The 50,863-nt window shown below is 70.2% G+C and carries 40 protein-coding genes and 1 pseudogene (1 of these 41 only partly in view); 22 read left to right on the plus strand and 19 right to left on the minus strand.

Translation table 11 applies throughout. The annotated features are described in order from the left end of the window. The 4 genes from pulA to ACXJMZ_RS09205 all read left to right on the plus strand — a co-directional run. On the plus strand, positions 1-3,023 hold the 3' portion of the coding sequence (gene pulA, locus ACXJMZ_RS09190) for a pullulanase-type alpha-1,6-glucosidase (RefSeq protein WP_457029481.1). It extends 2,506 nt beyond the left edge of the window; only the last 3,023 of its 5,529 coding nucleotides appear in the window; the start codon falls outside the window, past its left edge; its stop codon occupies positions 3,021-3,023. Between the two features lie 506 nt (positions 3,024-3,529). Continuing rightward, positions 3,530-5,857 (plus strand): M4 family metallopeptidase, encoded by a 2,328-nt coding sequence (locus ACXJMZ_RS09195; RefSeq protein WP_457029482.1) that lies wholly within the window; start codon positions 3,530-3,532, stop codon positions 5,855-5,857. 199 nt (positions 5,858-6,056) lie between these two features. Next, positions 6,057-7,364, plus strand: coding sequence for an ammonium transporter (locus tag ACXJMZ_RS09200; RefSeq protein ID WP_457029483.1), 1,308 nt, complete (start codon positions 6,057-6,059; stop codon positions 7,362-7,364). Beyond that, entirely contained in the window at positions 7,361-7,699 is a 339-nt protein-coding gene (locus ACXJMZ_RS09205; RefSeq protein ID WP_457029484.1) for a P-II family nitrogen regulator, read from the plus strand. Before ACXJMZ_RS09200 ends, ACXJMZ_RS09205 begins: the two co-directional genes overlap by 4 nt. Before the next feature lie 7 nt (positions 7,700-7,706). Here ACXJMZ_RS09205 and ACXJMZ_RS09210 read toward each other — a convergent pair whose 3' ends face one another. From ACXJMZ_RS09210 to ACXJMZ_RS09220, 3 genes are all read right to left on the minus strand, one after another. Beyond that, complete coding sequence (locus tag ACXJMZ_RS09210; protein WP_457029485.1) at positions 7,707-8,528, minus strand: hypothetical protein; 822 nt, start codon at positions 8,526-8,528, stop codon at positions 7,707-7,709. A 30-nt stretch (positions 8,529-8,558) separates the two neighbouring features. After that, positions 8,559-9,056, minus strand: coding sequence for a SigE family RNA polymerase sigma factor (locus ACXJMZ_RS09215; RefSeq protein WP_457029486.1), 498 nt, complete (start codon positions 9,054-9,056; stop codon positions 8,559-8,561). A gap of 102 nt (positions 9,057-9,158) precedes the next feature. Beyond that, on the minus strand, positions 9,159-9,791 hold the full coding sequence (locus ACXJMZ_RS09220) for a TNT domain-containing protein (protein WP_457029487.1): 633 nt from the start codon (positions 9,789-9,791) through the stop codon (positions 9,159-9,161). 372 nt (positions 9,792-10,163) lie between these two features. Between ACXJMZ_RS09220 and ACXJMZ_RS09225 the strand changes: the two genes are divergently transcribed. Then, positions 10,164-12,227, plus strand: coding sequence for a carbohydrate binding domain-containing protein (locus ACXJMZ_RS09225; protein WP_457029488.1), 2,064 nt, complete (start codon positions 10,164-10,166; stop codon positions 12,225-12,227). Positions 12,228-12,397: 170 nt separating this feature from the next. Further along, positions 12,398-12,619, plus strand: coding sequence for a hypothetical protein (locus tag ACXJMZ_RS09230; RefSeq protein WP_457029489.1), 222 nt, complete (start codon positions 12,398-12,400; stop codon positions 12,617-12,619). Positions 12,620-12,634: 15 nt separating this feature from the next. Here the strand turns inward: ACXJMZ_RS09230 and ACXJMZ_RS09235 are convergent, their stop codons facing one another. Next, positions 12,635-14,068 carry a carbohydrate-binding protein gene (locus tag ACXJMZ_RS09235; protein WP_457029490.1) on the minus strand — a complete coding sequence of 478 codons (1,434 nt, stop codon included), beginning with the start codon at positions 14,066-14,068 and terminating at the stop codon, positions 12,635-12,637. A 211-nt stretch (positions 14,069-14,279) separates the two neighbouring features. Between ACXJMZ_RS09235 and ACXJMZ_RS09240 the strand changes: the two genes are divergently transcribed. Then, positions 14,280-15,800, plus strand: coding sequence for a beta-1,3-glucanase family protein (locus tag ACXJMZ_RS09240; protein WP_457029491.1), 1,521 nt, complete (start codon positions 14,280-14,282; stop codon positions 15,798-15,800). A gap of 40 nt (positions 15,801-15,840) precedes the next feature. On the opposite strand, the gene ACXJMZ_RS09245 is transcribed toward ACXJMZ_RS09240, so the two are convergent. Then, a complete protein-coding gene (locus tag ACXJMZ_RS09245) occupies positions 15,841-16,593 on the minus strand; it encodes an SDR family oxidoreductase (RefSeq protein ID WP_457029492.1) in 753 nt (250 codons plus the stop codon). Positions 16,594-16,875: 282 nt separating this feature from the next. Between ACXJMZ_RS09245 and ACXJMZ_RS09250 the strand changes: the two genes are divergently transcribed. From ACXJMZ_RS09250 to ACXJMZ_RS09265, 4 genes are all read left to right on the plus strand, one after another. Further along, a complete protein-coding gene (locus ACXJMZ_RS09250; RefSeq protein ID WP_457029493.1) occupies positions 16,876-18,135 on the plus strand; it encodes an ROK family protein in 1,260 nt (419 codons plus the stop codon). Between the two features lie 481 nt (positions 18,136-18,616). Next, positions 18,617-19,624, plus strand: a complete 1,008-nt coding sequence (locus ACXJMZ_RS09255) for an alpha/beta hydrolase (RefSeq protein WP_457029494.1) — start codon at positions 18,617-18,619, stop codon at positions 19,622-19,624. Between the two features lie 152 nt (positions 19,625-19,776). After that, positions 19,777-20,439 (plus strand): hemerythrin domain-containing protein, encoded by a 663-nt coding sequence (locus tag ACXJMZ_RS09260; protein WP_457029495.1) that lies wholly within the window; start codon positions 19,777-19,779, stop codon positions 20,437-20,439. 34 nt (positions 20,440-20,473) lie between these two features. Next, complete coding sequence (locus ACXJMZ_RS09265; RefSeq protein WP_457029496.1) at positions 20,474-21,436, plus strand: DUF1152 domain-containing protein; 963 nt, start codon at positions 20,474-20,476, stop codon at positions 21,434-21,436. Positions 21,437-21,447: 11 nt separating this feature from the next. On the opposite strand, the gene ACXJMZ_RS09270 is transcribed toward ACXJMZ_RS09265, so the two are convergent. After that, positions 21,448-22,002 (minus strand): DUF1697 domain-containing protein, encoded by a 555-nt coding sequence (locus tag ACXJMZ_RS09270; RefSeq protein ID WP_457029497.1) that lies wholly within the window; start codon positions 22,000-22,002, stop codon positions 21,448-21,450. Between the two features lie 51 nt (positions 22,003-22,053). Between ACXJMZ_RS09270 and ACXJMZ_RS09275 the strand changes: the two genes are divergently transcribed. Further along, a complete protein-coding gene (locus tag ACXJMZ_RS09275) occupies positions 22,054-22,527 on the plus strand; it encodes a pyridoxamine 5'-phosphate oxidase family protein (RefSeq protein ID WP_457029498.1) in 474 nt (157 codons plus the stop codon). 18 nt (positions 22,528-22,545) lie between these two features. Here the strand turns inward: ACXJMZ_RS09275 and ACXJMZ_RS09280 are convergent, their stop codons facing one another. Beyond that, the gene (locus tag ACXJMZ_RS09280; protein ID WP_457029499.1) at positions 22,546-22,905 is read right to left on the minus strand and encodes an arsenate reductase family protein; all 360 of its coding nucleotides are present in this window, start codon (positions 22,903-22,905) and stop codon (positions 22,546-22,548) included. 133 nt (positions 22,906-23,038) lie between these two features. On the opposite strand from ACXJMZ_RS09280, the gene ACXJMZ_RS09285 reads away from it, so the two are divergent. The 5 genes from ACXJMZ_RS09285 (at position 23,039) to ACXJMZ_RS09305 (ending at position 28,001) form a co-directional block, all read left to right on the plus strand. Next, positions 23,039-24,253, plus strand: a complete 1,215-nt coding sequence (locus tag ACXJMZ_RS09285) for a cytochrome P450 (protein ID WP_457029500.1) — start codon at positions 23,039-23,041, stop codon at positions 24,251-24,253. A gap of 89 nt (positions 24,254-24,342) precedes the next feature. Beyond that, positions 24,343-25,476, plus strand: coding sequence for a PP2C family protein-serine/threonine phosphatase (locus tag ACXJMZ_RS09290; protein WP_457029501.1), 1,134 nt, complete (start codon positions 24,343-24,345; stop codon positions 25,474-25,476). Between the two features lie 4 nt (positions 25,477-25,480). After that, entirely contained in the window at positions 25,481-25,666 is a 186-nt protein-coding gene (locus tag ACXJMZ_RS09295) for a DUF6011 domain-containing protein (RefSeq protein ID WP_457029502.1), read from the plus strand. Positions 25,667-25,914: 248 nt separating this feature from the next. Then, complete coding sequence (locus ACXJMZ_RS09300; RefSeq protein WP_457029503.1) at positions 25,915-26,145, plus strand: hypothetical protein; 231 nt, start codon at positions 25,915-25,917, stop codon at positions 26,143-26,145. A 164-nt stretch (positions 26,146-26,309) separates the two neighbouring features. After that, positions 26,310-28,001, plus strand: a complete 1,692-nt coding sequence (locus ACXJMZ_RS09305; RefSeq protein ID WP_457029504.1) for a SpoIIE family protein phosphatase — start codon at positions 26,310-26,312, stop codon at positions 27,999-28,001. 42 nt (positions 28,002-28,043) lie between these two features. On the opposite strand, the gene ACXJMZ_RS09310 is transcribed toward ACXJMZ_RS09305, so the two are convergent. The 6 genes from ACXJMZ_RS09310 to ACXJMZ_RS09335 all read right to left on the minus strand — a co-directional run bounded on the left by ACXJMZ_RS09310 (position 28,044) and on the right by ACXJMZ_RS09335 (position 38,559). Continuing rightward, complete coding sequence (locus ACXJMZ_RS09310; RefSeq protein WP_457029505.1) at positions 28,044-29,327, minus strand: cation:proton antiporter; 1,284 nt, start codon at positions 29,325-29,327, stop codon at positions 28,044-28,046. 417 nt (positions 29,328-29,744) lie between these two features. After that, entirely contained in the window at positions 29,745-30,176 is a 432-nt protein-coding gene (locus ACXJMZ_RS09315) for a DUF7144 family membrane protein (RefSeq protein ID WP_457029506.1), read from the minus strand. Positions 30,177-30,369: 193 nt separating this feature from the next. After that, positions 30,370-31,593 carry a hypothetical protein gene (locus tag ACXJMZ_RS09320; RefSeq protein WP_457029507.1) on the minus strand — a complete coding sequence of 408 codons (1,224 nt, stop codon included), beginning with the start codon at positions 31,591-31,593 and terminating at the stop codon, positions 30,370-30,372. Positions 31,594-32,629: 1,036 nt separating this feature from the next. After that, a complete protein-coding gene (locus tag ACXJMZ_RS09325) occupies positions 32,630-34,732 on the minus strand; it encodes a ricin-type beta-trefoil lectin domain protein (RefSeq protein ID WP_457029508.1) in 2,103 nt (700 codons plus the stop codon). 180 nt (positions 34,733-34,912) lie between these two features. Further along, a complete protein-coding gene (locus ACXJMZ_RS09330) occupies positions 34,913-36,361 on the minus strand; it encodes a non-reducing end alpha-L-arabinofuranosidase family hydrolase (RefSeq protein WP_457029509.1) in 1,449 nt (482 codons plus the stop codon). A gap of 800 nt (positions 36,362-37,161) precedes the next feature. Further along, positions 37,162-38,559: a glycoside hydrolase family 43 protein gene (locus tag ACXJMZ_RS09335; RefSeq protein ID WP_457029510.1), complete on the minus strand. Its 1,398-nt coding sequence runs from the start codon at positions 38,557-38,559 to the stop codon at positions 37,162-37,164. 335 nt (positions 38,560-38,894) lie between these two features. Between ACXJMZ_RS09335 and ACXJMZ_RS09340 the strand changes: the two genes are divergently transcribed. Continuing rightward, positions 38,895-39,701, plus strand: a complete 807-nt coding sequence (locus tag ACXJMZ_RS09340) for a zeta toxin family protein (RefSeq protein ID WP_457029523.1) — start codon at positions 38,895-38,897, stop codon at positions 39,699-39,701. A 109-nt stretch (positions 39,702-39,810) separates the two neighbouring features. Here ACXJMZ_RS09340 and ACXJMZ_RS09345 read toward each other — a convergent pair whose 3' ends face one another. The 4 genes from ACXJMZ_RS09345 to ACXJMZ_RS09360 form a co-directional block, all read right to left on the minus strand. Next, the gene (locus ACXJMZ_RS09345; RefSeq protein WP_457029511.1) at positions 39,811-40,164 is read right to left on the minus strand and encodes a hypothetical protein; all 354 of its coding nucleotides are present in this window, start codon (positions 40,162-40,164) and stop codon (positions 39,811-39,813) included. Positions 40,165-40,692: 528 nt separating this feature from the next. Further along, positions 40,693-40,977, minus strand: a complete 285-nt coding sequence (locus ACXJMZ_RS09350) for a helix-turn-helix domain-containing protein (RefSeq protein ID WP_457029524.1) — start codon at positions 40,975-40,977, stop codon at positions 40,693-40,695. A 1,634-nt stretch (positions 40,978-42,611) separates the two neighbouring features. After that, complete coding sequence (locus ACXJMZ_RS09355; RefSeq protein WP_457029512.1) at positions 42,612-43,595, minus strand: NADPH:quinone reductase; 984 nt, start codon at positions 43,593-43,595, stop codon at positions 42,612-42,614. A 20-nt stretch (positions 43,596-43,615) separates the two neighbouring features. After that, entirely contained in the window at positions 43,616-44,194 is a 579-nt protein-coding gene (locus ACXJMZ_RS09360; RefSeq protein ID WP_457029513.1) for a PadR family transcriptional regulator, read from the minus strand. 126 nt (positions 44,195-44,320) lie between these two features. Between ACXJMZ_RS09360 and ACXJMZ_RS09365 the strand changes: the two genes are divergently transcribed. The 4 genes and pseudogenes from ACXJMZ_RS09365 to ACXJMZ_RS09380 form a co-directional block, all read left to right on the plus strand. Next, positions 44,321-44,713 (plus strand): ester cyclase, encoded by a 393-nt coding sequence (locus ACXJMZ_RS09365; protein ID WP_457029514.1) that lies wholly within the window; start codon positions 44,321-44,323, stop codon positions 44,711-44,713. A 34-nt stretch (positions 44,714-44,747) separates the two neighbouring features. Beyond that, positions 44,748-45,335: a prealbumin-like fold domain-containing protein gene (locus ACXJMZ_RS09370; RefSeq protein WP_457029525.1), complete on the plus strand. Its 588-nt coding sequence runs from the start codon at positions 44,748-44,750 to the stop codon at positions 45,333-45,335. A gap of 181 nt (positions 45,336-45,516) precedes the next feature. Next, positions 45,517-47,226 (plus strand): LPXTG cell wall anchor domain-containing protein, encoded by a 1,710-nt coding sequence (locus ACXJMZ_RS09375; protein ID WP_457029515.1) that lies wholly within the window; start codon positions 45,517-45,519, stop codon positions 47,224-47,226. A gap of 101 nt (positions 47,227-47,327) precedes the next feature. Beyond that, positions 47,328-47,501: pseudogene (locus ACXJMZ_RS09380) on the plus strand (YceI family protein); the annotation flags it as partial. A gap of 237 nt (positions 47,502-47,738) precedes the next feature. Here ACXJMZ_RS09380 and ACXJMZ_RS09385 read toward each other — a convergent pair. Both ACXJMZ_RS09385 and ACXJMZ_RS09390 read right to left on the minus strand, forming a co-directional pair. After that, complete coding sequence (locus ACXJMZ_RS09385) at positions 47,739-49,463, minus strand: family 43 glycosylhydrolase (RefSeq protein WP_457029516.1); 1,725 nt, start codon at positions 49,461-49,463, stop codon at positions 47,739-47,741. 177 nt (positions 49,464-49,640) lie between these two features. After that, positions 49,641-50,863 (minus strand): non-reducing end alpha-L-arabinofuranosidase family hydrolase (locus ACXJMZ_RS09390; RefSeq protein ID WP_457029517.1); only part of this gene is annotated, 1,223 nt, incomplete at its 5' end.

Consider the following 50,863-nt stretch of genomic DNA (forward strand, 5'->3'; position numbering starts at 1 on the left):
ACCCGGCCGTCCCGGTGCCCGCCGACACGGCGGTGATCCACTACTACCGGGCCGACGGCAAGTACGACGGCTGGGGTCTGCACGACTGGACCGGCGCGGCCACCCCGACCGACTGGGGCAACCCGCTGCTGCCCGCCAGAAAGGACGCCTACGGCGCGGTCTTCGAGGTGCCGCTGGCCGCGGGGGCGACCAGCCTGAGCTACATCCTGCACAACGGCAACGACAAGGACCTGCCCAACGACCAGTCACTGAACTTCGCCACCAGCGGCCGGGAGATCTGGCTGATCGGCGGTCAGGAGGGCCACCTGCTGCCGCAGGCGGCCGGCAGCTCCGCGCAGCTCGACCTCTCCTCGGCCCGGGCCCAGTGGATCGACGCCAAGACTGTGCTGGTTCCGGCCAACTTCGGTGCGGCGGACAGCGCGTTGGCGGGTGGCACCAGCGCCCAGCTGATCTACGACGCCGACGGCGGCCTCACCGTGGACAAGGGCGTGCTGAACAAGCCGGGCCAGTGGATCCGGCTCACGCCGGGCACCCTGACGGAAGCTCAGAAGGCCAAGTACCCGCACCTGGCGGGCTACCGGGCCTTCACCGTGGACAGCCGGGACGCCGGGCGGATCACCAAGGCGCTGCGCAGCCAGCTGATCTTCACCGAGCACCTGCCGAGCGGCGCGGCGCTGGCCGCCACCGGCGTGCAGATCCCCGGTGTGCTGGACGACCTGTACGCGGCCAAGGCCGGCAAGGCCCAACTCGGCCCGGTCTACCGGAAGTCCGACGGCTGGGACTGGTGGGGTGACGACCGTGAGGTGACCCTGTCGCTCTGGGCGCCGACCGCCACCGAGGTCTCCGTCCAGCTCTTCGACGGGGCCACCGGCGGTACGCCGAGGACCGTGCCGCTGCGCCGGGACGAGGCGACCGGAGTCTGGTCGCTGACCCGGGACGCCGGGGAGCTGGACGGCAAGTACTACCTGTACCAGGTCAAGGTCTGGGCGCCGAGCGTCCGGCAGAACGTCACCAACCTGGTCACCGACCCGTACTCGGTGGCGCTCTCGGCCGACTCCAAGCGCAGCCTGGTGGCCGATCTGGCCGGCCGTGACACCAAGCCGCGCGGCTGGGACGGGCACCGCTCGCCGCAGGCGGTGTCGCCGAGCCGGCAGCAGATCCAGGAGCTGCACGTCCGGGACTTCTCCTCGGCGGACGCCACCGTGCCCGCCGCCGAGCGGGGCACCTACAAGGCGTTCACCGAGTCGAAGTCGGCCGGTATGCAGCACCTGCGTGAGCTGGCCGAGGCCGGGGTGACCACCATCCACCTGCTGCCGACCTTCGACATCGCCACCGTCCGGGAGAACCGGGCCGACCAGAAGCTGCCCGCCTGCGACCTGAACTCCCTTGCGGCGGACAGCGAGCAGCAGCAGGAGTGCGTGGCGGCGGTCAAGGCCGAGGACGCGTACAACTGGGGCTACGACCCGCTGCACTACACCGTGCCGGAGGGCTCGTACGCCACCGAGGCGACCGGTACGGCGCGCACCGTGCAGTTCCGCGAGATGGTGCAGGCGATGCACGAGGCGGGCCTGCGGGTGGTGCTGGACGTGGTCTACAACCACACCGCTGCCGCCGGCCAGGCCGAGCACTCGGTGCTGGACAAGGTGGTGCCCGGCTACTACCAACGGCTCAGCGACGCGGGCGCGGTGACCACCGACAGCTGCTGCGCGGACACCGCGCCGGAGCACGCCATGATGAACAAGCTGGTGGTCGACTCGGTGCTGACCTGGGCGAAGGAGTACCGGGTCGACGGCTTCCGGTTCGACCTGATGGGCCTGGACCCGAAGCAGACCATGCTGGACGTGCAGTCCGCGTTGCGCGGGCTCAGCAAGGAGCGTGACGGGGTCGAGGGGAAGGACGTCTTCCTCTACGGCGAGGGTTGGAACTTCGGGGTGGTCGCCAACAACTCCCGTTTCGAGCAGGCCAGTCAGCTGAACATGGCGGGCACCGGGATCGCCACCTTCAACGACCGGGTGCGGGACGCGGCCCGGGGCGGCAACTTCATGCTGAACTCGGCGCCCCAGCAGGGCTTCGCCTCCGGTCTGTACACCGACCCCAACGGGTCGGCCGCGAACGGGACTTCGGCCGAGCAGCAGGCCCGGCTGCTGCACCAGATGGACCAGATCAAGGTCGGGCTGACCGGCAACCTGGCGGGCTTCGGGTTCACCGACAGCAGCGGAAAGTCCGTCACCGGCGCGGGAGTCGACTACAACGGCTCCCCGACCGGCTACGCGGCCGACCCGGGCGAGGCGGTCGAGTACGTCGACGCGCACGACAACGCCGACCTGTTCGACGCACTGGCCTACAAGCTGCCGACCACGACCACCCCGGCCGACCGGGCCCGGATGCAGGCGCTCGGGCTCTCGCTCACCGCGCTGAGCCAGGGGCCCGGCTTCGTGCAGGCGGGCAGCGACCTGCTGCGCTCCAAGTCGCTGGACGCCAACTCCTTCGACTCGGGTGACTGGTTCAACTCGATCCAGTGGGACTGCACCAAGGGCAACGGCTGGGGCCGGGGGCTGCCGATGGCGGCCGACAACAAGGAGATGTGGCCGACCGCCAAGTCCCTGCTGGCCGACCCCCGGCTGACCGTCGGGTGCAACGAGATTCAGGCCACCGGTGCGCAGTACCGGCAGTTCCTCCGGATCAGGCAGTCCTCGCCGCTGTTCGCGCTGAGCAGCGCGGCGGAGGTGCAGCAGCGGCTGTCCTTCCCGCTGTCGGGGACGGCGGCCGAGGCGCCCGGGGTGATCACCATGCACCTGGACGGCACCGGCCTGCGGGGCGCGGAGCGGGGCATCACGGTGGTGTTCAACGCCACCCCGACCGCCCAGCAGCAGACCGTGGCCGGCCTGAAGGGCACCGGTCAGTCGCTGCACCAGGTGCAGGCGCAGGGGGCCGATCCGGTGGTGAAGGGCTCGTCCTTCGACCGTGCCACCGGCACGTTCACCGTTCCGGCCCGTACGGTCGCGGTGTTCGTACAGGGTTAGTTGGCTGAAAACAGTCGCCCGGCGGCTTCCGGTGGTGACACCGGAGCCCCGGGCGGCGCTGTTTCCAGGGGTCGGCCGTAGGGGGTGCGGGGAACCGACCGACCGTCCGGACGGGAGCGGCCTGGCGCGCTGTTCAGCGCCGATGGGGCGGATGCGAAGCGCGGCCGGGAACATGACAATCATCACCGCGAGGGGTCTGTCGGCTCGCTGATCTGACACTCCGTCAGGGTTCGGATGCCTGGGGCGGTTATCAGCCAAACCGTGGCATGCATCTGTCATTCATCACTCGTTTGCTGCCACGATTCCCCCGGCTGCAGACGAGCCGGGCCCCAATCCCCCCGCTGCAGCAGTTCCAGCGCAGGCAAGGCGCTACCAAGCACCACTCCTTTGTACGCACCGACCTGGGCCGCGCACCAGTGGCCCGGGGCCCCCGCTGTGCCGCAACCCCGCGGCCAGGTTCTCTCCACCGTTCGTGAACCCCGCGACCGGTCGGAAAAGGAGTCCGCATGTCCCGCTACACCCATGCCCGGGTGACGATGGCCGCCCTGGCGGCCACCACCGCGCTGGTGGTGACCGCACTGCCCACCATGGCGCAGGCGGCCCCCCAGGCCCCCGCACCGGTCAGCCAGGCGGCTGCCGGCAAGGCTCAGCTGCTGTCCGACGCAGGCCAGAGGGGCGTCGGCCTGGTCCAGGCGCTCGGTCTGTCCGGCCAGGAGAAGCTGATCGCCAAGGACGTCGTGGTCGACGCCGACGGCTCCCGCCACCTGCGCTACGAGCGCACCTACGGCGGACTGCCGGTGCTCGGCGGCGACATGGTGGTCCACCAGACCGCGGGTGGCGTCACCAAGGGCCTGGACCGGGCCTCCACGGCCTCGCTGGCCGGCGTCTCCACCACCCCGGCGCTCGCCGCGCCGAAGGCGCAGGCCGCCGCGCTCGCCGCCGAGCAGGGCTCCAGCCTGGACACCGCGCCGCGGCTGGTCCTCTGGGCCACTGGCGACGCGCCGAAGCTGGCCTGGGAGACCGTGGTCTCGGGCGTCGAGGCGGACGGTACCCCGATGCGCACCCACGTCGTGACGGACGCTCAGTCCGGCGCCGTGCTGGGCAAGTTCGAGGGCATCCAGAAGGGCACCGGCCAGGGCGTCTTCGTCGGCAACGTCACCATCGGCACCACGCTGTCGGGTTCGACGTACCAGATGAAGGACACCACCCGTGGTGGGATGTACACCACCAACTTGAACAACGGCACCTCCGGCAACGGGACGCTGTTCACCAAGGCCACCGACGCCTGGGGCAACGGCCTGGCGAGCAACAAGGAGTCGGCCGCCGTCGACGCGCACTTCGGTGCGGCGGCCACCTGGGACTTCTACAAGAACGTCCTCGGCCGCAACGGCATCCGCAACGACGGTGTCGGCGCCTTCAGCCGGGTGCACTACGGCAGCAACTACGTCAACGCCTTCTGGGACGACACCTGCTTCTGCATGACCTACGGCGACGGCTCGGGCAACAACGCCCCGCTCACCGAGCTGGACGTGGCGGGCCACGAGATGACGCACGGCGTCACCTCCAACACGGCCGGCCTGAACTACTCGGGTGAGTCCGGCGGTCTGAACGAGGCCACCTCGGACATCATGGGCTCGATGGTGGAGTTCAACGCGAACCTCGCGTCCGACAACCCGGACTACCTCATCGGCGAGCTGATCAACATCAACGGAAACGGCACGCCGCTCCGTTACATGGACAAGCCCTCCAAGGACGGCAGCTCGGCCGACGCCTGGTACTCCGGTGTCGGCAACCTCGACGTGCACTACTCGTCGGGCCCGGCCAACCACTTCTTCTACATGCTCTCCGAGGGCAGTGGCGCCAAGGTCATCAACGGGGTCAGCTACAACAGCCCGACCTCCAACGGCGTCACCGTCACCGGCATCGGCCGGGACAAGGCCGCCAAGATCTGGTACCGCGCGCTGTCGGTCTACATGACCTCCACCACCAACTACGCGGCGGCCCGCGTCGCGGCCACCAAGGCATCGGACGACCTGTACGGCGTGAACAGCGCCGAGTCGATCGCGGTCGGCACCGCCTTCGCGGCGATCAACGTCGGCACCGTGCCGCCGAACCCGGGCGCCGTCACCGTGACCAGCCCGGGCAACCAGTCGACCAAGATCAACACCGCGGTGAGCCTCCAGGTCAACGCGAGCGGTGGCACCGCCCCGCGCACCTTCACCGCCACCGGCCTGCCGGCTGGCCTGTCGATCTCGTCCTCGGGCCTGATCACCGGCACCCCGACCGCGCTCGGCACCTCGAACGTGACCGTGACCGCGAAGGACGCCGTCAACGCCACGGGCTCGGCCAGCTTCACCTGGACCGTGACCGACTCGTCCAGCACCTGCACCCCGGCGCAGCTGCTCGGTAACGCCGGCTTCGAGTCCGGCGCCACCGTCTGGACCACCACCTCCGGTGTGGTCGACAACGGCACCAGCAAGCCCGCCCGCACCGGCTCCTACAAGGCCTGGCTGAACGGTTACGGCTCCGCCCACACCGACAGCGCCAGCCAGACCGTCACCATCCCGGCCGGCTGCAAGGCGACCCTCGGGTTCTACCTGCGGATCGACACCGCCGAGACCGGCAGCACCGCCTACGACAAGCTCACCGTGACGGTCAACGGCACCGCGCTGAAGACCTACTCCAACGTGGACGCGATCGGCAGCTACACCGTGCGCACCTTCGACCTCTCGGCCTACGCCGGCCAGAGCGTCACCCTGAAGTTCAACGGTGTCGAGGACTCCTCCCTCGCCACCAGCTTCCTGATCGACGACACCTCGATCACCACCAGCTGACCCAGCGTCAGTAAGTGACTCCGGGCCCCCGCCTGCTTCGTGCAGCCGGGGGCCCGGCCACGTGAGCAGTCGGAAACGGCCGCGCAACACGAAACGCGGCCGAAACACGTACGTCCGCAACCGGTAATCCGCTCCGTTCAGACTCCCTCCCACCAGCGCACACACCCCACCCACGGTGCGCGGTTCGGGAAGGCTCCACATGCTCCTCGCTGACACCCCCGCCGGGCTCGACACCGGCGACACCGCCTGGCTGCTGGCCAGTACCGCCCTGGTCCTGCTGATGACCCCGGGGCTCGCGCTGTTCTACGGCGGCATGGTCCGCACCAAGAGCGCGCTCAACATGATCATGATGAGCTTCGTCTCGATCGCGGTGGTCACCGTGGTCTGGCTGCTCGCCGGGTACTCGCTCGCCTTCGGCCCCGACCTCGGCGGCCTCGGTCTGATCGGCGGCCTCGACCACCTCGGGATGGCGGGGATCACCCCCGCCTCGCTGACCGGCCACGTTCCCACCCTGCTGTACGCCACCTTCCAGCTGACCTTCGCGATCATCACCGCCGCGCTGATCAGCGGCGCGGTGGCGGACCGGGCCAAGTTCGGTGCCTGGGTGGCCTTCACGGCGGTCTGGACACTGCTGGTCTACGTCCCCGTCGCGCACTGGGTGTTCGCCCCCGGTGGCTGGATCCTGTCCAGGCTGGGCGCGCTGGACTTCGCCGGCGGCCTGGTGGTCGAGGTGAACTGCGGGGCCAGCGGCCTGGCCCTGGCGCTGGTGCTCGGCCCCCGGCTCGGCTTCAGGAAGGAGGCCATGCGGCCGCACAACCTGCCGCTGGTGCTGCTCGGCGCGGGCCTGCTCTGGTTCGGCTGGTTCGGCTTCAACGCGGGCTCGGCGCTGGGTGCCAACGGCACCGCCGCCGCCGTGTTGCTGAACACCCAGGCGGCGGGCTGCACCGGCCTGCTCGGCTGGCTGCTGGTGGAGAAGCGCCGCGACGGTCACGCCACCACGCTCGGCGCCGCCTCCGGCGCGGTCGCCGGACTGGTCGCGATCACCCCGTCCTGCGGCAGCGTGGACCTGCTCGGCGCGCTGGTGATCGGCCTGGTGGCCGGCGTGGTCTGCTGCTACGCGGTCAGCTGGAAGTTCCGCTTCGGTTATGACGACTCGTTGGACGTGGTCGGCGTGCACCTGGTCGCCGGGGTGATCGGCACCGTGCTGATCGGCGTCTTTGCCTCCGCCGTGATGACGGGCGGCGCCACCGGTCTGCTGCACGGCGGGCTCAGCCAGATCGGCAAGCAGCTGCTGGCGGTGCTGGTGGTCGGCGGCTACGCGTTCGGCGCCACGTACGGGATCGGCAAGGTGATCGACCGGGTGATGGGCTTCCGCGCCCCGGCCGAGCACGAACTGACCGGCCTGGACCTCGCCGTGCACGCCGAGACCGCGTACGATCACGGCGTCCTGGGCCACGGCAGCGCCGCGTCCCACGCTCCCGTCGTCGTGAAGGCACCCGTCGCATGAAGCTGATCACCGCCGTCGTCAAGCCCTTCAAGCTGGACGAGGTCAAGAACGCGCTCCAGGAGCGCGGCGTGCACGGACTGACCGTCACCGAGGCCAGCGGCTACGGCCGTCAGCACGGTCACACCGAGGTCTACCGGGGTGCCGAGTACCGGATCGACCTGGTGCCGAAGGTCCGGATCGAGGTCGTGGTGGAGGACGAGGAGGCCGACGTGGTGGTCGACGCCATCGTCGAGGCCGCCCGGACCGGGAAGATCGGCGACGGCAAGGTCTGGGTGGTGCCGGTGGACACCATCGTCCGCGTCCGGACCGGGGAGCGTGGCCCGGACGCGGTCTGACGACCGGTCAGCCATGGGCGGGCCAGCTCGGCGCGGGGCCGAGTGTGGCGGCGAGCCGCCGGCCGTCCTCCGTGGTGGCGTGCTCCACGGTGAGCTGCCAGGCGGGGCTAACCGCCATCTTCTCCAGGTCACCCACTCCGAACGGTGGTTCGGCCCGGGTGGCCCCGCCCTCGATGCCGGAAAGGCCGTTCGCCGCCGAGATCCAGACCCGCACACCGTCCGGGCGGAACGCGTGCACGGTGATGCTGTACAGCACGCCGAGGCCGTCGCCGGACACCAGGGTCTGCAGCTTGGTGCCGTCGGGCAGGTCGTGGGTGGTGCAGCTCGGCTCCGGGGCCCCCGGGGTCCGGTGGCCGGTGTACCCGGTGCAGCTGAGATCGGGGTTCTGCTCCTCGGACGGCAGGATGCCGAGGTCGAGCTCCGCCGCCCCCCGGCCGTCTTCGTACACCACACGGATCTGATCGGACTGCGCGGTGAAGGCGCCCAGTTTCCCGGTGGGCGACACCATCTCGGCCAGGATCTGCAGCAGCGCCTCGGGGGTGACCTGATCGCGCGGAGGCGCCGGGGCGGGGCCCGCGGGGACGGGTGCCTCGGTAGTGGTCGATGCCACGGTGTGCCGGGCGGTGTCCTGGCCGGGGTCCCACCGGGTGGCCGCGCCGGTGGCGGCCAGGGCGGCCACCACCGCGGACGCGCCGGCGATCCGCAGCCGGCGGTGCAGCCGCCGGCGCCGCCCGAGCCGCATGCTTCCGTCCACCAGCTCACCCACCGGCGGGTCGATCCGTAGGACCGCCTCGTCGAACAGCCCCTCCAGTACGGGGTCACGCTCCATGTCGCTGCTCCTGGTCGTCGGTTGGCTGGTTCACGGGCGGAGCAGGAGTTCGCGATCGTCGCCGAGGATGTCCCGGAGCTTGCCGAGCGACCGGGTGCTCAGGCTCTTCACCGCACCCGGTGAGACCTCCAGCAGCTCGGCGACCGCCTCGACGCTGTGGTCCTCCAGGTACCGGAGCACCACCACCGCCCGGTTCCGGGGCGGCAGTCGGGCCAGCGCGGCCACCAGGGTGAGCCGGAGGTCGGAGCCACCGCCCCCCTCGGTGGTCCGCTCCGGCAGCTCGGCCGAGACGATCTCGCTGGACCTGCGCAGCCGCCGCTCGGAGAGGTACATGCGCAGCAGTACCTTCCGCGCGTAGGCGTCCAGCCCCGGCTCGTCCCGGCCGCGCCGCAGCCGCCCCCAGACCGTGAACATCTTGGCGAGCGTGGTCTGCACCAGGTCCTGCGCCTGGTGCCAGTCCCCGCACATCAGATAGGCGATCTGGAAGAGCCTTCTGGCTCTGGTACTCGCGAACTCCTCGAACTCCATGCCCCGCCCCGACCGGTCGCACTGCTTGACGTCACCCGTACCTGACGCTTCGACAGCCGGATAGGTATCACGTCAGCTCCGATCACGAGGAGTGGGCGACGGTCAGACCCGGGCCAGGTAGCCGTTGTCGATCAGCCAGAGGACGTTCAGCCGGGCCGGGGCGCCGGGCACATGCCGGGCGTCCAGCTGGAACTGCCAGCCGTAGCCGGGCTGGCCGAACCACGGGGCGATCGGGCCCGCGTCCACGGTGAACGGCCGGACCACCTTGTACACGTGGTAGTTGCACGGCGCGGCGGGCTCGCTGTCGAGCGACTGCGGGGGGATCGCCCGGGTGGCGTACGGGAGGCCCTCGGGGGCGAGGTAGGAGCCGTACTCACTGCCGTAGCGGTCGATTCGCTGCCCGGTGCCGAGGGTCTGCTGGATCTCGATCGGGGTGCCGTCGGGCCGGGTGACGTAGCCGTCGGCCGGCGGATAGCGCCAGTAGCCGGTGGCGGCGTCGTAGTAGCGGTCGAAGAACTCCTGCTCGGTCAGGTTGCCGGTGCGCTGGTAGCCCCAGAGCTGGCGGCCGACCGGGCCGGTGCTGGGGAGCTGCTCGGGGCCGAGCCTGCGGTCGCCGTGGAAGTCGGCGGTCGAGCACTCCGAGGAGGTGACGGCGGCGGCGGTGTCGACCAGGACGGTGCCGGTGAGCAGGGTGGCAGTCATGCCGATGGCGGCCAGGGTCTGACGGATCCTCATGCGGTGGCGCTCCAGGGGTGATCGTACGAATACGGACGGTGATCATCGAAGCGGTGGCGATGGTTCCGCGTCAATCGGGACGCGCGGATCTGGCCGGTAACCCGACGGAGGTGACCGATCTGTTGCCTTGGCGAGTCTTGACGGAGGGTCGGGGCGGCCGTAAGTTCAGCGCGTTGCAAGTTTCCAGCAAGTTTCAACGGTCTTGCAGCAAGAGGCACTCCACTCACGCTGACGGTGCATCACCGGCGCGTCCCCGGAGCGGGATCGGCACCCCACACGGCCGTCCCGGCTCCGCCCCACCCACCTGCCGTGCCCACCCGCGCTCCCCCTGCGGGTGAACCCAGGCTGCCCACCCAGCCCCCTGGAGACACCGTGGTCACCACTTCCCCCCGCCGCCGCGCGGTCGGCGCGGCCGCCGCCTCGGCCGCCCTCGCGCTCTCGATCGGCACCGGCCTCTCGCTCGCGCCGTCCGCCCAGGCCACCCCGCCGGGCACCAAGGACGTCACCGCCACGCTGTTCGAGTGGCGCTTCGACTCCGTCGCCAAGGCCTGCACCGACACCCTCGGCCCGAAGGGCTACGGCTTCGTCGAGGTCTCGCCGCCCCAGGAGCACATCCAGGGCAGCCAGTGGTGGACCTCATACCAGCCCGTCAGCTACAAGATCGCCGGACGGCTCGGCGACCGGACCGCGTTCCAGAACATGACGAACACCTGCCACGCCGCGGGTGTCAAGGTGATCGCCGACTCGGTGGTCAACCACATGTCGGCCGGCTCCGGCACCGGGACCGGCGGCACCAACTACACCAAGTACAACTACCCCGGCTACTACGGGGACCAGGACTTCCACTCCTGCCGCACCGCGATCAGCAACTACGGCGACCGCTCCAACGTGCAGAACTGCGAGCTGGTCAACCTCTCCGATCTCAACACCGGCTCCACGTACGTCCAGCAGACCATCGCCAACTACCTCAGCGACCTGCTCTCGCTCGGTGCCGACGGCTTCCGGATCGACGCCGCCAAGCACATGGCCGCCACCGACCTGGCCGGCATCAAGGCGAAGATGAGCAACCCGAACGCCTACTGGGTGAGCGAGGTCATCTACGGCGCCGGCGAGCCGGTCCAGCCCTCGGAGTACACCGGCGTCGGCGACGTGGACGAGTTCCGCTCCGCGACCTGGCTGAAGAGCGCCTTCAACGGCGGGAAGATCGCCGACCTCGGCGGCTGGGGCAGCGGCCTGCTGGGCAGCTCGCAGGCCCGTACCTTCGTCGACAACTGGGACACCGAGCGCAACGGCTCGACCCTCACCTACAAGAACGGCTCCGCCTACACGCTGGCCAACGTCTTCCTGCTGGCCCACCCGTACGGTTCGCCGAACGTCTACTCCGGCTACGCCTTCGACAGCAACGACGCGGGCCCGCCGAACGGCGGCGCGGTCAACGCCTGCTACAGCGACGGCTGGAACTGCACCCACGCCTGGCGCCCGGTGGCCAACATGGTCGGCTTCCGGAACGCGGTGACCGGCACCGGTATCACCAACTGGTGGTCCAACGGCAACAACGCGATCGGCTTCGGCCGGGGCGACAAGGGCTACGTGGCGATCAACCGGGAGAGCGGCGCGGTCACCCAGACCTTCCAGACCTCGCTGCCGGCCGGCGTCTACTGCGACGTCCAGCACGGCGACTTCGCCGCGGGCAGCTGCTCCGGGGTGACGTACACGATCGGCTCGGACGGGAAGTTCACCGCCACCGTCGGTGCGGGCGACTCGGTCGCGCTGCACGTCAACGCCAAGGGCGGCAGCGCCGTCAGCCCCTCGCCGACCCCGACCGGGACCAACTCGGCCACCGTCTTCTACAGCACCGACAAGGGCTGGTCCGCCTACAACCTGCACTACGCCCCGACCGGCGGCAGCTGGACCACCGCGCCCGGTGTCACGATGGACGCCGCCTGCACCGGCTGGGTGAAGAAGACCGTCGCCCTCGGCAGCGCGACCGGCCTGGCCGCCACCTTCAACAACGGCTCCGGCACCTGGGACAACAACAACAGCGCCAACTACGCGCTGGGCAGCGGGAACGTCACGGTCAAGGACGGCGTGGTCGGCAGCGGCGACCCGTGCGCCACGGCCACCGCGAGCCCGACCGCCACCACCTCCGGTGCGGCCTTCGCGGTGAGCGCCACCACGACGACCGGCCAGAGCATCTACGTGGTCGGCAACAATGCCGCCCTGGGGACCTGGGACCCGGCTGCCGCTCTGCTGCTCTCCTCGGCGAGCTACCCGGTCTGGAAGCTCGACGTCACGCTGGCCGCCGGCACCTCGTTCGAGTACAAGTACCTCCGCAAGGACGCCGCCGGCGCGGTGACCTGGGAGAGCGGGGCCAACCGCACCGCGACCGTCCCGGCGAGCGGGAAGGTCGCGGTGAACGACACCTGGCGGAGCTGACCGGCCTGCCTGATCCGCCTGACCCACCGTCAAGACCGGCCGGTCGCTCCCGCCCCCAGCGCACGGGGACGGGAGCGACCGGTCACGGTTGTCGGGGCGAAACCGCCCGATCGAGTGGTGCCTCCCGTGGCGGGCGCCACGGGAGGCGGGCGCCACGGGAGCATCGGAGGATGGGCAACACCTCCACCATCCTCGACCTCCAGCTCCACGGCGGCCGTTGGGACGGCCACCACAAGCGCGTCAGGTCCGTCGCGCCGCCACCGTCACTGCGGATGGCGCTGCGGGCCGAACTGCCGGTGATCGAGGTGGGGGAGTACTGGCCGACCACCAGCGTCTACCGTCTGACGGCGGAAGGCCCGGTCCCGTGCTACCGGCACTGGCAGGACGAGTAGCCGCCGACTTCCGTGTCAGTGACCGAAGTTGAACCAGTTCACGTTCACGAAGTCGGCCGGCTGACCGCTGGTGAAGGTCAGATAGACGTCGTGGGTGCCGGTCACCGCCGAGATGTTGGCCGGCACGCTCCGCCAGCTCTGCCAGCCACCGGTGTTGGCCACCGCGAACGAGCCGACCGGCGCGCTGCTCCGGCTGTCCAGCCGGACCTCGACCAGACCGCTCACGCCGCCGGCCGCGCCGCTCGCCACCCGGGCGTTGAACTGCCGGGCCGCGGTACCGCCGAAGTCGACGCCCCGGTAGAGCGCCCAGTCACCGTTGGCCAGCGAGCCGATGTCCTGGCCGCCTTCGGTGCAGCTCTCGGTGGTGGTACCGCCCTGCTCGTTGTACGACTCGGCCTGGACGGTGCCGTACGCGTCCCGGCTGCCCGTGGGCGGCGTCGGTGTCGGTGTCGGCGACCCGGTGGGCGTCCCGGTGGGGCTGCCGGTCGGGGTCGGCGTGGGGGTCGGGGTGGGCTGGGTGCCGCCACCCGACTGCCAGACGCTCACGTAGTCGACCACCAGCGGTGCGCCGGGGACGGTGCCCGCGTCCGGTCCGCCACCGAAGGCGGCCGGGAACTCGCCGCCCATCGCCACGTTCAGGATCACGAAGAAGCCGTGGTCGGTCGCCGCGCTCCAGGTCCCGGCGTCCATCTGGTTGGCGCTCACGCTGTGGAACTGCACGCCGTCCAGGTACCAGCGGATCTGCTGCGGGTTGGTGCTCCGGTCCCACTCCACGCCGTAGGTGTGGAAGCCGGCCTGGCAGCTGACGGGGGCACAGACCTTCTGCCCGCCGATGCCGCTCTTCTCGTTGCACGGGCCACCCGGGCTGGTGCCGCAGTGCATGGTGGCCCACTCGTTGTTGATGCCCTGGACGTTCTCCATGATGTCGATCTCGCCGACGCCCGGCCAGTTCCACCAGTTGCCCCGGTAGGGCTCGCCGAGCATCCAGAAGGCGGGCCAGTAGCCCTTGCCCGCCGCTCCGGTGACGTTCGGCAACTGCATCCGGGCCTCGACCCGGAGCTTGCCGCCGGCCGGGGGCTGGAAGTCGCCCCGGTTGGTCTCGATCCGGCCGGAGGTCCACTGCCCGGCGGCGTCCCGGCGCGGGGTGATCCGCAGGTTGCCTGCGCCGTCGAGTGAGACGTTGTTGGTGCTCGAGGTCATCGTCTCGACCTCGCCGGTACCGAAGCCGGCCGGGCCGCCCGGGTAGGAAGTCCCGGTGGTGTAGCGCCAGTTGGCGGTGCTGACGCCGGTGTTCGCCGGGCCGGTGAAGTCGTCGGCGAAGACCTGGGTCCAGCCGGTGGGGGCGGGTGGGACGCTGGCGCTGGCGTTCAGCGTGCCGGCCAGTCCGGTGGCCAGCAGGCCGGCCAGGCCCAGTGCGGTGAGGAAGGGGCGGAACCGCGGTGCGGTCATGACGGCCTCTCGGTGGGTGGGGTCCAACAGATGAGAGCGCTCTCGGAATTTGGTACCGGCCGCCCCGATTGCTGTCAATGGATGAAGCCGGATTGCCCGTCATGTCCCAAGATTCCGCCAGGAGTTGACGTCATTTGATTGACAGGGGGGTGAGTTGGCGGCACTCTCCAGCCGAGAGCGCTCTCAGAATCCATCCACCCGAGAGGCCGCCATGACCACCCGTCGAACACTTCCCGTGCTGTTGGGTCTGCTGCTCGCCCTGCTGCTGGCCACGGTCCGCCCGGCCGGTGCCGCCGTCGACTACACCCAGGGCGTCAACGCCGCCGGGACCGGACAGGTCCAGTTCTGGTTCAAGCCCGTCACCCCCGCCGCCCTGGTCGACGTTCACTACCTGGTGAACGGTGCCGGTCAGCAGAACTTCCGGATGGACGCCGGGAGTTCGTGGACCAAGACGGTGCCGGTGCCGTCCGGCGCCCGGCTCGACTACTGGTTCACCTACGAGAAGTCCGGCCCGCTGTACGACACCCCGCACTTCGCGTACACCGTCGGCAGCGGCTCCGGCACGCCCACGCCCACCCCTTCGCCCACCACCACGCCGACCACGCCGCCGGGTGGCACCGGCAGCTTCCCGGTGACGTTCCAGAACAACACCCGGGGCGTCTGGCCGAACAGCCAGGTGTACGTCCTGGTGCTCGGCATGGCCACCCCCGGCCAGTGGTCCTACCTCAGGCCGGACGGCACCCTGGCCCGGATCAACCACCTGGAGGAGACCGCCCCGGGCCACCTGACCAAGAACGGCCATAACTACGCCGCGATGTCCTTCTCGCTGGACCGGACCACCGGCGGCACCGTCACCGTCCCGCCCCGGCTGGAAGGCGCCCGGATGTACGTCTCGCTCGGCTCCCCGATGTACCTCCCGGTCTCACCGGACGACGCCGGCTGGGGCGGCCCCGACCTGCTCAACCCGAACGACCCCAACACCGATGTGTACTTCGACTGGTACGAGTTCACCTACCAGTACGGCGTCATCCCGTTCGGCGGCAACACCACCCAGGTCGACATGTTCGGCTTCCCGTTGACCGCCCGGCTGGAGCAGGGCGCGATCGGCTACGACCAGACGGTGGGCATCACGCTGACCCGTGATCAGGTCCGCGCGCAGTACGCCGCGTCCGTCGCCCCGGCGTTCGGTTCGCTCGCCGGTCCGTACCGGATCACCGCGCCGCGCACCGCCGCCGCCTTCCGCCCCGGTGGCGCCCAGGCCGGGTACCTCCAGGCCGCCGTCGACCAGGCGTGGAACCAGTACACCGCCCAGCAGTTCACCCTGACCCGGCTGAACCAGACCTTCACCGGCCGGGTGACCGGCGGGCGGCTCCAGTTCACCAAGGACGGGGCAGGCCCGTACTTCCTCGACAAGCCCACCACCGCCGACGTGATGGCCTGCTCCGGCGCCCTGGCCCGGAGCGGAATGGCCACCGTGGAGCTGGAGTTGGGCGCCGAGTTCTGCGCCGCCTTCAACCGGGGCGTAGCCCTGAACACCGCGCAGTGGTACGCACCGGCCTCCTACTACCGGACCGGCGCGGCCAGGAACGACTACTCCGGCTTCTTCCACACCGTCGGTCTCGGCGGCCGCGCCTACGGCTTCGCCTACGACGACGTCAACGACCAGAGCTCGGTGAAGATCCTGCCGAACAGCAACCCGCCGAGCCGCCTCACCATCGGCATCGGCTGGTGAACCGGCCGGCCCGACCGGCGGGTGCTCTCCCGCCGGCGGGTCAGCCCCGGCCGATGTACGGCATGGTGGTGGCCAGCACGGTGGCGAACTGGATGTTGGCCTCCAGCGGGAGTTCGGCCATGTGCCGGACGGTGCGGGCCACGTCGGCGACGTCCATGGTGGGCTCGGCGGCGATCCGGCCGTCGGCCTGGCGGACGCCGGTGGACATCGCGGCGGTCATGTCGGTGGCGGCGTTGCCGATGTCGATCTGGCCGCAGGCGATCCGGTACTGACGGCCGTCCAGCGAGAGGGACTTGGTCAGGCCGGTGACGGCGTGCTTGGTGGCGGTGTAGGCGATGCTGCCGGGGCGCGGGGTGTGCGCGGAGATCGAGCCGTTGTTGATGATCCGGCCGCCCTGCGGGTCCTGACGCTTCATCAGGCGGAACGCGCCCTGCGCGCAGAGGAAGGCACCGGTCAGGTTGAGGTCCACCACCGCGCGCCAGTCGGCGACGGGGAGGTCCTCCAGCGGCGTCGGCGGGCCGAAGGTGCCCGCGTTGTTGAAGAGCAGGTCGATCCGCCCGAAGTGCTCGGCGGTCGCGGCGAACAGCGCGTCCACCGCCGCCGGATCGGTCACGTCGGTCGGGACGGCGAGCGCGCCGGGCCCGGCCTCGGCGGCCTCGGCGGCCACCGCGTCGAGCGGCTCGGCCCGGCGCCCGGCCAGCATCAGCCGCCAGCCGTGGGCGGCCAGCTCCAGCGCGACGGCGCGGCCCACGCCGCTGCCTGCTCCGGTGACGACGGCGACCTGCTGCGGCATTCGCTGTACTCCTCGACTGGGACCGGCCTCGACTGGACGGCCCCTCGATGATCGCGCACGGATGGACCGGCCGTCACTTGTCGAAGCGTCCAGCGAGTGAGCGGAGCGGCGCCCTCCGAGTGATGGGAAGCACCGGGCGGTCTTGGACCGGCCAGTGGTTGGGGGCGGCGTCGCGGTAGTGGGGTGCGCTCCTTCACCCACCCTCCAACCACCGGCCGGTCCTGTTCGGCGGCCGGAAGCCCCGGTCGGCCTCGCTAGAGTGTCCGAAAGGAGGCAGTCATCGTGCAGAACCGGGAGGGCCGGCCCCAGGGCCTGGTCACGGCAGGACAGCGGGCCCAGCTGATGCGGCAGGGCAACGCCTCCGCGGTGCTGCGCGCCGTCCTCGCGCACGGCCCGGTCTCGCGGGCCGAGATCGCCCGGCACACCGGGCTGTCCGCCCCCAGCGTCACCAAGCTCACCGCCTCCCTGATGGAGGTGGAGCTGCTCAACGAGCTCGCCCCGGTGGAGCCCACCCAGGGCCGCCCACGGGTGCCGCTCCGGGTGGACGGCGACCGGATCGTGGCGCTCGGACTGCACATCGGTCTGCTGCGGACCACCTTCGGGCTGGTCGGTCTGGACGGCAGCGTGATCGCCGAGCGCGAACTCCCGCACCACGAGCTGCCCGACCTCTCGCCGGCCCGGATCACCGAGCAGGCCGGCCGCGCCGTCCGGGCCTTCCTGGCCGAGAAGCTGGACGGCCGCCGCCTGGTCGGCACCGGCGTCAGCATCGGCGGCTGGGTGGACGGCGCCAGGGGCAGGGTGGTCGAGCACGGCCCGCTCGGCTGGCGGGACGTCAACCTGCCTGCCCTGCTGGCCGACAGCCTGCCCGGGCCGCTGGTGCTGGAGCAGACCGTCCGCGCCATCGCCCGGGCCGAGTTGTGGTTCGGCGCGGGCCGCGAGGTCGACGACTTCGTGCTGGTCATGATCGGCAACGTGCTCGGTGCCGCGATCGTGGTCGACCGCACCGTGCACCGGGGCCCCGGTGCGGCGGCCGGCGCGATCGAGCACCTGCTCGCCACCGACGACCCCGAGGCGGTGCGCTGCCCGGTCTGCGGCGCGGGCTGCCTGAACGCCACCGCCTCCGACACCGCGCTGGTGGCCAGGGCCCGCGAGCTCGGGGTGATCCCGGACGACCCGGCGGACGGCGCCGCGCTGGCCCTGGAGCGGCTGGTCGCGGCGGCCCGGCCGGCCGGTTCCGGCACCGGCGACGAGCAGGCGCAGGACCTGTTGCGGACCCGGGCCCGCCGGGTCGGGCGCGCGGTCGCGACCATCGTGGACCTGATCAACCCCAGCCGGGTGGTGCTGGCGGGCGGCATCCTGGTCGCCGACGAGTACCTGGACGAGCTGCGCACCGAGGTCGGCCGCCGCAGCCACCGGGGCCTGGCCGTCGCCGACGACATCGTCCCGGCGGTGTTCGGGGCCCGGACGCTGGTCCGGTCCTCGGCGGTGCCGGTGCTGGAACAGGTGATCACCGAGCCGTTCAGCGCGCTCGGCCTGCTCTGAGGCCGACCGGCCATTGGGGGGCGTCGTCGCGACGCCGGGGCACGCACCTCCAACACCGCTCCTTCACCCACCCCTCAACCGCCGCTCGGCCTGAGCCTGTCTGACACACCGTCGAGCGGTGTGACAGTGGTCACGCTGACGCCCACCGGCCGTCGGCCGGTGCCGGGGCGAAGAGCCGTACACAGGCCGCCAGGACCGGTTCGTGCACGCCGGACGGGCTGGTCATGGCCTCGCCGGAGGTCCGCGGCCCGCCGTCCGGCGGGGGCCCACCCCCGTCGGATGACGGGATGTCAGTGGGTGGGGGCGAAAGATCGCAACCGGCCTTCCCCGCACCTGCGTCGTAGGATTCCGGACGGCGCACTCGCCCCTTCGGGCCGTGACGCTGACCTGGGCCGGTACCTCTGGTGCCCCGCCCCGGCCTCACCTCGGGGCCACCGTCCTGGCCGGTCCGCCCGGACGAGAGACCGGTCGGAGAGAGACCTTGCCGTTCAAGCGCAGCCGTACCGCCCTGTCCGTCGTCAGCGTGCTCGCGCTCGCCCTGGGCCTGGCGGCCTGCGGGAGCGAGGCCGGCTCGGACCGGCCTGCGGCCGCCGACGGTGCGAAGGGGGCCGCGCCGTCGGCTGCGAAGAGCAGCACGCCGCCGAAGCCGACCAAGGTGCTGATGCCCACCGGCCCGGAGGCCGAGTTCAAGAAGATCCGGGACACCGCGGCCGGGCCGATCAGGGCGACCACGCTGACCGGCGCGAAGTCCGGAGTCACCGCGAAGGTCTGGGTCTGGCTGCCGCCGGAGTACAACGACCCGAAGTACGCCAAGACCGGCTTTCCGGTGCTCACCCTGTACGCGGGCGGCCAGAGCGCGAACTACAACACCTGGACCGACAACCAGCTGCCGATCCAGGAGATCGGCGCGGAGATGTCGAAGGCGGGCAAGGCCCACCCGTTCATCATGGTGATGCCGGTGCAGAACCTGGACACCAACGAGGCCAAGGCGCTGGAGTGCAGCGACATCCCGGGCCAGCCGAAGATCGGCACCTGGATGGCGGAGGACATCCCGGACTTCGTCCGGGCCAACTTCCGTACCGTCAAGGGCCGGGACGGCTGGGGCCTGATGGGCGCCTCCACCGGCGCGTTCTGCAGCGCCAAGCTGGCGCTCCAGCACCCCGACGTGTTCAAGGTCGCGGTGCCGATCGACGGCTACTTCAACCCGGACTCCCCGCTCTGGAAGGGGCACGAGGCGGAGCGCCTCGCCAACAGCCCCGGCGAGCTGATCACCAAGGGCGCGGACGTCCGGATGCTGGCCACCGCGGGCGGGGCCAACCCGAACGAGCTCAAGGTGGTCAAGACGTGGGTCGCCAAGGCGGCGGCCCCGACCACCGTCGAGTACTACGAGCAGCCCGGCGGCAAGCACCTCACCACGGATTTCAAGAAGATGATCCCGGCCGCCCTGGAGTGGCTGACCAAGAACCTGGCCGGGCCGGAGCACGACTGACCACCCGTCAGCGGCGGCAGGCCGCTGACCTGCACGTCAATCAGACATTGATTCGACTCTGATGGGCTGTCACCACCCTGGAGACCCGAGCCGGGGGGGGGGGGGGCGCGGGATCTCCCAAGGTCCCCGCCCAGCCGGGCGAGGGGCGCAAGGTGCAGCCTGCCGTCGAGGCGATCCCGTTCGCCGGGCTGCGTCTGGTGTACGCCGCGCTCCGCCGCGATCTCACTCGGCTGCCCAACGCCCTGCGGCTGCTCCAGCCCGAGGACACCGCCACCGCCGAGGCGGTCCAGCGGCACTGGGACTTCCTCACCGCGATGCTCACCTGCCACCACGAGCAGCAGGACACCCGGCTGTGGCCGCTGCTGCGCCGTTTCGCCCCCGAACTCCGGCTGCTGCTCAACTGGCTGGAGTCCGACCACCACAACCTCGACCACTCCTTCACCCGGATCACCACGCTGGTCCGGATCGCCACCAGGGACCCGGCCAGCGCCTGGTCGGTGGCGTACGCGGTGGAGGAGCTGGCAGCCAGGCTGGAGACCCATCTGCGGATCGAGGAGCGGCAGTTGCTGCCCCGCCTGGACGGGATCTTCCCGGCCGGATCGCGGATCGGCACCCTGCCCGAGCTGCTCGACCTGCTCCGCGCGGCGGACGGGCCGAACACCTCGGACGCGCTGGTCTGGCTGCTGGAGGGGGTGGACCCGGTGCAGATCGACCGGCTACTGGCCGACTGCGACGACTCCACCGCCCGGCACTGGCCGCACTGGCGGGACACCTACGCCCGGTGCACCGACGAACTCTGGGGCCCGCAGTCCTGACCGGGACCGGCAGTTGGCTTGATAACGTCCACGGATGCCTCCGTTCTTCGAACCGCAGCTGCTGACCCGTCTCGGCCAGGCCCGTAAGGTGCTGATCGCCGGGGCGGGCGGCGGCTTCGACGTGTACGCCGGTCTGCCGCTGGCCCTCGCGCTGCGCGCGGCCGGACGTGAAGTCCACCTGGCCAACCTGTCGTTCAGTCACCTCTACGGCCTGGACGCCGGGGTCTGGCTGGAGCAGGAGGTGGCGGAAATCCGCCCCGACACCAGCTCGGCCGAACCGTACTTCCCGGAGCGGACCCTGGCCCGCTGGCTTCGGGTGCACGGCATGCCCGACACCGTCTGGGCGTTCGGCTCGGTCGGCGTCCAGCCGTTGCGGGCCGCCTACCGGGCGCTCTGCGCGCACCTCGGCATCGACGCGATCGTGCTGGTGGACGGCGGCACCGACATCCTGATGTGCGGCGACGAGGCCGGCCTCGGCACCCCCGAGGAGGACATGGCCAGCCTGGCGGCGGTGGCCGGGATGCCGGAGATACCCGTCCGGCTGGTCAGCTGCCTGGGCTTCGGCGTGGACGCCTACCACGGCGTCAACCACTCGCTGGTGCTGGAGAACCTGGCCGCCCTCGACCGGGCGGGCGGCTACCTCGGCGCCTTCTCACTGCCCCGCGACAGCCGGGAGGGCCGGCTCTACCTGGACGCCGTCGAACACGCCAGGGCCGCCTTCCCCGAGCACCCCAGCATCGTCCACGGCTCGGTCGCGGCCGCCCTGCGTGGCGAGTTCGGCGACGTCCGGTTCACCGACCGGACCAAGGGCGCCCAGCTCTTCGTGAACCCGCTGATGACCCTGTACTTCTCGGTCACCGTCGAGGCCCTGGCCGCCCGCAACCGCTACCTGGACCGGCTCGAGCGCACCCACCTGATGCGTCAGATCAGCACCGCCATCGAGGAGTTCCGCGACACCCTGCCGCAGCAGCGGCCGCCCCGGACGTTCCCGCACTGAGACCGGCCGGTCTAAGCCTTCCGGGCAGCCGCCAGGATCTTCACCGTGGTGTGGAAGAAACGCGAAGTGCCCTGACCCCGGTAGGACTTGGGGAACATGGTGGCCGGGTTGGTGTTCATCCGGCCGTCGCGCAGGTGCAGGACGGTGCAGGCGGCGCCCGGGGTGGCGGAGACGATCTCCCAGTCGCCCTTGGGGGAGCGGACCGGGAACTCCAGGTCGGCGGGCAGCGGTTCGGAGAGGAAGACCACGCAGAGCCGGACCTCCGGGGTGACCTCGATGCCCGCGAAGGGGTCGGACTCGACCAGCTCGGCCACCTCCTCGACGGTGCGCAGCATCACCGGGACGGCGTACCCGAGGGCCTGCTCCAGGTGCTGCTCGATCCGGCCGGTCAGCGCGGCGCGGTCGGTCTCGTCGGTCGTGAAGAAGACGTTGCCGCTCTGGATGTACGAGCGCACGTCGTCGAGCCCGAGCTCGGCGAAGAGCGCCCGCAGCGGCTCCATCTTCACCGTCCGCCCGCCGACGTTGACGGCCCGCAGGAACGCGATGTACGTGGTGGTCCCGGTCATGGCGCCAGTGTCGCAGCAGCCACTGTCAGCGGTCGCTGGGACACTGGTCGGATGACGACCTGGCAGGATTTCGAACGAGAGGCCCCGGACTTGGCGCCCGCGGTACGCGCCCGGTTCGAGGCGAACCGGCACCATGTGCTGGCCACCCTGCGCACTGGCGGGGCGCCCCGGGTGAGCGGCACCGAGGTGCAGTTCATGGGTGCGGATCTGACCATCGGCTCGATGTACGGCGCACTGAAGGCCCTCGACCTGCGCCGGGACGGCCGGTTCGCGCTGCACAGCAACCCCTCCGACCCGACCATGGCCGGCGGCGACGCCAAGATCTCCGGCCTGGCCCACGAGCTCACCGACGAGATCGAGCTGAGCGGGTACGTCGCGGAGCTCCCGTCGGCACCGCCGCCAGGACCGTTCCACGCCTTCCGGCTGGAGCCGACCGAGGTGGTGCTGACCGAGGTCGAGGACGACCAGCTGGTGATCCGCTCCTGGCGGCCGGGCGAGGACGTGCGGACGGTCCGGCGGAGCTGACCCGGAGCTGACTCGGGGTCAGCCCGACAGGACGGCGCGCACCGCCTCCGGCGTCCGGGCGACCACCGCGTGACCGTCGTCGGCCGTGATGATCGGCCGCTGGATCAGGATGGGGTGTTCGGCCATCGCCGCGATCCAGCGGCCCCGGTCGCCTTCGGTCCGGCTCCACTGCTTCATGCCCTGCTCCTTGGCCACCGGCTCGTCCAGCCGGGTGATGTCCCAGGGCTCGAGCCCGAGCCGGGTGAGCACCTGCTCCAGCTCGGCCACGCTCGGCGGGTCCTCCAGATAGCGGCGGACGGTGTACTCGGCCTTGGCCGCTTCCAGCTCGCCGAGCGCGCTACGGCACTTCCCGCAGCGCGGGTTGATCCAGATCTCCATCCGGCCAGCCTACTAAGACCCCGCGTCGATTCACGACGGCGAGGCCGAGGGCCCGTCCCGAAGGTCCCGAGGAGGGGAACTCCGCGGCCCGGCGGGGGGTTGACTGGGGCAGTGCCTGCGGGAGGGGTGGGGGATGGACGGCGAGGAGATCATCGGACGGCTGCTCAGCGCGGAGGGCCGGGCCGACCCGTACCCGCTCTACGCCCGGGCGCATGAGCTCGGCCCGGTGAGCGAGGCGGGGCTGAACATGGTGCTCGTGGCCGGCCACCGCGAGGTCAACCAGGTGCTCCGCTCCACCGCCTTCCACGTCCCGGACGCGGCGCTGCGCGAGCGCTGGGAGGACGGCTATCTGGAGCACAGCTCCAAGGTGCTGCTCGGCGCGTCGATGCTGGAGACCAACGCCCCCGACCACGGGCGGATGCGTTCGCTGATCGCCTCGGTGTTCACCGCCCGCCGGGTGGCCGCGCTGGAGCCCGCCGTGGTCGCCGCGGTCGACGGGCTGCTGGGCGAGCTGGCCGAGGCCGGCGCCGACGGCTCCCCGGTCGACTTCATGGACGCCTTCGCCTACCGGCTGCCGGTCGGGGTGATCTGTGAGCTGCTGGGTGTCCCGGCGGCCGMCCGGGCCCGGTTCCGGCCGCTGGCCGACGACCTGACGGCCGCGCTGGAGCTGATCGCGTCCGATCCCGAGCTGGCGGCGGCCGATGCGGCCGCCGACGAACTCGCGGACTACTTCACGGTGTTGGCGGCCAGGCGGCAGGCCGAGCCGGCCGACGACCTGGTCAGCGCGCTGGTCCAGGCCGCCGCCGATCACGGGCGACTGTCCGGGCGGGAGCTGCTGGCCAATCTGGTGCTGCTGCTGGCCGCCGGGTTCGAGACCACCGCCAACCTGCTCGGCAACGGCCTGGCGCTGCTCTTCGACCACCCCGCCGAGCGGGCCGCCGTGCGGGCGGGGGAGGTCACCCCGGGCGGCCTGGTCGACGAGGTGCTCCGGTACGACTCGCCCGTGCAGGTCACCTCCCGGATCTCGCTCAGCGACGAGCTCGCGGTCGGCGGTGTCCCGACCCCGTACGGCACCGGCATCCACCTGCTGCTCGGGGCCGCCAACCGCGACCCGGCCCGCTACCCGGACCCGGAGCGGTTCGACCCCCGCCGCACGGACAGCCAGCCGGTCAGCTTCGGCGGCGGCCCGCACTTCTGCCTCGGGGCCCAACTCGCCCGGCTGGAAGCCACGGTGGCACTGCCCGCCCTGCTCGACCGGTTCCCCGGCCTCGCCCCGGCCGGTCCGCCGACCCGCCGCAGCCGGCTGGTCCTGCGCGGGTACCGGACGCTGCCGGTCACCGTCCGCTGAGCCTTCCGCCGGGACGTACGGGACTTTGGTCCACTGCGCCGGGCCTTCCCGTCGGCGACCATGGAGCGGTATGCCCTCGGAGGTCCACTGTGTTCACGCCGCGCCAGCCCGCCAGCGCTCCGGTCGGAGCGCTCAGCCGGGTCCGGACCCCTCGCTGGGTCAGGGCCCTGCCGGTGCTGCTGGTGGCCGTCGACCTGATCGCCGAGTACGTCGCCTCCGCCCACATCGCGGCCGGTTTCCCGCTGGCCGTGCTCCCGGTCCTGGTCGCCTTCGGCTACGGCCCCGGTGCGGTGGCGCTGAGCACGGTCGGCGCCGTGGCGCTGCAGGGCGCGATGGCCCAGCGGGTCGGCCACCTCACCGAGCAGCACCACGTGTGGATCTATCTCGCCACCGCGCTGGCCGGCGTCCTCGGTACCGTGCTGTCCTGGCAGCGGAACAGGCAGGAGCACGACCTGGTCCAGGTCCGCTCGGTCGCCGAGGCACTGCAACGCACCGTGCTGCACCCCGTGCCGCCCCGCAGCGGCGGTCTGCGTACCGCCGGTCTGTACCGGGCGGCCCAGGCCGAAGTCCCGATCGGCGGGGACCTCTACTCGATCTGCGAGACCAGGTACGGCACCCGGGTGCTGCTCGGCGACGTCCGGGGCAAGGGCCTGGACGCCGTCCGTACCGTCGCCGACCTGCTCGGCGCGTTCCGCGCGGTGGCCCACGAGGCCGAACACCTCGACGACCTGGCCGACCTGCTGGACCGTCAGCTCCAACGGGTCGCGGGCGACCGCGACGACCAGGAACTCTTCGCCACCGCCACCCTGCTCCAGCACGACCCCGGGACCGGCCGCTGCCTGCTGGTCAACCGGGGCCACCACGCCCCGCTGCTGATCGGCCCCGCCGGGGTCCGGGCCGTGGACGCCCCCGAGCAGCTCCCGCTCGGCCTCGGCGGCCTCAGCCTCGCCACCCCCGCCGCCCCGGTCGTCTTCACCCTGGAGCCCGGCCACACCCTGCTGCTCTACACCGACGGTCTCAGCGAGGCCCGCGACCCGGCCGGCGCCTTCTATCCCGTCGCCGAGCGCCTCACCACCCTCACCGCCCTCCCCGGCACCGACCCGGAGCACCTGGTCGCCGCCCTGGACGAGGACGTCCGGACCCGCTGCGGCCCGCTCACCGACGACCTCGCGATCCTGGCGCTGACCCCGGTTGGTCCCGGGTCCGACGCTCCGTCAGACTGACCCGGTGCAGCCCGACGACTCCGCCCTGATCCCGCCGATCCTCCCGGACCGGCCGAGCCTGCTGCGCTGCCGCCGCTGCGGCCGTCCGCTGCACGACCCGGAGTCCCGGATCCGCCGGCTCGGCCCGGGCTGCCGGGGCCCCGAGGACGGCACGCACGTCCTCCCCGGCGAGCAGGACCCGCTGTTCTGAGAGTCACTCCCGGGCACGGGCGGCAGCGACCAGGCCGACCACTCCGACGGTGAGCACGGTGGCGATGAGGAACTTCCAAGTCTTCGTCATGCCATGCCAAACGCCCGCCCCCACCAGGGGAAACGTCCTTTCACCCGGGCGGCCGCTCGGTTCGTGCACCGTTCGGCGCGAGGGCCGGGCCGGCTCGGGAAGCGACGCCCGGGGGAGCGGTCGTACCGTGGACGGGGGCCCACCGAGAGGAGGCCGCGATGCCCGGTTCGATGGCCATCAGCCACACCGATGCGCTCGTGATGCTCAGCCACACCGATGCGGAACGGCTGGCGAGTGTCCTGCGGGAGATGTCCCGCCTGCTGGAGCAGCCGGGCGGGGACCGGCTGTCCGACGCCCAGGCCGAGGCACTGTGCGAGGGGAGGATGCGCCGGGACGAGCTGGCCGAGTGGTCGCGGAAGCTCTCCGGCTACCTGCGGGACCACCTCTGACCTGTCACTGACCCGCTGCCGGTCGGCTCGCCGGTTCGCTCGCTGGTTCGCCGCCCGCCGCGCCGACGGCCGGGGCGGCGCGACCGGTTGCGGGTGCAGGGGGCGCCGGGGCATCGCATGATGGGCGGTGACCGCAGGCGGAGCGCGAGGAATGAGGGCGCAGGGTGCTGGACGACGCCTCCTCGCGCCGCACCCAGGACCTGCTGCGGCAGTTGCTGGACGGTACCGAGGCGGGAGTGGTGGTCTTCGACCCCGAGCTCTGCTTCCAGTACGTCAACCCCACCCTGGCGCGGATGAACGGCCTGGCCGCGGCCGAGCACATCGGACGCCCCGTCAGGGAGGTGCTGCCCGCGCTCGACGCGCGGGAGGACATCCTGCGGCAGATCCTGGCGGACGGCATCCCCCGCGAGATCACCTCCAGCGGCCACACCCTGGCCGGCTCGGACCGGCAGCGCCGGTACTGGCACGCCGCCTACCACCGGATCGAGGAGGCCGGCCTGGTGATCGGCCTGGTGGGCATCCTGGTGGAGGTCACGGACGCCCAGGAGCAGCAGCGCAACCTGGAGCGAGCCCGGGCCCGGCTGGCCGTTCTCGACCAGGCGGCCACGGTCATCGGCACCACCCTCGACATGGACACCACCTGCCAGGAACTGGCGGCGTTCCTGGTCCCGGGGCTCGCGGACGCCGCGACCGTCGAGGTCTTCCCGCACGAGGCCGACCCCGGCGCCCGCCCCGTGCCCCCCGGCACCCTGCGGCTGCGCCGGGCCGGGATGGACGCCACCCCCGGACTGCTGGAGCGGGTCCGCAGCTTCGGTGCGCCCGGCGAGTACGTCGACTACCAGCCAGGGTCCTCGATCCAGCGGTGCCTGGAGTCGGGCCGTCCGATGGTCGACAACGTCTTCACCGACGCCGAACTCAGCCGGGCCGCCCCCACCCCCGACCGGGTCGACGCCTACCGGGCCGGCGGTCTGCACTCCGCGCTGGTGGTCCCGCTGTCCTGCCGTGACAAGCCGGTCGGCACCGTCACCCTGCTCCGGGCCGCCACCTCACCGGCCTTCGACGCCGACGACGTCACCACCGCGCAGGACCTGGCCCGCCGGGCCGCGATCGCCCTCGACAACGCCCGCCGCTACACCGCCGAGCACCACATCGCCCTGGAGCTCCAGCAGGCACTGCTCGCCGCACCGGGACGGCCGCACCCGGGCCTGGACATCGCCACCCGCTACCTGCCCTCGGGAGCCAGCGCACTGGTCGGCGGGGACTGGTTCGACGCGATCGCGCTGCCGCAGGGCAGGACCCTGCTGGTGATCGGCGACGTGATGGGCCACGGTGTGCAGGCCGCCGTGGACATGAGCCACTACAGCTCGATGCTCAAGGTGATCGCCCGTCAGCAACCGGCCCCGCACCTGATCCTGGACGCCCTCGACGCCCTGATGGCCGAGGCCGCCGCCGAACGCCCGGCAACCTGCCTGCTGGTCCTCGCCGACCCTGTCCGCGGCGAGTGCACCTACGCCAGCGCCGGTCACCTGCCACCCGCCGTCATCGAGGCCGACGGCAGCACCCGCCTGCTCCACCTGCCCACCGGTCCGCCACTGGGCGTCGGCCTCGGCGGGCACACCTCCCTCACGGTGCCCTGCGGGCCCGGCCGAACCCTGCTGCTCTACACCGACGGCCTGATCGAACGCCGGGGCGAGGACATCGACGTCTCGCTCGACCGCCTCACCACCCTCCGCGTCGTCCCCGGCACCACACTGACCGAGATCGTCGACCACACCCTGCACCGGCTCACCACCCCCGGCACCCCCACCGAGGACGACATCGCCATCCTGGCCGCCCGCTTCCGGCAGTCCCAGTGAGCTGCCGGCAACAGCGCAGTTGCTGAGAGGGCCTCGAGTCCTTCAGCGTGGCGCGTCGTCGTGGGCGAGTGCGTTCTCCCGCAGGTTCGGTTCCACCCGGAGTGTCCTGGTGAACCATTCGCCGTAGCGGCTTCCCAGGAAGGGTGCCGAGGCTCCGTGAAGGACGATGCTCAGGCCCACGGTCACGGCGATGACCTCGCTCAGCAAGGTCCCTCCGGGTAGGTGCTCTTCGAGGGCGAGCAGGCCGAACACGAGCGAGGCGAGCCCGCGTGGACCGAACCAGCCGATGTAGGCCACGGAGGCGGCTCGAAGACCGGTGCCGACCAGTGCGAGAGCGACCGGCAGCATCCGGAGGGCGGTGAGGCTGAGCAGCGCGTAGACGACGGTCCGCCAGGTCAGGTGCTGGAGTGTCGGTCCCAGGATGACCGCGCCGAAGACGAGGAAGCTCAGCGAGGCGAGCAGGAGTCCGAGCCGTTCGGTAAACCTTGTGTTCTGCGCGGGATCCGAGTCCTGTGCGGGGATGCCTCGGTCGGCGGGTGTGCGGCGCAGGTGGATGCCGAAGGCCAGGCCGGCGGCCCATGCGCCGATGAAGCCGCTCCCCTCGGCCGCGACACACAGCGCGTAGGCGATCGCCGGAACGGCGAGCGCCAGGAACTGCCGCCAGTCGGAGCTGCTCCATCCTCGGGCGAGCGACCAGCGCAGCAGGTGCGCCCCACTCCAGCCGGCCGCGAGTCCGATCGCGCTGCTCAGCAGCAGCGCACGCGCGAACGTCTCGGCCACGCCCGGATGGCCGTGGCCCTCGCCCGCCGCCGCGAGGGCCAGGACGAAGAACGGCAGCGCCAGACCGTCGTTCAGGCCGGATTCGACCGTCAGGCCGCCACGGACGAGCGGCGGAACCTTCTTGTTGGAGAAGGCCTGCTGCCCGAGCGCGGCGTCCGTCGGCGCAAGGATGACGGCGGCCAGGGCCAGCTCCCCCACGCTCAGGCCGGGCAGCAGGGGCCAGGCCACCAGCCACCCCAGCGCCATCGTGGCCGGCAGGCCCACCGCGAGCAGCCGTAGCGGCAGGAACTCCTCCCGGCGCAGGTCCCGGGCCCTGATCGTCGCCGCATCCGCGAACAGCAGGAGCACCAGCGCGCTCTCCAACAGCGTCCGGGTGACCTCGGGGTCCTTCGCCCGGTCCAACAGGTCCAGGCCCAGCGGACCGATCGCCAAACCGAACAGCATGAACACCAACGGCCCCGACAGCACCGTGGTCGACAGGCGCCGCGACAGCGCCCCGTAACCGACGACCACACCCCCGGCGACCACGACCGCCCAGCCGTTCATCCGTACTCCTGCCAGCGCCCCATGCACGCCTTCTCGCCTCACGCAGAGACACGAAGACTTACCCTACGTCGCCGCCGACCCGTGTTACGTGACCCTGCTTCCAACCCGCCCGGCCCGGTCGGCCCAATGAACGGCGACCCACGCCGAGCCGACCAGGGGGCGAGCTCTGGGGTCGGCCAAACGCCGGAGCGGTCGACTGGTGGGACTTCCTCCCAGCCGACGGGAGGTAAGGACGGGAAGGTCCAACTGGCGCTGGCGCCGAGCAGTAGCGACTCACATCGGGTCGGGTCGGATGAGTTCCATTGAATCCCTGCCGTCTGGCGAAGCGCCGAGGTAATTCCATCCTGAAACCGCAGTTCTTGGGATGGAATTACCTCAATGCTCACCCCCTTGCGAGGGCGAGGCGGGCGCGGCGCATCAATCCTGCAAGGATGTTCTGGTCGTTCCGGCGCACAGGGCCCAGATCACGAAGATGTCGATGGCGATCAGCACGAGGGCCCAGAACGGATAGTAGGGCAGCCACAGGAAGTTGGCGATCATGCTGAGTCCGGCGACGACGACACCGGCAATACGTGCCCAGACGGCGCCACTGAAGAGGGCCACACCGGTCAGAACGATCAGTACGCCCAGGATGAGGTGGATCCAGCCCCAGCCGGTGGTGTTCATCCGGAAGGCGTAGTTGCGGGTGACGACGAGCAGGTCGTCCTTGGCAATGGCGGCGATCCCCTCGAATATCGCCATGGTGCCGCCGAAGATCATCAGAACTGCGGCGAAGACGGTCCAGCCGGTGGCGAACGGCCTTCGGGAAGTAGGGGCACTCGACGGTGTGGCGCTGACGTTGCTGGCCATTGTTCGGGCTCCTTCGAGAACAACCGCGTCGCCGCATCGGGCGACCTGGTCGGAGGCTCCGTATCCAGGCTGCCACGGTGGAAGCCGGGCAGCACTTCCGGATGTCCCATTCCGCAGGCGACTCGGATCAGTGGCTCTGCAGTCGGGTTGCTTCGCCACCCGCACCGGGCCTGCCGGATGTCGACAGGACGGCCTACCTCCCGTCCACGTGGTCGGTGGGCCGGGGCGGCTCGACGGTCCGGCCGGTGGCGGCCAGCAGTGCGATCACAGCCAGGACGGCGAGGAGGATGAGCACCAGCAGCAGGACGGTCAGCACCGTCGGGTAGCTCCACAGCGCAAGAACCAACGCGAGCACGAGAAGCACGCCGAGGGTGATCCAGCGCCGGTAGGAGTCCGTCCAGGTGCCGACCCGTCCGGTGTGGACCCCGTGGGCACCGCCCCAGCGTGCGGCGGAGTCGGCCATCCGGTCCGCCCTCCCGTGCACAGCGCGCGGCAGGCGGCCGGAGCCGGACAGGTACGCACCGAGGGCCACCACCACGCCGAGGGCGATCACCGTGCGTGCGCTGACCCGCAGGAAGCGCAGCAGCGTGTCGAAGATCGCCGCAGCAGCCTCCGGCGACTGCACCTGCGCGGGCAGGTGGTCGAGGTAGTAGTGGCGTGCGACGACCAGCCCGACGACGAGGATCAGGCTCGCTCCGGCCGCGCCCAGGGCCGTGGTCACCAGCGCACGGCGGCGCCGACGGGCGAGCAGCACCCCGATCGCGCCCAGCACCACCGTGAGCACGGGCAGCCAGTTGCCGAGAACGTCGAGCGCGTGGGCCGCACCCCTGATCTTCTCCAGCTTGTCGGACTGGAAGAGCACCATCTGCTTGTTGACTGCGGGGATCTTCTCCGCCGGAGTGAGGCCGGCGTCCACGAGGTCCTGCTTGACCGTCTCCACGGCGGTGCCGACGTCCAGCGTGACGGTGCCGCCGCTGACCTCCACCGCGCCCCGGCCGTGGCCGGTGAGCGCGTGCACGACCGCGTTGTGCGCGGCGCGGTTGGCCTCGGTCCAGATGGTCTCGAACCTGTCGCTCTGCACGAAGCGGGTCGCAGCCTTCTCGACCGCACTGTCGACGGCCTCGTCCAGCTTCGGGCCCAACGCCTTGATCCCCGCCACCGCTCTTGGCGGCAGGCCCTGCGACTGCAGCCAGGCGGCCACGTCCGAGGTCACCTCGTTGCCGTTCACCCGGACGTCGACCGCCTTGGTGATGCGGTTCACCGCGGCCGCCTCGATCGCCGGATTCGACGCGAGGGGTTCGACGGTCGAGACGTACCTGTCGGTGTCGAGCACGATGTCGTGCACCCAGACGGTGATCAGGGACATCGGCACGAGGATGCAGGTCAGCGTGATCAGCACGGCCGACACGGTGCTCATCGCGATCCGACCGGTGCGTGAGGCAACCGTCCGGCTCTTCGCGGGTGGGACGGGTGGCGGTGTCTGATCGGGCGGCGGCGGTTGAGACGGGCTGCTCATGACACTCCAGGGGCGACTGCGGCCGGGCTGCCGCTCACCGTCCATTGGGACTCACCGCAACGGCCACCGCACGTTGGGCTACATCTCCCGAGCGACTCGCCTGGAGGCCCACCACCCGGTTCGCACGCCGTCCCGGACAGGGACAGGGCTGCCGTCAGTTCGTAGATCGCAACGGCATCGAGCGGGCGATCCACAGGGCCCAACCGGATACGACTGGACGAAGAACCATGCGCGACGGTGTCGAGCACGAGCTGTCAGGAGTTGTCCAGGCCCGCAGCCTTCAGTTCCGCAGGTCAGAGGCACTCCTACAGGTCTTAGTTCTGATCGAACATGCCTCTGACCTGCGGCAATGCAAGCTTCAAGGAAGATCATTTCACAACCGGTGCACACGCGGAGCCCTTGACGATGAGACGCAGCGAGAAGCACTGAACGGTGATGAGTACGCCGCCCGCGCCGTCCAGGTCGGCTACTACGCAGCGCCACCGACCTGGACGGCGCGAGGGCACTGCGGGGCTCCCAGGGCGGAGGCTACGCGGTCGGGCGGTAGGACCACGCGGGCGCGCCAGCGAGGGAGGGCGCTGACCGGACTCGACCCCTACACCCTGGTGGCCAGTGGCGTTTGTGCTGATCAGTGGGGGTGTGGGGGTGTTCACGAGTGGTGGTGACCAGGACCGCGAGGCACCGCCTGAAGATCACTTCCCGCTGGGCGGGTGATCGTTTCCCGAAACTGAGGCGCTGGAGGTTGGGACACCGGGCCAGACTGGCCCGGTGGGAACCCATCGGCCCCTGTCCCATCCCCGTCATCCCGGTGGTCGTCCACAGTCTTCGTGGGATCGACAGTCTCGGACTCGGAAACGATCTAACTGGTCGTCAATGCTTCTTCGTTGAGCCGGCGTTGGGCCGAGCGTCTGACAGTTGCTCACCCTGTCGTGTCGTACTACGACAGGGCCCACTTCTGGCTGTTGTTGCCGTTGCAGGTCCACAGGACCAGCTTGGTGCCGTTGGCGGTCCCGCCGCCGGTGGCGTCCAGGCAGAGGCCGCCGCCCACGTTGGTGATGGTGCCGTCCGCGTTGACGTTCCACTGCTGGTTGCTCTGGCCGTTGCAGTCCCAGATGACGACCCTGGTGCCGTTGGCCGTGCCGCCGTTGTAGGCGTCCAGGCACTTGTTGCCGTAGACCACGAGCTGCTTGCGGGAGGTGTTGTTCCACGACTGGTTCTCACCGCCGCTGCAGCCCCACAGCTGCGCGTCGGTGCCGCTGATGATGGTGTAGTTGTTGATGTCGAGGCAGCGGTTCGACTGCGCTCCGACCACCTGGGCGCCGTTCGCGCCGGGCAGCGGGCGGACCTCGATGGCGTCGAAGTCCGGTGTCCAGGCGGAGGAGTTGGAGAACGTCAGCGTGTTCGACGAGCCCTTGGCCAGGGAAGCCTCGACCGAGACGGTGCCCGGCGTGGTCCAGGAACCGGTCGGCGGGAAGGACACCGTGGTGGCCTGCTGTCCGTTGACCTGGAGGACGGCCGTACGGGCGGCGTTGGCGCCGTTGGTGTAGGCGATGTCGATGACCTTGGTGCCCGTGGCGTCGGCCGTGACGTTGTTGAAGCGGAGGGTGTTGGCGGCGCCGTTGCCGACGTTGCCCACCTTGGTGCCGCCGGAGCAGTTGGCGCAGGTGGCGTTGGCCGCGGAGCCGCCCTTGGTGTTGGCGGTGGCTTCGGCCTCGTAGGTGGAGCTCGCCGCCTCGGTGCCGCCGGTGACCGTGAGCATCACGGAGTCCTTGGCGGGGACGGAGACGGTGTAGCTGGTGCCGAAGCTGCCCACGTTGGAGCGCGTCCAGAGGTTGCGGACCGTGGCGGAGGCGGCGGTCAGGCCGAGGTCGGACCAGCGGACGGTCATGTTCTGCGCGCTGGAGGTGCGGTTGAGCAGGGTGACCGCCCGCTTGCCGGTTCCGGACAGGACCTTGCCGTAGACCTGCAGTCCGGTGGTGTCCTCGGCGACCTTGACGCCCTGGAGGCCGCGCGGGTCCTGGTCGACCGCGACGACCTCGGGGTTGGTGAGGATGTCACGTGTCTGCGTGCTCATCGTGGCCACGTTGTTGCCGGCCAGGAGCGGGGCGCCCGAGATGGCCCACAAGTTCATGTGGCTGCGGTTCTGGGCGGCGGTGAAGCCGTCCAGGCCGACCATGAGCATGTCCGGGTCGTTGTAGTAGCCGGTGTGCTGGGCCGAGGGGTGCACGTTCGTGTCGAAGTTGGCGAGCATGCTGTCCCACGACGGCGATTGGCCGTGGAAGATGATGTCGGTGTTGGTACGCCACAGGGCGGCCGTGCCGGCGCCCCAGTTCCAGGGGTTCTGCTTGCCCCAGTTGCAGACCGAGAGGGCCAGCGGGCGGCCCGTGGTGGCCGCCGCCTTCGCGGCCGCGTCGCTGATGGCTTGGTAGGTGGTCTTCGCGTCGAGGCCCTCGACGTCGCCGCCGCACCAGTCGACCTTGACGTAGTCGAAGCCCCACTTCGAGAACTGGAGCATGTCCTGCTCGTAGTGGCCCTCGCTGCCGCTGCCGGGCGCGGCCGGGCGGCCCGTCGGGTAGTAGTAGCCGCAGCCGTCCTTGCCGGCGTCGGTGTAGATGCCCGCCTTGAGGCCCTTGCTATGGATGTAGTCGGCGATGGCGTTCATGCCGCCGGGCCACTCGGACTCGTCGGTGGTGATGTTGCCCTGGCTGTCGCGGGTGCCCTGCCACCAGCCCTCGTCGAGGTTGATGTACTTGTACCCGGCGGCCGGCAGTCCGGCCGCGACGAACGCGTCGACCTGCGCCTTGATCACGTTGTAGTCGATGTTCGCGGCGAAGGTGTTCCACGAGGCCCAGCCCATCGGCGCCGACGGTACGGCGATCTGGTTGGACGTCACCGCGACCGTTTCGGTCCGGTCCAGTGCGGTGGCCGGCTGGTACTGGAGGCCGGCGAGAGCACCGGCAGCCATCGCGAGCACCGCGGTGCGGACGAGAACGGCTCGGCCCAGGCGTTTTGTTCGGGGGGCGAATTGCTGAAGCGGCATGAGAGTTCCTTCCGAAGGCACACGACCGAACACCGAAGGGCGGTCGAGATGTCGAGCAGTGCACGGCTTGCCGAGCCGGTCGAGCGCCTGATCGCTCGCTGTGACGCTCACCCGGTTCGGCGTACGTCGCTGCCCGCGAACGTCACGAACACTGGAGTCGGACCTGTGTCACGCCATCGGCTAGCGCTGCAGTGTCAGCACGCCCGGCCGGTACGGCAGGAGGCCGTAGTCCCCGCCGTCGGTGCCGGGGTCGCGCCCCTGGTAGAGGAACTGCAGATTGCAGGGGTCGATGGTCTTGGTCTGGTCGGGGTTGATGCGGACCAGATCGCCGTGGCTGATGTCGTTGGTCCAGGTGGCGCCGCTGTTGGCCTTGCCGGCGAAGGGGTTGGTCACGGTGTCGGCCTGCGGTGTCCAACTGCCGTCCAGGCTGGTGGCCGTGAACGAGCGGAAGTAGCGACCGTACCCTGTGTAGTTCTGGGCCTCGACGATCATGAGGTACCGGTTCTGACCCTGGACCTTGTAGACCTCCGGCGCCTCGAACAGGTTGAGCGGCGTGTCGCTCATGATCTTCGTGAAAGAACCGAAGGTGCCCGGGAAGTTGCCGATGGGCATGCCGGCGCGGTAGATGCCGCCTTCGTCGTCGGCGAAGAACATGTACATGTTCGTGTCGTCGCCGATGAGGGTCACGTCGAGGGGGCCCCCCTTCGGGAGGGTGCCCGTGAACAGCTCCTGCTGCGCGGACCAGCCGTTGGGGTTGGTGGGGTCGCTCGAGGTGCGGTAGGAGAAGCTGTAGGGCCAACCCCCGTTGTAGGCGAGCACCCAGAGGTTCTTCGGGGCGAAGTAGAACAGCGTCGGCGCGATGCCGTCGAAGGGGATCGTGTTCTGGGTGGCGGTGGCCATGTCGGACCAGTTCGTGAAGGGGCTGAAGCTCGTCAATCCCCAACGCCCGTCGTTACCGGCGAGGGTGTTGTGCGACGTGGCATAGACGATGTGCTTGCCGTTGTAGACGACGCTGGTGAAGTCCTTGAGCGCGGCCCACCCTGCCTTCGGCTGCGCCAGCGGGCCGGTCGAGGTCCAGCGGTAGGTCGACGGAAGAGCGCACGTGCCGGTGGCGACGTCGGCGACGGGGACGAGCTGCCACTGCTGGTTGCTGCCGCCCCAGTCGGCGTACTGGACGATCTTGCCGCCGTCGGCGGTGGAGGCGCTCTGGACCTCAAGTGCCTTGCTGCTGTGGCGGTTCAGGAGGCGGACGTAGCCGTCGGCGGAGTCGGCGAGGCGGAACTGCTGGTTGGTCGCGTTGAGGTCGCTCCACTGCACGACGTCGGCGCCGTCGGCCGAGGACCAGCCGTAGTCGTCCAGCACCTTGCCGGAGTTCCGGTTCTGCAGCCGGTAGTAGCCACTGCCGGAGTCCAGGAAGCGCCACTGCTGGGCTTCGTTGCTGGAGCGGGTCCACTGGACGACGGACGAACCGTCGGCGGTGGCGAAGTTGTAGTCGTCCAGCGCCTTTCCGCTGTTGCGGTTCACCAGCACGTACCACTTGCCGGTGTCGACCGAGGCCGCCGAGGCCGACGACGGGTTCACCATTGCCAGGAAGCCGGCCACGAAGACCATCGACAGCAGGGAGGCCATCCGCGGCCGCCATCCTCGCCGTGAGGTTCGTGGAGCTGTACCGAGAGCGTTCATCTGCACCCTCCTAGGGGCGACTTGGGCAGGGGCCGGTCCTTGTCGGTGCGTGCGGGTCGGGCACGACACGTCCGAGGCGGCGGCATGACGTGACCCCTGCGGGGTGGGGGCACCGGGTCTCCGGCGCGTTGTTAGCGCTAACAACTTGAAAGTCGAACATCCGGCGTGTGCAGGGAGAAAACCACGGGGCGCGAGAGGGCGTCAAGTACCGTGCCGCAACCTGGCCGTTACTGGCACGTCATCAGAATCCTGTCCTGTCAGAGTTGTTGACGAGACCGACGTGAGCGCTCACAGGCTTCGGCGGCCGGGGCGGGCAGAAGACTGACCGCGCAGCAGGCGGTCGCGGTGACAACGGTGCACGTGCACCAGCCGCTCGGACGGTGCACCTCCCCCCGCGCACGGCAGATCAGCTGTGGCCAGTGACGGCGGACTCCCACGGATCCGGCAGCACAGCACGGACGTGGGGGTAGCCCGTCTGGCCCACACGCGGCTCCCGCGGGCGCCGGATGACTGGCGCACCGCAGGAGACAGCGCCGATCGCTGCGCCCCGCCCCGAACACGTCCGTGGGTGCCACCTGCACCACCGGCGCCGACGGTGTCTGCACCGCGACCGTCCCGCTGGGGGAGCTACTACTGACAGGAGACCGAAGCACCGGACCGCTGGGAGCACTCCCGGGTTCACCCCGAAGGGACCAGGCCGGCGTTTCCCAACGGCCGTGAAGCCAACGGCCCGAGCCGACCCTCCGTCAGTAGCCGACGTGGAAGGTGGCGTCGGCCTTGTCCGTGGTGGTGGAGATCGGGTCGATGCGCAGGACGTAGCCGGTGTGCCGGATGTAGCGCGTCGGGAAGTTGTGCGAACTGAACGACGACCAGGCGGAGTCGGCCAGTCCGGCGGTCCGGTGGAACGTGGCGTCCGCGGCGAAGATCGCGGTGCCGTCGTTCTCTTCCAGCCGCAGTTCGTAGTTGTAGTGCCGCAGGTAGCGGGTCGGGAAGTTCACCGACTGGAAGGACACACCCGCGCTGTCGGCCAGGCCGGGCACGAGCTTCCACTGCGAGTCGGTGTACGGGTCGAACGGGTAGACATCGATCCGGCCGACGGAGTTGGCATGACGGACGTAACGGTCGGGGTAGTTGTAGGACTTCAGCCGGTTCCAGGCGGGGCTGCCCCACTTCGCCACGAGGTTGTCGTACTCGGTCGTGGTGATCGTCGCGATGGTGCAGTGCTTGGAGTTGAGCGGCTGGGTGTAGAGGCGCTGGTCGAGCGGGATCCAGGAGCCGGCGGCAAGGTCGTTGCTCTGCCAGGCGTAGAAGACGCCGTTCGGCGTGTAGGAGTCGCCCCACAGGTACCAGGATCCGGAGGACAGGGACTTCACCAGGGTCGGCGCCTCGGTGCCGCCGTGGGCGACCGCCGTGCTGAAGGGCGTGAAGCTGCCCGGATTGAGGGTGGTCGACCGCGCGCCGACCAGGGTCTCATCCCTCTTGTGGTAAAGGTAGTTGACGCCGTTGACGCCCACGGCCAGAGTGCCGTCAATGATGTCGTACCCGGGATCGAAGAAAACCTGTGGGGACGACACCGTCTGGAAATCGGTGGTGTAGTTCACCATGATCACGCCGTGGCCGCTGGCGTTGCCGGACGAGTAGATGATCCCGTACTGGCCCCGGCCGGCGTCCCAGAACGTCTCGGGCGCCCAGCTGTGGGTGACCATGTCGTGCAGCTTGAGGCGTCGGTAGCCGGTGAGGCTGCGCAGGTCCGCGGAGTCCCAGACGTGGATGTACTGACTGTTGTAGCCCCAGTCGGTGCCCTTGAGGTCGGTGGCGAGTACGACGAAGGTGCCGTCCTGCTTGCGCATGATGAACGGATCACGCAGGCCGCCCGCACCCGCGGTCGGGGTCACCACGGGGTTGTTCTGGTTGAGCGGCATCCAGCGCAGGCCGTCGGTGCTGACGGCCAGGTGCAGGCCGTAGTTGGCGTCCAGCATGGTCGCGGACTCGGTGAAGTAGCCCATGACGTAGGCCGCGTCGGCAGCGTAGGCGGGCCGCGCGCCCAGGGCCAGCGTGCCGCTCAGGGCCAGCGGGACGGTGGCGGCCATGCCGAGGAACAGTCGGCGCGACGGGTGGGGGCCGGGGCCGGTTGTTGCGTTCATTTGCGCTCCAGGGTGCGTGAGGGGTGGGCGGCCGTTCTCGGCAGTCACGGCATGCACCGTCGCAGTGCTGGGCGGGGCGCCCCGGACCACGGGATGCAACGGGTCCCGCGGGTTGTCGCGGACGTTGCGTCCCGGGGCGGGAGGTTGCTGCCAGTTCCGTGGAGCCCAGCCCAGCGGGGGTGCGGAGACGGTGGAAGCGGGACTGAATGTTAGCGTTAACAATCCAGTCGGCGAGGTCATGCGTTAGATGAAGGCGGCTCGGTGGCCATCACTATGGGTCAGCCCGAGTAGCGCGTCAAGGTCACGCGCAAGGTCGTCCCGCTGCCTGGCCGGGAATCGCAGCCCGACCCGATCCGTCGTCCCGGACGGGCAAGCCCGGCGCGGGCAAGACCCGGGCCGCCCACCTGGTCCACCGAAGCGTGAACCGGCCGGTGCACCTGGGCCGGCGACGACTTCAAGGTCCTGCACCCGGACTATCTCCAGCTGCTGCGCACCGACCCGCGCCGCGCCTCGGAGCCGATCCGCGCCGACTACCGGGCCTGGCAGGCCGAGGCTACGTCCGCGAGCGCCGCGGGAACCCCGTCATCGAGACCACCCCCGCCGACCCCGCGAAGTTCGCCGCCGAGGCGCACAAGTTCCGGCGGGCCGGCTACCGGGTGGAGCTGCTGGTCCTGGCCGTACGCGCCGCCGACTCCCGCCAGGGAACCGCCCACCGCTACGCCCGGGTGACCCGGCTCGGCGTACCCGGCCGGTTCACCACCGCCGGCGGCCACGACGCGCACTACCGGGTGCTGCCCGACGTCGTCGCGGCCGCCGAGGAGCTGGCGGCGGTCGACCAGGTCACCGTGATGCGGCGCGACACCAGCGCGCTCCACAGCAGCCGACGCACCAGCAGCGGGCGCCGGCCCGGACACCGTGCTGCGGCGCTGGCTCTGCTCGCGGAGCGGGCCCGTCCCTACACCGAGGAGGAGGCCGCCAGGTTCTGGGCCGTCCAGCGGGAGCTGCACGCCGCGATGCCGCAGTACCGCGACGACCTGGTCGCCATCGGCGCGCTGGCCCTCCCGCTCATGCCCGCCACCCTGCGGCCGCGCCCGCTGGACGCCCCCGCTGCGGTGGCCGCGCTGCCCGTCCCCGCCCGGTGAAGGCGCCCTACGGTTCGGGCCGAAGCCGGTGGCCGGGATGCCCGCCCAGGTCGTCAGACCACGTACGGAACTCGGTGGGCCGCACGGCGCGGCCGGGCCGAGAACGCCGTCAGCACTGCGCGCGTGCCTGCTTGACACCCGGTTCCGCGCTGTGGAGGTCGAAGCTGACGCTGAAGGTCTCCCGGGCGGTGTGGAGCGTGTCCGCGAGCGGCTGGTACTTCTTGTCCTGCAGCGCGGCCACCCGGGCCACCTCCGCCGCCGCGCCCAGCCGGCCGACCGCCACGTCCCAGGACTGATCCGACGAACCGCTGGCCGGCTGCTCGGGCATCCGCTCGGGCAGCATCCGCACCATCATGCACGCCAACTCGCCGTCGGTCAGGGCCTGATCGCCATCCGACCCACCCGAACTGCAGCCGGCAACGGCCACCAGCGCTGCGATGACTGGGACCAGACGTCTCATCATGGCCATTCCCTCCCCCGGTACTCCACGCCTGGACCAGCTTAGGGACGCACCCTCCCGCCAACAAGGCTCCCGTGACGGTCCATCAGCCCTGCGCCCGCTCAACCTCAGGCTGAGCGCGCTCATGGAACAGGCCAGAGGGCCCGGGAGTCGCCCTTCATCTCCGTCGCGGAGGGCGACTTGAGGGTGGGCTTCAGCCGCTCGCTGCCAGCTCGGCTTGGTCGAACCGGTAGCTCCAGGCGTCGAGAAGGGCGCGGTCCTGGTCGGTGCCAGGACTGGTTAGTGGTGGCCGGGCGGGCGTGCTCGGGCGAGGCCGGCCAGTTCCCGCCGGCGCAGGCGCGGCAGCGGATGTGCCGGCCCGCCAGATGTGGCACCGTCCATGGCTCCGGGCCTGACGGGGCGTGCCGGTAGGGTTCCGTGACCAGTGCCCCGCCCGGGGCGTCGCCGACTCGCGCCGAGCAACCCGGGGACCTGTTCGGGTTGACCGGTTCGGCGGTGGCAAGCCGGCGACCAGCGGTCGGGTTGCGAGGGTCAGGTGTCCGCGGCCGGCGATTGTCCGGTTGGGCGGCCTTCGCGGAGTTGTTCGTTGATGCGCAGAGCTTCTTCGAGTTGGTCTTCGAGGATGATGATGCGGCAGGCGGCGTCGACGGCGGTGCCTTGGTCGACGAGGTCGCGGGCGCGCATCGCGATGCGTAGTTGGTAGCGGGAGAAGCGGCGGTGGCCGCCGTCGGAACGCAGAGGGGTGATGAGGCCGTGCTCACCTAGGGTGCGCAGGAAGCCCGCGGTGGTGCCGGTCATCTCGGCGGCGCGGCCCATGGTGTAGGCAGGGTAGTCGTCGTCGTCGAAGTTGCTGACGGTGTCGGGAGTGCTGGGGGTGTGGGGCCGGTTGGTGGTCGTGACCACTGCACCTCTTTCTCTTACCTGGGGTGGAACGCGTGGAGGGGCCCCGGCGCCATTGCGGCKCCGGGGCCCCGAAGGGGAACAACACCATCTACCGGCCTGGGCCGGTCCTCTGTTTCCGCTTGGCCCCGGGGGATGGGGCGTGCGGGGATCGCGTATGCGTGACCGGAAACCACCGTCCTTCGTAGCTGGGGGGTCTGCGGTGTCCGCCCGGACGAGACTGCTCAACCTCACGGGCCGGGCGATCCTGATGGCGCTTGCGCCCTCCGTTCTTCCTCTGCGTCACTGACAGCCTGCGAACTGCTGGTACTGCGTACTGCCTGGTTGAACACGGGTACTGCTCGGTGCTGCGAACTGCTTGTCCTGCCGTGGTGGCCGTACCGGCCCACCGTCTGGTCCGGCAGCCAGCCCCGTCGCCCGTCCTGCTCGGCCGCTCGGCCGCTCGGCTTGGAACCCCACTGCCCCGGACCTTCCCAGCACGCGCGCCCGCAGTCCGGCGCCTTTGCTGAGACCTTGCGTACCGCAACCACTGGTGACTGCGAATCGACTTCACCTGCCACATACCGCGGTACCGCTGGTTGGTGGCCCCTGACACTGCGGGCCACCTGGTACGGCCGCCAGTCCCGTCGCCGTCCTGCAACCTGCCCTGGCTCCGCGACTCCGTTGCCGTACCTGGTTCTGCGTCACTGCCGCACGCCCACCTGCCCGGCGTGCACCTGGCTACTGCCGCACTGCTATCCCTAATCACTGCGGTACCGCCGACTGGTAACCCCTGATCACTGCGGGCCACCCGGCCCGGTCGCCGGTCCTGTCGCCGTCCTGCACCAACCCTGGCTTCAGAACCCCACAACCGTGCCGATCTGCGACTTCCAGTACTGCTCCCGCCAGTTCGTGTCTGGCGGGCCCCGCTGACTGCTGGCTACGAGAGAAACACTAACCACGCCCCGCAGCAATGTCTACTCTGGCCAGCACAGAGTTTGCGGTGTTCGAAGGGTAGGTAGTCTTCCGTCCCGGCGCGGGCCGGGGCACACTGCGCATGACCAGGGGCAACGCGCAGAAGGGTGAACGCTGACGGAACCCGGGACAGGTCGACGGCTCGCACGCCCGTGCCCCATCCGCAGTCCTCTCCACTGGCCGCCTCGCCGAAGCCGCCCCGAAACTGTCCCGCCCCGTCAGGAGGGGTCTGCAAAAAGAACGGCTCTGGCTCACATCCGGCGGTGACGCAGTGTGCCTGCGATGACAACGGGTAGTTCCTGCAGCTCACTCCCACAGGGATGTCCCATGTGGGAGTGAGGAGACTGCGCAGCAAACTGGCCTCCATCCAAGAGTCGCGCCAGTCGGAGGGCCGGAGTTTCGCACCTAGCGACGTCCCCCACCGGCCGCGCTGTCGCGGGGGCATCTACGAACACCCCAACACCGCGACACCAGAGGTGCGATGACGCTGCGTCACCACCACATGTATGACAGAGCCGTTCAATGGACAGACCCCGGTTTTCGGGGTGACCTCGCAAGTCGCCCTGAACATCTGGAGCTTCGATTCCGAGTCTGCGCTATTGGGGGATGGTGACCAGGATGCGGCCGTGGCCACCGCCGGCGTCGACGTGGTCGTGGGCCTTGGCGATGTCGTCCAGTGGGTGCCGGTCGCCGACGGCGACGGTGAGGGCGCCGACGGCGGCTGCGGAGGTGAGGTCGCGGGCGGCCTGGCGCTTGGCCTCGGCGGGGAAGTCGTCGCTGCCGAGCAGCCGCAGGGTGACGTTGTTGAACAGCAGCGGCCAGAAGGGGATCTCGGTGCGGTCCGTGCGGGTGGCGTAGGCGGCGATGACGGCGTTGTTGCCGGCGACGGCGTTGTCGAGGTCGGCGTTGTCGGACAGCGCGACTTCGATGATCCGGTCGACGCCCCGCGGCGCGTACGAGTGGATGGCCGCGGCGGGGTCTCCGGTGTCCAGGGCGATGGCGTGGGAGACGATGGCCGGGTCGACGCGGTCGAGGTCCGTGGCGCGGCGGACGGTGGCGATCACGGTGGCGCCGGCCCAGTGGGCGAGCTGGGCGGCCAGGGAACCGACGCCGCCGAGGACTCCGTGGACCAGGACCAGTTGGCCGTCGACCGGGCCGTCGGCGAAGACGGTGCGGTGGGCGGTGATGCCGGGGATGCCGAGGCTCGCGCCCAGCTCGTCACTCAGATGATCTGGCAGAGGTACGGTCTGGTGTTCCGGTACGACGGTGTACTGGGCGGCCGTGCCGAAGGGGCGGTAGGACTGCGCGCCGTATACCCAGACCCGCTGTCCGACGCGGCGGGCGTCGACTTGGGCGCCCACGGCGTCGATGACTCCGGCGGCGTCGCTGTGCGGGATCACCCGCGGGAAGGGCATGGACGAGCCGAGCCAGCCGCGCCGTTTCTTGGTGTCGCCGGGGTTGACGCCCGAGACGGTGACGCGGACGCGGACCTCGCCGGGGCCGGGGACGGGATCAGGTAGTTCGCCGACGTGCAGGACATCGGTGGCGGGGCCCTGGTCGTCGTACCAGGAAGCAAGCATGGGGGTACCTCCAAGGGCAGTCAGCTCGCGGGAGCGGTGGGTGCATGCGGATCGCCGTCGGTGCATGCGGTGTCGAATGCGGGCGGTTCCTCCCCGAGGGTCTCGCGCAGCCAGGTCCGTTCCGCGCGGCTGGTGGCGCGGGCGGTGAGCAGCATGCCCCGCCGGTAGGGGTCGGTGATCTCCTCGGCACGCAGGGGCCGCTCGTTGTCGTAGAAGAAGCTCGCCGGCTCTTCCAGGAACTCCAGCCGCCTGCGCAGCACCGCGTGCTGTTCGGCCACGTCGGGCAGGTGGGCGAGGAAGGCCAGGACGATGTAGAACCGGGTGAAGTCGGTGATCTCGTGGTCGGCGGGCTTGCGCAGGCGCTGAAGCATGTCGGCCCGGCCGGCCGCGGTCAGGCTGAGCACGTACCGGGCCGCCCCCGCGGCCGGGTCGGCGTGCCGCTCGATCAAGCCCGCCTTGGTCAGGCGGTTGATCGCCGGATACAGGCTGCCGTCACTGACCGGCCGCGTATAGCCGGTCAGTTGTGAGATGCGGCGGCGCAGGTCGTGTCCGGGCAGGGGCCCCTCGGCGAGGAAGCCGAGTATCGCGAGTTCCAGCATGCCTCCATCTTCGCACGCCTACATCGAAGCGATGTGAACATCGATTCGATGTTACGCTCGGAGGTACCCACCCAAACGTCTCTGGAGAGGCACAGCAAGATGCCGTCGCAGTCCACCGAGTCAGTGATGAACCGCTTCGTCGAGTTCATCAACACGAGCAACGAGGACCTCGCCCGCGAGGTCATTTCTCCGGACGCGGTGTTCCACGCGCCCAGCCACCCGGAACCACTGCGGGGGCCCGATGGGTACTTGGAAGTCATCGGGATGATGCGCAGCGCCTTCCCGGACGTCCAGTGGACGCTGGAGGAGACGGTCACCGAAGGCAACACCGTGGCCGCGCGGTTCACCATGCGGGGAACCCACGACGGTGACTTCTTCGGGATCCCGGCGAGCGGCAACAAGATCTCGGTGCAGGCCATGAACTTCTACTACCTGGCCGACGGCCGGATCGTCGGCGAACGCGGCCAGCCCGACCTCCTCGGGGTGATGCAGCAGATCGGTGCCCTCCCGGCGCCGTGAACCACGTAACGAACTGGCGACCGGCCCGGTGAGCGTGGTCAAGCACGACCAGGCCGGCAAGGCCCTGGCCGGCGCGGTGTTCCAGCTGTGGCGCGAGAGCAACGGCACCCCCGGCCTCCAGACCGGCGGCAGCCGCGCCGACACCCTGGCGCCCACCCCCTGCACCACGGACGCGCAGGGGCGCTGCGCCTACCAGGGCCTCTTGCTGGGCTCCTACTACTTCCTACTCCAAGGAGATCGCGGCGTCGAAGGGCTGTCTGCTGCCCTCGGGCCCGGTCAACGGCCCCCACCTGCTCACTGCGGCGAACGACGGCAGGCCGCCTGGCCCTGCGCAGCCGACGCCGCAGCAACAGCCCATGACCGGATAGCTATACGAGAACAGGGCCGTCGCGGTGGCGGCGGCCGCCGTCTGTCTATTCCTGTGCTTCCTGTGCGGCTTCAGCCGCTCGGCCACCGCGGGGCGGTGTGCGGTCGGACGCATGTGATGGTTCGCGTCGTCGAGGTGGAAAGGGAGCCCGGGCGTGTCACCGGGCCACGGGGTCACGGGTCACCGGCTCCGGTGAGACGGTACGACCGCGTCTCGGCAAAAACGATTGAGACAGCGGCAACCTTTCCGCTCTGAGTGGCCACTTAGGGGTGTACCGACGAGGGCGAGCCGTGGTCAGCGGCGCTACGCCATCGATGTCAACACCCGATCGGAGCCCCACGTGTCACCAGACGACCCGCGATCCGCTGAGCAGCCGATGCTGTGCGGTCGCACGCCCCGCCGTAGCCGGATACTCCGGCATTTTGCCGTGGGGGCGGTGGCGGTACTCACCGCCTCGGCCGGTGTCGGTGCCCTGGCGCCCAGCGCGGGCGCCGAGCCGACCGTCCGCATCAGTGTGGATGCCGGCACCTCCTTGGGCACGGTGCCCAACAGTGGCGTCGGCCTCAACACGGGCTTCGGCGACGAGCACATGGGGGACGCCCAGGTGACATCGCTGATGAAGGCAGCGGGAGTTCGGCAGCTGCGCTATCCCGGCGGCTCCGGCGCGGACGACTACCACTGGAAGACCCACACCTCCGGCGACGGCAGCGGCTGGATCCCCTCCAACACCAACTTCGACCGCTTCATGGCCACCGCGAAGACGGTCGGCGCCCAGCCGATCCTGACCGCGAACTACGGTTCCGGCACCGTCCAGGAGGCCGCCGACTGGGTCAAGTACTCCAATGTCGACAAGGGTTACGGCGTTAAGTACTGGGAGATCGGCAACGAGGTCTACGGCAACGGGCACTACGGCAACGGCAAGGGCTGGGAAAGGGACGATCACGCCGACAAGAGCCCGAGGGAGTACGGGAAGAACCTGGTCGCCTACTCGAAGGCGATGAAGGCCGTGGACCCGACGGTGAAGATCGGAGCGGTGCTCACCACCCCCGGCGGCTGGCCGGACAAGGAGAAGGCTCCCGGTGACACCGCCGACTGGAACAACACGGTGCTCTCCATCGCGGGAAGCTCGATCGACTTCGTCATCGTCCACTGGTATCCGGGCGGCACCACCACGGCCGACCTGCTGAACACCCCCTCCCGGATCGCCGCTACCACGTCCGAGCTGCGCTCGCTGATCGCCAAGTACACGGGCTCGCGCGCCGCTTCGGTGGAGATCGCGGTCACCGAGACCGACAGCGTCGGCTCGCCCGCCTTGACCAGCCAGGCCTCGGCCCTGTTCGCGCCGGACACCTACATGACCTGGTTCGAGCAGGGTGCCACCCACGTGGACTGGTGGAACCTGCACAACGGCACGGACCAAGCACCCACCACCGTCCACGGCCAGACCGACTACCAGGACGGGGGCATTCTCTCCGCTGGAACCTGCGCCGGGGGGAAGTGCCAACCGCCGCGCGACACAACCTTCCCCACCTACTGGGGCATCCGCTCGCTGACCGCACTGGCGCAGCCTGGCGACACCATCGTCAAGTCGTCCTCGGGCAACTCGTCGGTCACCGTGCACGCGGTGCGGAGCGGCAACGGCGGTCTGAACGTCATGCTGACCAACAAGAGCCCGGAGAACGCGGCGGAGGTGTCGCTCTCGTACGCCGGATTCACCCCGGCCGCAGGGGCGGTCACGACCGTTTCGTTCGCCACGGGAGGCACCGCCCTGACGACGGCGGAGCGGGGCACGGCGGTTGCGCAGACGCTGCCGCCGTACTCGATCACGACTCTTCAGCTGAAGCCCGCGTCGAAGACTGCCGGCGCTGACAAGCCGTCGCCCGTCCCCACGCCGACCGCCGTCACGCCGACCGCCACCACCCCGGTTGTCTCCGCCTCCGGCACGACCGGCAGCCGTGCGCAGGCGGAGAAGGGCGTACCCGTCGGCCACCCGAGCCCGAGCCCGAGCAGCACGTCCGGCGGCCTGGCTTCCACCGGGATGAGCGATGCTGTCACGTACAGCGCCGTCGGTGGCCTGTTGGCCATCGCTGCCGGAAGTGTCCTGGTGCTTCGCGGACGTCGCCGCAGGGCTTTGCACGGGAAGTGAGACCGCGTGAGTGACTGACGGCCCGGCAGCAACGCCACCCACCCGTGGCGTGCGCGCCGGGCCGTCGGCGTCGGCGTCGGCAGTCAGGAAACAACAAGGCCCGGGTCGTTGACCTGGACCTGGCGTTCCGGGCCGCTGTGGAACTACCGCGCGAGGACTTCGCGATGAACCACAACCAGGTCGTCCGGGCCGGCATGGCCGCCATCGGCACCAGGCTCCGCGTCGGGACCGACCTCCAGGCCGGCCAGGGCGAACAGCTTCTGCCGCTCACCTGACGGCGCAGACGGATCGGCCCCCTGCCTCACTCGGGAAGCAGGGGGCCGAGCCGTCTGTGGCCTGTGCCGAGGTTCTCGTGGTAGAGGTTGGCGGTCACGGTGGCCAGGGCGTCGAGCCTGTCCTGCGGCAAGGTGGTGTTCTGCTTCGACTCCCTTAGCCGGCGGCGGAGTTGGACGATCTCCTCATCCCGGCGGACTTCACCCGGGGTTCGCAGGACGGGCCTGCCCTGTGTTGGTTCAGCTCTTGCCGGTCAGGCGCCAGACCTGGTTCTTCTTGGTGGCCAGAGCACTCGCGGAGTCACAGGTCCACTGGTGGACCAGCGCTCCGACGGTGGTGGAGATCCCGCTGACGTCCACGCACTTGCCGCTGTGCACCGCGACGAGCTGGTAGTCGTTGGCGGCGACCTGCCGCAGCGTGAACTGCTGGTTCGTGCCGCCGTGGCAGGTCCACTGGTGGACCGCCGCGTCGTCGGCGGTGGAGAAGCTGCTGATGTCGAGGCACTTGCCGCTGTAGTGGTTCACCAGGAAGTAGGTGTCCGCCACCCCTGGCACCGGGCGGAAGTCGAACCGCTGATCCGCACCGGCGCCGCAGGTGTACTGCCGGTACTGAGTGCCGTCGGCGGTGCTCTGGTTGGGGTCGTCCAGGCAGTACCCGCTGTGCTGGGCGACGGCGGTTGACGAGAAGGTGGGCTGGCCGGCGGTGAACTGCCACCAGTTCATATTGAACAGGTACCCGCTGCCACCGGCGAAGCTCAGGTACAGATCGTGGGTCCCGGTCGCACCGGTAACAGGGCACGAGACCGTGCTCCAGGTCTGCCAGCCTCCGGTGCCCGACACCGTGCAGGTCCCGACCGTTGGCCCGGTAGGACTGTCCAGGTGCAGCTCAACTCGGCCGCCGCTGGTGCCCGAGGCCACCCTGGTGGTGAACGAGCCGGCACCGGCGCCGAATGCCACGCCCTTGACCTTGACGTAATCGCCGTTCTCAATCCAGCTGACGTTCATCCCGCCCTCGCTGGAGGGTTCGGTTTCGACGCCGCTGCCCCACGCGATGGTCTCGGCTTCCTGGCGGACATAAGGATCGAGCGTGCCGACCTGCGGCGCCCCGGCCGTCGTCATATTGAACGTCGGAATGGTGCCGTCGGCGTTGTAGCTGAACTTCTCCACCGCAACCGACCGGGTGAAGCCACCACCGCCCGGCAGAGCGCCGTTGTGGTAGAAGAAGTACGAGCCGCCGTTGAAATCGATGACGCCGGCGTGGTTGGTGAAGCTGTTGCCCTCCGAGGGCATGATGGTGCCGCGATACGTCCACGGTCCGGTCGGGCCGGGCGAGGTGGAGTAGGCGATGAACTCGGAGCAGCATTTCGCCGCGTACACCATGTAGTACAGCCCGTTGCGCTTGTAGAACCACGGGCCTTCCTCGTACAGGGTGGGCCGGTTCGCATCTCCCGTACGGGTGCCGAACCCCGCGGTGGTCAGCGGTATCTGCGTCGGGCTGCCGGAGTACGAGATCATGTCGGCGTTGAGCCGCACGTACCAAAGATTCGGGTTGCCGTAATACAGGTAGGCCTGCCCGTCGTCGTCGATGAAGACGGTCGGATCGATCTCACTGTTCTCCACCAGCGGGTGGCCGAGGGCGTCCCGGAACGGGCCGGTGGGGCTGTCCGACACCGCCACGCCGATGGCGAATTGGCCGGTCGCCCGGACCGACACCGGCACGTACCAGTAGAACTTGCCGCCCCGTTCGACGGCCTGGCCCGCCCACGCGTTGGCGCCCGCCCAGCTGAAGGTGTTCAGGCTGAGCGGTGAGCCGTGGTCGGTCCAGTTGACCATGTCGGCGGAGGACCACACCCGCCAGTCCTTCATCACGAAGGAGGTGGAGCCGTCCTCGTCGTGCCCGGTGTACAGGTAGACCCGGCCGTTGTAGACCAGCGGTGCCGGGTCGGCGGTGTAAATGTGTTGCACGATCGGATTGTCTGCCCGGGCCGTGGCCGGAAAGAACGCCGTCATACAGAGAAGGCCTACCACCAAGGCGAGGACGCGTTTCGACGACCACCGAAGTGTGAATTTCACTGGTTGATTCCCTTGTTCGGGTGGGATATGAAGGGATGCCGTCGGCGGGGACCGCCGGCAGCCGGACCTTTAGCGCTGCAGCGTCAGCAGGCCCGGCCGGTACGGCAGGAGGCCGTATTCCATCCCGTCGGTGCCGGGGTCGCGCCCCTGGTAGAGGAACTGCAGATTGCAGGGGTCGATGGTCTTGGTCTGGTCGGGGTTGGTGCGGACCAGATCGCCGTGGCTGATGTCGTTGGTCCAGGTCGCGCCGCTGTTGGCCTTGCCGGCGAAGGGGTTGCTCTGGGTGTCGGCCTGCGGTGTCCACGTGCCGTCCAGGCTGGTGGCCGTGAACGAGCGGAAGAAGCGGCCGCGCCAGTCCTGCGCCTCGACGATCATGAGGTACTGGTTCTGGCCCTGGACCTTGTAGACCTCGATCGCCTCGAACAGGTTGGCCGGCGTGTCGCTCATGATCTTCGTGGACGACGAACCGAAGCTGCCCGGGAAGTTGCCGATGGGCATGCTGGCGCGGTAGATGCCGCCGCGGTCGTCGGCGAAGAACAGGTACATGTTCTTGTCGTCGGCGATGAGGGTCTGGTCGATGGGGGCCGCAGGGTCGGGGAGGGTGCCCGAGAACAGCTGCTGCTGCGCGGACCAGCCGTTGGGGTTGGTGGGGTCGCTCGAGGTGCGATAGGAGAACGGGTCCGGCCAACCGCCCCACTGGTAGGCGAGCACCCAGATGTTCTTCGGGGCGAAGTAGAACAGCGTCGGCGCGATGGCGTCGAAGGGCATTCTGTTCTGGGTGGCCGACGCCATGTCGGACCAGTTCGTGAAGGGGCTGAAGACCGTCGATTCCCAGCGCCCCTCCTCACCGGCGAGGGTGTTGTGCGTCGTGGCATAGACGACGTGCTTGCCGTTGTGGACGACGTTGGTGAAGTCCTTGAGCGAGGCCCACCCCGCGCTCGGGGTTGCCAGCGGGCCGGTCGATGTCCAGCGGTACGTCGACGGCAGCGCGCAGACGCCCCCGTCCACCTTGACGAGTTGCCACTGCTGGTTGGTGCCGCCCCAGTCGCTATACTGCACCACGTTGGCGCCGTCGTTGGTGGCTGCGTTCTGGACCTCGACCGCCTTGTTGCTGTTGCGGTTGATCAGCCGGACGTAGCCGCCGTCGGAGTCGGCGAGCCGGAACTGCTGGTTGGTGCCGCCGTGGTCGGTCCACTGGTGGATGGCGGCGCCGTCGGCTGTGGACCAGCTGGACACGTCGATCATCTTGCCCGAGTGGCGTGCCTTGAGCCGGTAGTAGCCGCTGCCGGAGT

The sequence above is a fragment of the Kitasatospora sp. P5_F3 genome (assembly GCF_054049135.1).

Bases quoted from the DNA above. Each gene is read 5' to 3' on its own strand.
- ACXJMZ_RS09325 (WP_457029508.1), bottom strand. From the start codon at position 34,732: ATGCCGCTTCAGCAATTCGCCCCCCGAACAAAACGCCTGGGCCGAGCC.
- ACXJMZ_RS09265 (WP_457029496.1), top strand. From the start codon at position 20,474: ATGCCTCCGTTCTTCGAACCGCAGCTGCTGACCCGTCTCGGCCAGGCC.
- ACXJMZ_RS09310 (WP_457029505.1), bottom strand. From the start codon at position 29,327: ATGAACGGCTGGGCGGTCGTGGTCGCCGGGGGTGTGGTCGTCGGTTAC.
- ACXJMZ_RS09330 (WP_457029509.1), bottom strand. From the start codon at position 36,361: ATGGCCTCCCTGCTGTCGATGGTCTTCGTGGCCGGCTTCCTGGCAATG.
- ACXJMZ_RS09235 (WP_457029490.1), bottom strand. From the start codon at position 14,068: ATGACCGCACCGCGGTTCCGCCCCTTCCTCACCGCACTGGGCCTGGCC.
- ACXJMZ_RS09315 (WP_457029506.1), bottom strand. From the start codon at position 30,176: ATGGCCAGCAACGTCAGCGCCACACCGTCGAGTGCCCCTACTTCCCGA.
- ACXJMZ_RS09220 (WP_457029487.1), bottom strand. From the start codon at position 9,791: ATGAGGATCCGTCAGACCCTGGCCGCCATCGGCATGACTGCCACCCTG.
- ACXJMZ_RS09300 (WP_457029503.1), top strand. From the start codon at position 25,915: ATGCCCGGTTCGATGGCCATCAGCCACACCGATGCGCTCGTGATGCTC.
- ACXJMZ_RS09210 (WP_457029485.1), bottom strand. From the start codon at position 8,528: ATGGAGCGTGACCCCGTACTGGAGGGGCTGTTCGACGAGGCGGTCCTA.
- ACXJMZ_RS09320 (WP_457029507.1), bottom strand. From the start codon at position 31,593: ATGAGCACCGTGTCGGCCGTGCTGATCACGCTGACCTGCATCCTCGTG.
- ACXJMZ_RS09240 (WP_457029491.1), top strand. From the start codon at position 14,280: ATGACCACCCGTCGAACACTTCCCGTGCTGTTGGGTCTGCTGCTCGCC.
- ACXJMZ_RS09200 (WP_457029483.1), top strand. From the start codon at position 6,057: ATGCTCCTCGCTGACACCCCCGCCGGGCTCGACACCGGCGACACCGCC.
- ACXJMZ_RS09245 (WP_457029492.1), bottom strand. From the start codon at position 16,593: ATGCCGCAGCAGGTCGCCGTCGTCACCGGAGCAGGCAGCGGCGTGGGC.
- ACXJMZ_RS09275 (WP_457029498.1), top strand. From the start codon at position 22,054: ATGACGACCTGGCAGGATTTCGAACGAGAGGCCCCGGACTTGGCGCCC.
- ACXJMZ_RS09365 (WP_457029514.1), top strand. From the start codon at position 44,321: ATGAACCGCTTCGTCGAGTTCATCAACACGAGCAACGAGGACCTCGCC.
- ACXJMZ_RS09335 (WP_457029510.1), bottom strand. From the start codon at position 38,559: ATGAACGCAACAACCGGCCCCGGCCCCCACCCGTCGCGCCGACTGTTC.
- ACXJMZ_RS09195 (WP_457029482.1), top strand. From the start codon at position 3,530: ATGTCCCGCTACACCCATGCCCGGGTGACGATGGCCGCCCTGGCGGCC.
- ACXJMZ_RS09280 (WP_457029499.1), bottom strand. From the start codon at position 22,905: ATGGAGATCTGGATCAACCCGCGCTGCGGGAAGTGCCGTAGCGCGCTC.
- ACXJMZ_RS09345 (WP_457029511.1), bottom strand. From the start codon at position 40,164: ATGATGAGACGTCTGGTCCCAGTCATCGCAGCGCTGGTGGCCGTTGCC.
- ACXJMZ_RS09355 (WP_457029512.1), bottom strand. From the start codon at position 43,595: ATGCTTGCTTCCTGGTACGACGACCAGGGCCCCGCCACCGATGTCCTG.
- ACXJMZ_RS09360 (WP_457029513.1), bottom strand. From the start codon at position 44,194: ATGCTGGAACTCGCGATACTCGGCTTCCTCGCCGAGGGGCCCCTGCCC.
- ACXJMZ_RS09350 (WP_457029524.1), bottom strand. From the start codon at position 40,977: ATGGGCCGCGCCGCCGAGATGACCGGCACCACCGCGGGCTTCCTGCGC.
- ACXJMZ_RS09205 (WP_457029484.1), top strand. From the start codon at position 7,361: ATGAAGCTGATCACCGCCGTCGTCAAGCCCTTCAAGCTGGACGAGGTC.
- ACXJMZ_RS09270 (WP_457029497.1), bottom strand. From the start codon at position 22,002: ATGACCGGGACCACCACGTACATCGCGTTCCTGCGGGCCGTCAACGTC.
- ACXJMZ_RS09230 (WP_457029489.1), top strand. From the start codon at position 12,398: ATGGGCAACACCTCCACCATCCTCGACCTCCAGCTCCACGGCGGCCGT.
- ACXJMZ_RS09215 (WP_457029486.1), bottom strand. From the start codon at position 9,056: ATGGAGTTCGAGGAGTTCGCGAGTACCAGAGCCAGAAGGCTCTTCCAG.